General features: G+C 66.1%; 29 protein-coding genes and 7 pseudogenes. 19 read left to right on the top strand and 17 right to left on the bottom strand.

Features of this window, described 5'->3' with window-relative positions; all coding sequences use genetic code 11:
- Positions 1–147: 147 nt before the first annotated feature.
- From M8859_RS33290 to M8859_RS33280, 3 genes are all read left to right on the top strand, one after another.
- Positions 148–303: a hypothetical protein gene (locus M8859_RS33290; RefSeq protein WP_159930506.1), complete on the top strand. Its 156-nt coding sequence runs from the start codon at positions 148–150 to the stop codon at positions 301–303.
- A 317-nt stretch (positions 304–620) separates the two neighbouring features.
- Positions 621–2117, top strand: a complete 1497-nt coding sequence (locus tag M8859_RS33285) for an FAD-binding protein (protein ID WP_159930505.1) — start codon at positions 621–623, stop codon at positions 2115–2117.
- 55 nt (positions 2118–2172) lie between these two features.
- Positions 2173–3051 carry a class I SAM-dependent methyltransferase gene (locus tag M8859_RS33280; RefSeq protein ID WP_249645456.1) on the top strand — a complete coding sequence of 293 codons (879 nt, stop codon included), beginning with the start codon at positions 2173–2175 and terminating at the stop codon, positions 3049–3051.
- Positions 3052–3374: 323 nt separating this feature from the next.
- Here M8859_RS33280 and M8859_RS33275 read toward each other — a convergent pair.
- The 5 genes and pseudogenes from M8859_RS33275 to M8859_RS33255 form a co-directional block, all read right to left on the bottom strand.
- Positions 3375–3606, bottom strand: a pseudogene (locus M8859_RS33275) (YnfA family protein); the annotation flags it as partial.
- A 407-nt stretch (positions 3607–4013) separates the two neighbouring features.
- Positions 4014–6662 carry a helix-turn-helix transcriptional regulator gene (locus M8859_RS33270; protein WP_159930502.1) on the bottom strand — a complete coding sequence of 883 codons (2649 nt, stop codon included), beginning with the start codon at positions 6660–6662 and terminating at the stop codon, positions 4014–4016.
- Positions 6663–7065: 403 nt separating this feature from the next.
- Positions 7066–7353 carry a helix-turn-helix transcriptional regulator gene (locus M8859_RS33265; RefSeq protein ID WP_249645455.1) on the bottom strand — a complete coding sequence of 96 codons (288 nt, stop codon included), beginning with the start codon at positions 7351–7353 and terminating at the stop codon, positions 7066–7068.
- A complete protein-coding gene (locus tag M8859_RS33260) occupies positions 7343–7696 on the bottom strand; it encodes a sigma factor (RefSeq protein WP_195140915.1) in 354 nt (117 codons plus the stop codon). Before M8859_RS33260 ends, M8859_RS33265 begins: the two co-directional genes overlap by 11 nt.
- Before the next feature lie 915 nt (positions 7697–8611).
- Positions 8612–9265, bottom strand: a complete 654-nt coding sequence (locus M8859_RS33255) for a TetR/AcrR family transcriptional regulator (protein WP_159930501.1) — start codon at positions 9263–9265, stop codon at positions 8612–8614.
- Between the two features lie 228 nt (positions 9266–9493).
- On the opposite strand from M8859_RS33255, the gene M8859_RS33250 reads away from it, so the two are divergent.
- The 3 genes from M8859_RS33250 (at position 9494) to M8859_RS33240 (ending at position 13258) form a co-directional block, all read left to right on the top strand.
- Entirely contained in the window at positions 9494–10621 is a 1128-nt protein-coding gene (locus M8859_RS33250) for a DUF5938 domain-containing protein (RefSeq protein ID WP_195072283.1), read from the top strand.
- An 8-nt stretch (positions 10622–10629) separates the two neighbouring features.
- Complete coding sequence (locus M8859_RS33245) at positions 10630–12183, top strand: acyl-CoA synthetase (RefSeq protein WP_195072295.1); 1554 nt, start codon at positions 10630–10632, stop codon at positions 12181–12183.
- Between the two features lie 319 nt (positions 12184–12502).
- Positions 12503–13258, top strand: coding sequence for an SDR family NAD(P)-dependent oxidoreductase (locus tag M8859_RS33240; protein WP_159930509.1), 756 nt, complete (start codon positions 12503–12505; stop codon positions 13256–13258).
- 786 nt (positions 13259–14044) lie between these two features.
- Here M8859_RS33240 and M8859_RS33235 read toward each other — a convergent pair.
- Entirely contained in the window at positions 14045–14284 is a 240-nt protein-coding gene (locus M8859_RS33235; protein ID WP_249645461.1) for a hypothetical protein, read from the bottom strand.
- On the opposite strand from M8859_RS33235, the pseudogene M8859_RS33230 reads away from it, so the two are divergent.
- Positions 14228–14802: pseudogene (locus M8859_RS33230) on the top strand (transposase); the annotation flags it as partial. The gene M8859_RS33235 and the pseudogene M8859_RS33230 sit on opposite strands and share 57 nt — an antisense overlap.
- A 57-nt stretch (positions 14803–14859) precedes the next feature.
- Here M8859_RS33230 and M8859_RS33225 read toward each other — a convergent pair.
- The 7 genes and pseudogenes from M8859_RS33225 to M8859_RS33195 form a co-directional block, all read right to left on the bottom strand.
- Positions 14860–15012, bottom strand: a pseudogene (locus M8859_RS33225) (hypothetical protein); the annotation flags it as partial.
- Positions 15013–15015: 3 nt separating this feature from the next.
- On the bottom strand, positions 15016–16092 hold the full coding sequence (locus M8859_RS33220; RefSeq protein WP_249645454.1) for a glycosyltransferase family 9 protein: 1077 nt from the start codon (positions 16090–16092) through the stop codon (positions 15016–15018).
- A 76-nt stretch (positions 16093–16168) separates the two neighbouring features.
- Positions 16169–16441: a hypothetical protein gene (locus tag M8859_RS33215; RefSeq protein WP_249645453.1), complete on the bottom strand. Its 273-nt coding sequence runs from the start codon at positions 16439–16441 to the stop codon at positions 16169–16171.
- A gap of 114 nt (positions 16442–16555) precedes the next feature.
- Positions 16556–17443 carry a PLP-dependent aminotransferase family protein gene (locus M8859_RS33210; RefSeq protein ID WP_195072285.1) on the bottom strand — a complete coding sequence of 296 codons (888 nt, stop codon included), beginning with the start codon at positions 17441–17443 and terminating at the stop codon, positions 16556–16558.
- Complete coding sequence (locus M8859_RS33205; protein ID WP_249645452.1) at positions 17440–18291, bottom strand: cytochrome P450; 852 nt, start codon at positions 18289–18291, stop codon at positions 17440–17442. The genes M8859_RS33210 and M8859_RS33205 overlap by 4 nt, the downstream gene beginning before the upstream one ends.
- 14 nt (positions 18292–18305) lie before the next feature.
- On the bottom strand, positions 18306–19286 hold the full coding sequence (locus tag M8859_RS33200) for an NAD-dependent epimerase/dehydratase family protein (RefSeq protein ID WP_249645451.1): 981 nt from the start codon (positions 19284–19286) through the stop codon (positions 18306–18308).
- Positions 19283–20572, bottom strand: a complete 1290-nt coding sequence (locus M8859_RS33195; RefSeq protein WP_249645450.1) for a PfkB family carbohydrate kinase — start codon at positions 20570–20572, stop codon at positions 19283–19285. The genes M8859_RS33200 and M8859_RS33195 overlap by 4 nt, the downstream gene beginning before the upstream one ends.
- A gap of 320 nt (positions 20573–20892) precedes the next feature.
- Here M8859_RS33195 and M8859_RS33190 point away from each other — a divergent pair, with 320 nt between their 5' ends.
- From M8859_RS33190 to M8859_RS33165, 6 genes are all read left to right on the top strand, one after another.
- Positions 20893–26094, top strand: coding sequence for a non-ribosomal peptide synthetase (locus M8859_RS33190; protein WP_249645449.1), 5202 nt, complete (start codon positions 20893–20895; stop codon positions 26092–26094).
- Positions 26091–30620, top strand: a complete 4530-nt coding sequence (locus M8859_RS33185; RefSeq protein WP_249645448.1) for a type I polyketide synthase — start codon at positions 26091–26093, stop codon at positions 30618–30620. Before M8859_RS33190 ends, M8859_RS33185 begins: the two co-directional genes overlap by 4 nt.
- A 2-nt stretch (positions 30621–30622) precedes the next feature.
- Positions 30623–31888 carry a cytochrome P450 gene (locus M8859_RS33180; protein WP_249645447.1) on the top strand — a complete coding sequence of 422 codons (1266 nt, stop codon included), beginning with the start codon at positions 30623–30625 and terminating at the stop codon, positions 31886–31888.
- 121 nt (positions 31889–32009) lie between these two features.
- Positions 32010–33113, top strand: coding sequence for a MupA/Atu3671 family FMN-dependent luciferase-like monooxygenase (locus tag M8859_RS33175; protein ID WP_195072291.1), 1104 nt, complete (start codon positions 32010–32012; stop codon positions 33111–33113).
- Positions 33110–43408: a non-ribosomal peptide synthetase gene (locus M8859_RS33170; protein WP_249645446.1), complete on the top strand. Its 10299-nt coding sequence runs from the start codon at positions 33110–33112 to the stop codon at positions 43406–43408. The genes M8859_RS33175 and M8859_RS33170 overlap by 4 nt, the downstream gene beginning before the upstream one ends.
- Positions 43409–43437: 29 nt before the next feature.
- A complete protein-coding gene (locus tag M8859_RS33165; RefSeq protein ID WP_249645445.1) occupies positions 43438–45738 on the top strand; it encodes a penicillin acylase family protein in 2301 nt (766 codons plus the stop codon).
- 66 nt (positions 45739–45804) lie between these two features.
- Here the strand turns inward: M8859_RS33165 and M8859_RS33160 are convergent, their stop codons facing one another.
- Positions 45805–46038 (bottom strand): integrase core domain-containing protein, encoded by a 234-nt coding sequence (locus M8859_RS33160; protein WP_159930551.1) that lies wholly within the window; start codon positions 46036–46038, stop codon positions 45805–45807.
- Here M8859_RS33160 and M8859_RS33155 point away from each other — a divergent pair.
- Positions 46037–46709: pseudogene (locus M8859_RS33155) on the top strand (transposase); the annotation flags it as partial. The gene M8859_RS33160 and the pseudogene M8859_RS33155 sit on opposite strands and share 2 nt — an antisense overlap.
- A gap of 389 nt (positions 46710–47098) precedes the next feature.
- On the opposite strand, the gene M8859_RS33150 reads toward M8859_RS33155, so the two are convergent.
- Complete coding sequence (locus M8859_RS33150) at positions 47099–47893, bottom strand: hypothetical protein (protein WP_195072429.1); 795 nt, start codon at positions 47891–47893, stop codon at positions 47099–47101.
- 475 nt (positions 47894–48368) lie between these two features.
- On the opposite strand from M8859_RS33150, the pseudogene M8859_RS33140 reads away from it, so the two are divergent.
- Positions 48369–48488 (top strand): annotated as a pseudogene (locus M8859_RS33140) (LLM class F420-dependent oxidoreductase); the annotation flags it as partial.
- Between the two features lie 34 nt (positions 48489–48522).
- On the opposite strand, the gene M8859_RS33135 reads toward M8859_RS33140, so the two are convergent.
- Complete coding sequence (locus tag M8859_RS33135; protein ID WP_308221250.1) at positions 48523–49293, bottom strand: Tn3 family transposase; 771 nt, start codon at positions 49291–49293, stop codon at positions 48523–48525.
- Here M8859_RS33135 and M8859_RS37400 point away from each other — a divergent pair.
- The 3 genes and pseudogenes from M8859_RS37400 to M8859_RS33105 all read left to right on the top strand — a co-directional run bounded on the left by M8859_RS37400 (position 49210) and on the right by M8859_RS33105 (position 56241).
- Positions 49210–52006 (top strand): annotated as a pseudogene (locus M8859_RS37400) (Tn3 family transposase). The gene M8859_RS33135 and the pseudogene M8859_RS37400 overlap by 84 nt on opposite strands.
- Before the next feature lie 600 nt (positions 52007–52606).
- Positions 52607–54919, top strand: coding sequence for a hypothetical protein (locus M8859_RS33110; protein ID WP_504928425.1), 2313 nt, complete (start codon positions 52607–52609; stop codon positions 54917–54919).
- A 365-nt stretch (positions 54920–55284) separates the two neighbouring features.
- Positions 55285–56241, top strand: a complete 957-nt coding sequence (locus M8859_RS33105) for an alpha/beta fold hydrolase (protein WP_159930556.1) — start codon at positions 55285–55287, stop codon at positions 56239–56241.
- Between the two features lie 19 nt (positions 56242–56260).
- Here the strand turns inward: M8859_RS33105 and M8859_RS37820 are convergent, their stop codons facing one another.
- Positions 56261–57220: a hypothetical protein gene (locus M8859_RS37820; protein WP_372492967.1), complete on the bottom strand. Its 960-nt coding sequence runs from the start codon at positions 57218–57220 to the stop codon at positions 56261–56263.
- A 14-nt stretch (positions 57221–57234) separates the two neighbouring features.
- On the opposite strand from M8859_RS37820, the pseudogene M8859_RS33095 reads away from it, so the two are divergent.
- A pseudogene (locus tag M8859_RS33095) lies at positions 57235–57502 on the top strand (AAA family ATPase); the annotation flags it as partial.
- Between the last annotated feature and the right edge of the window lie 169 nt (positions 57503–57671).

Here is a 57671-nt window from a genome sequence, read left to right as displayed (position 1 = left end):
CGTATTCGCGGTCGGTGAAACGGCGAGCAGGCGCCGCGGCGAACCCGCTTCTACCGAGGTCAGGATCGACCTCGAAGGAATCGATCGCGCGGGTGCACCGCTCAGCACGAGCCGCGCTGCCTCATCCACCCGGCGGGGCGGCGTCCCTTGACCGCACTCGGCGTCGCACTCGGGGTCGAACGACTGCTCAGCCTGCGCGGCGAGGTCGTGGCGCCGGGTATTCACACTCCCGAGGGCTTGCTCGACCCCGCCTACGCGATCGAGCGGATAGTCGAGATCGGCGCCAGCTTCCAATCGGTTTGAGCTACGGCAAATCGCCTCACTCCGCGGTGCATCGGGAGTCAGGGTTGTCAACAGGTGAGCGACATACGGCCATGCGTCGAGTCAGATGAGGGTGCCGCTGACGCCATCGGAGGCCTGTGCTGATACGTGTCTACTGATGTGCGCAGAATACCTACGCGCCGAGAATCGGGACGTGGTGATCGGCTACGGACGAGTCACCAGCGAAATGTACAGCGTCATGGGGCATAACAGCTGACCGCGACCTGCTACGCGCTGGTACGCGGCAGCGGGCGGTCCCGCTGATGATCCAGCGTCAGCCGCATGACAGGAGCGTCAAGATGTCCACTGAGTACGATCGGCGACGTTTCCTGTTGCGTGCGGGTGTCGGAGTGGCCGCCGCGGCCGCGGTGGTGGGATTCGATCCGGTCGGTCGGCGGTGGATCGGTACCGCGAGCGCCGAGGAAGCGATGTTCGCCGATGTTCCCGCGCTGGACGGGATGTTGGTCTTCGACGACGCCACTCGTACATCGGACTCGCTCGACCAAGGCAACATAGTCAGCCGCCGCCCGACCGCGGTGTTGCGCCCGGGATCCGTCCGTGACATCGCCACCATGATCCGGTACTGCGGGCAGTACGGCATCGAGGTCGCGGCACGGGGAGCGGCGCACACGGTGTTCGGCCAAGGTTTGGTGGCCGGGCTGCTCATCGAGATGCGAAGTCTGCGGCGCATCCACTCCATCGACGCAGACACCGCTGATGTGGACGCCGGTGTGCTGTGGCGCGAACTCACGGTCGCCGCCTTCGAGCAGGCTCGGCTGACACCGCCGGTGTTGACCGGATCGGTGGACCTCACCGTCGGCGGCACCTTGTCGGTGGGCGGGGTGGACGGCAATACGGGACATTTTCAGCGCGGCTTGCAGATCGACAACGTCCGCGAACTCGAGGTGGTGACCGGCTGCGGCGATATCGAGCGTTGCTCGACGGAGCGCAATCGCGACCTGTTCGAGGCCATGCTCGGCGGGCTCGGCCAATGCGGCGTCATCACCCGCGCCACGGTGGATCTGGTGCCCGTTCAGCCCATGGTCCGGGTCTACCGCATCCACTACACCGACAGCGGACGATTCTTCGCCGACCTGCGCACACTGCTGCACCGCGGCGAGCTCGACGGAATGTACAACCTGTGGATGCCCCCCGGCACCTCGGTGCTGTACGAACTCAACGCATTCGCCCACTTCGACCCGTCGCAGCCACCCGACGACCGGTACCTGCTGCGTGGTCTGGGTGTCGAGGCAGCGACACCGCTGACCCTCGATCTTCCGTACGTGGCGGCGATACAGTTCGTCGACGATGTCCTCATCGCGCCGCTGAAGGCGACACTGAACTGGGACCGGCTCGTCAAGCCCTGGTTCGATGTCTGGCTGCCCGATGAGACGGTCGAACAGTTCGTCACCGATGTCGTACCGACATTGGGTCTCGACGATATCGGTGTCGGCGGGTTCTTCCTGCTCATCCCGCAGCGGCGATCGGCAATGACCAGACCCTTCTACCGCGTCCCGAACCAGAGTTCCAGTGACTGGATCTACCTGTTCGACTTGCTGTCGGCGTCCATGACCCCGGGGCCGGATCCCGCATTCGCAACCGCCAAGCTCGCCCGCAACAGACGCCTCTACGACAAGGCCGTTGCAGCCGGTGGCACACGATATCCGATCAGCGCCATCGAATTCACCATCGACGACTGGAAGAATCATTACGGTGACACCTGGCCCCGTTTTGTGTCACTAAAACACCGATACGACCCACACAATATCCTCGCACCGGGTGTCGGGATCTTCTGAGCTGCGCAGCAGTCGCGGCACATCACGGACCGACCGGGCAGATACACACAACTGGATGAAAGTCAGGGAGCGCCACCGACTTATGGACAACTCTGCGGTTCCGAGCCGCACAGCACTCATGGCCGCCGCCGCCCGCGCGGCTCATCTCCTTGTCGACAAAGAGCCGTTCATATTTCGTGATACGTTCGCCTACACATTGCTGGGATCGCAGGCCGAAGAATTGATCGGCGTTCACCGAGCGATCGACAGTCCCATTCTGGCGACGGCACGGACGATCGCGGCGACCCGCAGTCGTTATACCGAGGATGCGCTGGCACGTTCCGAGCTCCGGCAATACGTCGTCCTGGGGGCGGGGTTGGACTCCTATGCCGTCCGGTGTGGTGAATCGGATCTGCGCATTTATGAAGTCGATCATTCGGCGACCCAGTCATGGAAGCGAAAGACTCTGGAGGCGGCCGGTATTCCGCTTCCCGAAGGACTGACGTTCATCTCCGCCGATCTGGCGTCGGGATCCCTGCTGGACCGGTTGGGTGCGGCCGGTCTCGATTCGTCGTGTCCGGCGTTCGTCAGCTGGCTCGGCGTGACCGTGTACCTACCGTACGCCGCGATCGTAGACACCGTGGCTGCGATCGGGCAGTTCGCTGCCGGGAGTGAGGTAGTTGTCGAGCACATGCTCCCCGCCGACATGTGCGATACCCCGGGCCGTGAATTCGCGGAGGTAGGTGCCGCGGTGGCATCGGCAAATCTCGAATCATGGCAGACCTTCCTCAGCGCGACTGAGATGGCCACGCTATTGCAGGAGTATGGCTTCGACATCGTTCGACAGTCATATCAACGGGAGATGATCGAGCCTGGCTTGTGGATCCGTTCCGATTCATTGCGCCCGGTCAGGTCGACCGCGATCAGTCATGCCCGGTTGCCTGTCCACCCATAGGCAGGACTATTTGCCCCTGCACCTTCCAGCTGTCGGTTCATCCGTCGGCCAAGCGGCGGGGAGGCGTCGCGAACGGCGCGGCTGCGAACGGATGCCCCAGGGGGCTGCCACGACACTCGCCGAATCGTTGCGTGCGACAGCCGTTGGTCACTTCGGCTGGTGCGCTGCGAAAACAAGGTCATCGCAGTGGCGAAATCCGGCGCCTCGCGTGCCGTATGTCATGCAGTCCGCTGCGCGGACCGGTATCACGACCCTGACACCGCCCAGGTTATCGACGCCGGGGGCAGAACAGGGCTGGTCGGCTCGATGCCGTACGGCCATGCCCCAGCCCAGCGAGCCCGCGACGAACACGCCACCGTAGGCGGCGAGGATGCGGCCGAAGTGGGCGGCGGGTTGCACTGTGGCGACGAATCCGTAGAGCCCGAGGGCAACGACACCGGCGCCGATCCAGGCCCAGCCGCGATGTTCGCGAACACCGTGCCACACCAGCCGAGCGCCGCCGCTCTCCGCGGCGGCGGCCAGGGCGAACAACAGGATCGAACGCAGCACGGTCATGTCCACCGAGCCTACGAACCCGGGCTCAGGGTGCGGCGGCGCAGCCGCTAGGTTCACCCCAGTTCTCGCCGGTATCCGGATGCCACGGCCGGGTCCGGGTCGGCCATGGACGAGGCCGCGGCGGGTGCTGGCCGACAAGGGCTGTTCGACTCACGCGATCCGCGAGCACCGTCGAGGCGCGGTATCACCGCCCGATCCCCGAACGCAGCGATCAGCAGGCCCACCGTCGTCGCCGGGCAGTGCTGGTGGTCGCCCACCGACGTTCGATCCGACCGCATTCCGGCGCCGCAACGTGGTCGAACGCTGCTTCAACCGGCTCGAGCAGTATCGGGCCATCGCGATCCGATACGACAAGACCGCGATCGCCTACCGAGGCATGCTCGACCTGGTGGCTTTGAGGACGAGCCCTAGCCGCGTCTGGGGCGAGCCGTGGTCGGCTCGGTGCCGGTCGGGACCTGTTGTCGGCGGGGTTGTCGGGGTGATGGTTTCTGCTCGGTCTGGCGTGTTCGTCGGGTGGTTTCGACTCGGACCTGGTCGATGACATCGCGGGGGACGTGTTCGATGATGTCCTCGCGTGAGGTGATGGCCAGCTTGTGGAGGATCGATGCGATCTGGGCGTCGATGGTCCTCAAGGACTTACCGCGGCGGGCGGCGATGGCGGCGTTGGTCCACCCGGCCGCGGCCAGGATGGCGACCTGTTGTTCGGCGGGGGTCAGCTCGGGCCAGAGCGAACTGATGGTCTTCCCTGGTGGCGTGGTGATGGTCAGGGTGCCCATGGCGAGTCGTTGCACCTCGTTGTGTTCGGGCCGCAGACGGCTGCCGCGGGTCTCGGCTGCAGTAAAAGCCTCGGTGCCGAGCACCTGACGGGAGACGGCAATGGCCTTGGCGGACTTCTCGGCAAAAGGCTGGAGCTGGTTGATATCCAGGCGGAGTTTGGCTTCTAGGGTTGTGGCTCCGCCCACCAAATGGGCGATTTCGGTGGCCAGGGCGACCAGGGTGTCATGATGGGTGTTTTCGACAGTGCTCGAGTCGGTGATGATGCGCGCCAACGACCAGGTTCGAACCTGCACCAGCAGCCATCCGCCCCACTGATCACCGGCAGTGAGTTGATATGCCAGCGAGGCCTGTTCCAGGTCTAGCGCTTCGACAGGGTCGCCATGTCGGGTCGAGGTGATCGCCCGGACGAGTTCGGCCCACGACTTTTCCCACAACGATCCCGACACACTCGCGTAGTCACAGTAGCGTTGGGTGATCTCCAGGGCCTGCTGCGCTGTCCCCAACAGACCCGCGGCCATCGCGGCGAACAGTTCGCTCAGCGACGCGGTGCCGCGGTCGCCGAGAGTATGGAACTTGTCCCGGGCTCGGGTGAAGACGGTGATGGCGCGGGCGTCGCCGCGGGCGAGCATTAGCTCCATCCCCCACGCGAACTCAACGGGAGCAAGCAGCCCGATATCGGTCTCGGCGGTCTGCCGCCAATTCGCTCTGGTGTTCGGGTCGGGGACGCAGGCGGCGACACAGTCCTCGAGAACCCGCTCGGCATCCTCATGGTTGCCTTGAACGACGGCGAGCCATACGAGAGCGGTCATGGCCCCGATCTGGAGACCAACTGGCTGCGGGGTCGACGCCCGGGTGGCGTCGAGACAGCGTTGAGTCCAGCGGCGCACTTCCCCCACCGAGCCGCTGATGAACGGCACACGTAAGGAGATCAGGCCGAGGCAAATCTCCAACCCGGTACCGGCCTGACCGGGGGTGGTGAGGCTGGTTTCGATCGCGGTCACAGTATTGGCCCAGGTCGTGCGCGCCCAATCCAATAGTTCCTGCCCCTCGGGGTCGGACCAGTTGGCTGCGGCGTAGGCGATTTTGTCGTGGTAGTAGCGCAGGTGCCGCTCGGCCAACCGGACGGGTTCGTCCACCCCGGCGCTGCTGCGGTGTCGCAGCCGCTGCTGCGCGAACACCCGCAGGCTCTCTACCAGGGAATACCGCGCCGTAGTGGCTGTTGTGTGCATCGACACCAGCGACTGGTCGACCAGTCGTTCGAGCAGGCCCTCGATCTCTTGCCCGACCAGACTTACCGCGGTGTTGCTGTTCTCGTCGTCGCAGCAGATGCTTTCGATGGCCTCCAGATCTGCACCCACATCCAGAGCGGTGCCGGTGGTGTCTTCGGGGTTGGTGTCATAGCCGGCGGCGAAGACCGACATGCGGTCGAACAGCAGCTGTTCGGTGTCGCTGCATAACCCATAGGACCAGGCAATGACGTCGACGACCCCACGATGCCTGAGGTCGACCCCGACCCGGAAACCGTGCGACCAGCGCAGGCGGGTGTCGTCGGCTCGACCGGTGAGCCCGTGCAGGATCATGGCCAGGGGCTGATGGCGCAATCGTGCGGCCGCCAACTGGATGTAGAGGGGGTAGTTGTGGATATGGCGGCAGATCTCAGCGGCGACGGCGATCTGGTCATTATCTGTGATCGGGCGCTCGACCAATTCGGAGCGCTGCCGGAACAGGGCCACGGCCTGTCGGTGAGTCAGCGGCGGCACCTGTATCAGGTATTCGTCGATCCAGCCGATCGGTTCGCGACTGGTCGCCACCACGGTCAACTCCGGTACGGTGTCGAGCAGGTCGGCGATTAGGGACGCGACGCCGGTGTGCACGTGTTCGCAGTTGTCGAGCACCAGCACGGTGGGTGCAGTGTGACCGGTGGTGTCGGTGCGGGTGAGAGTGTCGACCAGGGCCTCCCATGCCGATCGCCCGGAGAAATCGGCCTCGATCACCGCGTGGGCGACCTCTTCTACGATCGCGGTGGTGTCGGAACCCTTGGCCAGCCGTGCCAACCGCACCCAAAACATCCGGGTTTTCCTGGCGGCGGCTTTACCGTAGCGGTGAACGGCTTCGGCGGCCAGACGGGTTTTCCCGATACCGCCCCCGCCGGTAAGGGTGATCAACCGGGCAGGCCCCCGCAGCAGGGTGCTGATTTTTTCCAGCTCATGGTCTCGGCCGACAAAACCGGGGCCGGGCGCGGCCAAGTTACCTGCGCCGTCCCGACGCCTGGTCTGCATACCGTAGAATCATATTGCTCACGCGGATGCTGTGTCCTGCGGAGCGGATCCCGGCCAACCCACAACGCAGCTACCCTCATGTACCTCTACGGCTGGTACAACAACCGGCGCATCCAGAAGAAGCTGGGTTGGCGATCACGGGACGAGTTCGAGGCCAGCTACCATCAACGGCTTCCAGCCGGAACCAGATAATTCGCTCTCCGGCGAGGCGGGTGCCTCTTTGCCAAGTCGAGGACAGGGCCGATGCCGTCGGTGCGCGGGTGGAACGAACTCGGTGAACGCTTCGACGAGTCGGGTTCGTCCGGTGGCTCGAGGATGCAATTCGTTGTGCGCGTTGCGCTTCCGCTCGGCTGGTTCGGCAGTGAACGCGTCACTGCCGAACTCGGTGCCGATCGTGCCCGGCTTATTCGGCTGAGCCGACGTCACCGCTGCTCATCGAGCGGCCGTGCCGCCACCGCCCGACAGGCTGCTGATCGCGCAGACCAGCGCCACTGCTCGCGCAGGCCTTGATCTTCCTGCGTGCTGAACATCTGAGGGTCTTCACCGTTTTCGCGGTGGTGGCCAACTCTTCGGCGATCTCGGCGTCGGTCTTGCCCATCACCCAGCCCATGAACGCCACACGCCATTCCCCGTCGGTCAACCTTTTGGCGGCCTCGTCGAAGATCTGCTCGATCACCTTGCTATCGAGCACACGCTCGAACTGATCGGCTGCCGCGCTCGTGCGCCCGTCGACGGGGACATCGGTCTCGACGTAGGACTCCCAGAACACCAATCGGCTGTCCTTGCGCCACAGGTCTATCAAGCAGTTCTTCCGTGGTCATCAGCAGCGCCCGCGCCTGGTCTTCCTCCAGCTGACCGGCCTTCGGTCCATAGGCGCGCCACACGCGCAGGAACGCCTCGTGGGTGAGGTCCTCAGCGCGCTGAGTGTCCGCGCGGGTGGCAGTCATCATGTAGCGGTAGACGCGGTCGTGGTGCTGGCGGTAAAGCGCTTCGAACGGTGCCCGTCCGGTCGGCTTGGCGCGGCGAAACCTCATATCACCCGCATCTGTGTGGCCGGCGGCAATACCCCCGCACCCGTGCACGGGCGCCGACCGGCGGAAACCTCGATGATGCAGGCCGACACCGACATCCCGCTGCGAGCCAGGTACACGACACGGCTGCCGTCTGCGGCTTCCCGCAGAATCATCCGTGTCTCCACGAGGCGTTGATAGCGGCGCACACAGCCGACGATGCTCAGCCAGACCCCGCAAAGCACCACACACAGCGCACCCCATAGCGGGCCGGCGGTCCACAGCACGTGGACCCAGGAAAGCGTCATACAAAGCAAACGGGCCACCACCGGAAAGGTAAATATCCCCAGCTCAGGGTGTATCGCAGGCTCGCCGCCGCCATATGTCCCCGACCATCGACATACTAGAATCCATCCCCCACGGCATGCCTGCAACCGTCACCATTCGTATCTGTCGCGTGTCGGTCATGACCGGCGGGGGAGGACCCCGCCGGGCGGGGCCGAGATCGGGCAGATCCGTATCGACGGAGACACCCCGAAGCCTCACCGGCTCGAGAGTGACACCGCGCAGCCCCTGGGGCGGCCCACCATCCAATATGCGTCGTCACCGGCCTGGAGCGGACCCGTGACGGTAAGAATCGTAGAGTCCCGCCGGTCCAGTACGGGTGACACCGCCGTGCATGCGCGTCGGAAAGTGGCGCGACAGCGTGTTCCTCGAACGCCGCAGCCCAGTGTGCTGACGGGTCGATCGTCCGCGGCTGCAGGGGGATACGGACTGTCTGAGGCCGTAGTCGTCGGCCAGTGGCGGATGGGTGTGTCGCACCACCCGGTCCGCGTCCGCGGCGTGATGATCATGCGGCACCGGCCTGCCTCGGACGAACTGCGTGATCTTTGTGTTCGCCGCGTGATCGGTCGGCGCCGAGATGTGCGCGCCAGCTGACTACCGTGCCGGTCGTGGCTGCGCGGGCGTGGCGTCGAGCATGGTGAATATCGCTTCCAGCTGGGTGCGGGCGGCGTCGATTCCGGCGGAGTCTCCCGCGAAGTGGTGCAGCAGCGCACGGTGGAAGACCCCGTCGAGCAGCACGTACGCGGCGGCTCGATCGAAACTGGGAGAGGTTCCGCGTAGCTGGCAGTAACGCGTGACCACCCGCCAGATCATCTCTTCCCGCCGCACCTCGATGTCGAGGACATCGCTGCGAAACGACTCATCGAACAGAACCTGGTTGCGCAGGTCGTACCAGAGCCGGTGAATCTGCGCGTCGGCCACCAGCGTGCCGAAATAGGTGGCGGCGAAAGCGTTGCGCAGCTCATCGGCGTCCATCGACGCCTCGACGACCTCGTCGTAGCGGGTCACACACACGGCTTCGAACAGCCGGACAGCGTGGGTGATCAGATCGAGCTTGCCGGAGAAGTAGTAGTGCAGGACGCCGTGTGAGTACTCGGAATTCTGCGCGATCTCCCGCAGGCTGGTACGCGCGTATCCCAGTTCGGCCAGCGTGTGCAAGGTGGCCTGCGCGAGCTCGGTGCGCTTGGTCTGGAACTTGTCCCGGGCGCGTTCTTCCACACGTGCACGGGCGTCAACGACTTGTGTCACGTGTCGAGTTCCTCTCCGGTGCATCCTGCGGTTCTTTCCGAGTGTAGACGGCCATCACGACCCAACTTTTGGACGACTGTCAAAAGAATTCTTGACAGTCGTCAAGACGCGACTCTAGTGTGGCGTGCAGCACATCGCGACGCGGCTGTGAGTCGCATCTCGGCGGTGCTTGTTCCAGCTGATCCGCTGCCGGGCGTGGCGGGCAGTCCCCACGAAAGGAATCTCTGCATGGCAACCGACAAGCGCGTCGTCGTCTACGGCGCTTCGGGCTATACCGGTCGACTGATCTGCGAATATCTGCGCGAGTACAACATTCCGTTCGTGGCCGCCGGGCGTGACTACCGTCGGCTGAAGAGCGTGGTCGATGCGGTTCCGGGCATCGATACTGTCGAGCACGACATCGTTGAGGTCGAGCACTCCGAATCCGCGCTTGCGGAAGCGTTCAAGGGTGCGGCCGTGGTGCTGAACACGGTCGGTCCGTTCGCGCGCTGGGGCCATCCGGTGGTTGAGGCGTGTCTGGCCATCGGCGCTCACTACATCGACACCAACGGCGAGCAGAACTGGATGATCGATGCCGAGCAACGCTATGGGGCCGACTTCGCGGCACAGGGCCTGGTCCTGACCCCGGGGTTGGCGCAGATGTACAGCATCGGTGAGATCGCAGCGAACATCTGCCTGGAGACACCGGGCCTGGACACGCTGGATATCCAGGTGTTCTGGAAGGGCCACCCGACGGTCGCCTCGACCAACACGATCTTGACCAATGCCGCGTTCGCCAAGTCGTACTACCTGGAACAGAACGAGTACGTGGAGTGGCCAGCAGACGAGGGCCTGTACCAGGTCGTGGTGCCCGGTCAGCATGAGCTGGGGCTGGCGTTGCCGTGGGGCGGCACCTCACATCCGGTGTGGTTCAAGAACGACCCGCGGGTGGCGAACGCGCGAGCGTTGGGTGGTGTGATCAACCGCCCGTTGATGCTGGGCGTGCCGCAGTTGGTGGCGGCGGCGCTGGAACAGATGGAGGGCAAGCCGGAGGCGGAGAAGTATCAGATCATCGACACGATCTCCGCGTCGATCCGTAGCGAGACCCCGCCGCGGGAAAATCCCCGGATCAACACCTCCCTGGATTCGGTTTACGCCTCGGGTCCGCTGGGGCGGGTCCACTGCGTGATCCACGGCAACTGCAACTACAAGCAGACCGCGCTGCTCAACGCCTACGGTGCGGCCCACTTGCTGAAGGCGCCGCCGCGGGCGGTCGGGTTCGCCTCGAGCTGCCAGGCCTTCGGGCATCGAGAGCTGCTGGGCGTGCTACGTGCCTTCGGTCTCGTGCTCGACCCGATCGTCACCGCTCATAGCTGAGGCCGATGATGCGACTTTCGGACTATCTGGACAAAGGGGTCTCACTCGGGCGCGATGCGCCCTGCCTGACGGCCGGCGGCGTTACCCGCACCTACGGCGAGGTTGTCGACCAAACTGTCGCGATCGCCAGCGCTCTGCAGCACACCGGAATCGAGGCAGGCGACCGGGTCGCGGTCCTCTCGGCTAACGACCCGATAGCCTTGAACTGCGTGTTCGGCATCTCCCGGGCCGGAGCGGTGTGGTGCCCGGTCAATCCTCGCAACGAGGCCGAGGAGAACCGTCAGCTGTTCGAACTTTTCGGCTGCCGTTTCTTGTTCTTCCAGTACGCGTTCGCCGACCTGGTTATCCGAATCCGCGACCAACTGCCGCGGCTGCAGTGGCTGGTATGCCTCGACGGCGAGGTCGAGGGCGCGGTGAGCTTGCAGGACTGGCTGTCGGACCATCGCGGCGATCTCGTTCCCGACCGCCGACCTGCCGATAGGCTGTGCATGCTCGCAGGCACCGGCGGGACCACGGGTCGCCCCAAGGGTGTGCGGTTGACCGAGGACAACATGATGACCTCGACCGCTCTGGCCTTGATGAGTTATCCCTTCGGTCACCGACCGCGCTATCTGGCATTGGCTCCGCTGACGCATTCGGCAGGGGTTCTGACCTTCCCGATCCTCAGTCTGGGCGGGGAGATCGTCATCATGCCTGCCCCCGACATCGGACAGTTCCTCCGCCTGATCGAGCGCCACCGCATCACGCACGCGTTCTTGCCGCCCACCGTGATCTATGGGGTGCTCGACCACCCGGACCTCGACACCACCGATCTGTCGTCCTTGCGTTGCCTGTGGTACGGGGCCGCGCCGATGTCACCGACCCGGCTCCATGAAGCGTTGACGCGGATCGGGCCGGTTCTCGGGCAGTTGTTCGGTCAGACCGAGGCGCCGAACATGATCGCCACACTGGCTCCGGCCGATCACTTCCGTCCCGACGGGTCGATCGCGACAGAGCGCCTCACGTCGGCCGGCCGCCCGACACCGTTGACGACGGTAGCGATCATGGACGGCAACGGAACCCTGCTCGAGCCGGGGGAACGCGGCGAAATCGTGGTTCGCGGACCGCTGGTGATGGACGGTTACCATGACAACCCCGATGCCTCCGCCGAGGTGAGCGCCCACGGCTGGCACCACACAGGCGACATCGGATACCTCGACGAGGACAATTACCTCTACATCGTCGATCGCGCCAAGGATTTGATCATCACCGGTGGATTCAACGTGTACTCCGCCGAGGTCGAACAAGCGCTACTGGCTCATCCCGCGGTCAAGGAAAGCGCCGTCATCGGCCTCCCCGATGCGAAGTGGGGCGAGCGTGTCACCGCCGTGGTCCAATTGCGGCAGGGCCGAACGGTTTCCACCGAAGAGTTGATCTCGTTCGTCAAGGCCAGGATCGGCAGCGTGAAAGCTCCCAAGCAAGTCGAAATCTGGGACGATCTTCCCCGATCCAAGGTGGGCAAGATCTTGAAGAGTGAGGTGCGTAGCGCCATGCGCACAGAAGTACTGAGCGCGACAGACTGACACCATCGCCTCTCACCCGAACGGCTTCGCACGCCGACGGCGTTGCCGCATCGGGAATAGACCACGGCGTAGGCGTATTCCGGTCTCGCAATGGGCCGTACGAACCGGCCACCACGACCTCTACGCCGATCGATGAGAATGCGAGACGGTCGGGATCATTCCCGGTAAGCCGCCACCACCGCGGCGATGGTTCATGAATCGCGCGGTGCATACGGGCCCGCGTCGGCGGACGATCGCCGTAACCACCGTGTGCGCGCCGGGATCGCAGAGATACCGGATCTGTCGGCAACAACATACCAACGGAAAGGAACGAAAGAAAATGGCTGAGTTGAAAGACAAGCGAGTGTTCGTCACCGGATCCGGTGCCGGAATCGGCAAAGCGATCGCCGCTCTGTTCGCCGAGCGCGGCGCTCGTGTGGTGATCAGTGACATCGACGAAGGGTCCGCGGCCCAGGCCGCCGCACAGATCGGGGCCGCCGGGATCGCCAACTGCGACGTCACCGTCGAGAGCCAGGTGCAGACCGCGATCGCTCGGACTGTCGAGATCCTCGGAGGTCTTGATGTCTTGATAAATAACGCCGGAATCGAAATCTCCTCGCCACTGCTGCAACAGTCGACCGACAGCTTCGATCGCATCTTCGCCGTCAACGTTCGCGGCCCCTTCCTAGTGATGAAAGCCGCTATCGCGCCGCTCATCGCGTCGAAAGGTAATATCGTCAACATCTCTTCCATCGCCGGCATCGGCGGCAGTCCCCTGCTCGGCTCTTACTGCGCTACCAAGGCCGCGCTCATCCAGCTCACCCGCGTCGCGGCGGTGGAAATGCGGTCATCCGGCGTACGCGTCAACGCCGTCTGCCCAGGCTTCGCCGACACTGAAATGGTCGACCGGCTGATCCCGGATTTCGAAGCCGCGACCCACATGCCCTTCAGCGATCTCGTCGCTGCCAAACAAGGCCGACTCGGCACGCCCGAGGACATCGCCGAACTCACTGCCTTCCTGGCTTCCGACCGAGCATCCTGGATCACCGGCTCCCACTACGTGCTCGACGGAGGCCTCACAGCGTCGTTGGTCTGAGCGTACTCACGCGGGCTGACTGGTGCCGAGCGGGAGGCAGAACTGCAGCGAGAGTTGCGGCCGGTGTAGTCGCAACTCACGGTCAGCACGACGAATCTTCACTGTCATCGGACCGGCGTCGTCCCACATGCATTGCGCGCCGCGTTTCGTCGGATGCATCTTCACCCGAATGGCGTCGAGTTCGACTGCATGCTGATCGCCGAACCGACAACGATCAAGTCATCGAATTACGCGCCGAGACGCTGAAGCCCGCAGCGCCGCCGAGCCGACATGCTGTCCGGCGTGTGGTGCGCGGCTCTCTCGTGGCGTGCTCGGTGATGTCGGTGACCCACAATTGGTTCGGCCGTGATCGGGTGAACGCCCGGTTGACCAGGTCACCGGCGGTCGGAGTCTGATGCGTGGACGGGCCCGCTGGTTCTCCTGCCGCAGGGTCAGCGAATCGTGGACGGCCGCATCGCACATCGACATACTGCCGGGAACGGCTCGCTCACGGAGCTCGAGTTCGCAGCTCTCCAGAATGGATAGTGCGAGCAGATCCGCCATGACACCAGCGGCGGCGTGCTCACATCTTCATTGCAGCACGGCACGCTGGGTTTTTCGGATAGCTACTCTGCTCATGACACGCCGTCACCGACAGGCCAGCCCTCGGCTGCGCTGCGGCCCGGGTTTGTGTACCTCGCTGGTGTCGCATACATTCGTCTTGTTAGTAGCCGAGCGAACGCTCAGGTAGGATACCCCTGATCACGGCCCCTAGACCGGTTTGTCTGGTTCAGGGGCCGTGATTGGTTATCGCCGCCAATAGTTGATCATCGGTATAGGCGTGGTCGCCGACGAGGGAACCAAGTCGATCTGGGCCATCAACGGTTGTTCCGCGACGATCTCGGCGTTCATGGGCTGCTGCTTGCGTGCGGCATTGGTCTCACGGAGGTGGCCGTGCACGTGAATGCTTATGCCCGGCGGTTCGCTGGCCTGGGCGGCGCCGACTACGTCGATCTGTGGTGCGACGGGATCCACCTGAAAGTGCATCTCGAGCAGGAGAACTGTGCCTGCTGGTGATGATCGGCGTTCGTGCCGACGGCCGCGAAGACCTGGTCGCGCTCACCGACGGTTTCCGTGAATCGCGCGAGTCATGCGCGGATTTGCTGTGCGACTGCCGTCATCGTGGCATGCGGGCACCGGTGCTCGCCGTCGGCGACGGGGCGCTCGGGTTCTGGAAAGCGGTCCGGGAGGTCTTGCCCGACACTCGCGCGCAGTGCTGCTGGTTCCACAAGCAGACCGATGTCCTTGCCGCGACGTGGAAGTCAGCGCATCCGGGTGCGACCGCGGCGATGGAGGAGATCTGCAACGCCGAGGAAATCGACCATGCGCAAGCCGCGATCAAGGCGTTCGGCATCGACTACGGCAAGAATTATCCGAAAGCTGTCGCGAAGATCGTCGATGACACCGATGTGTTGCTCGCCGCCGGGCCGGCGATGGCCTACAAGCTGATCGAGGCCGCTCGAACCCGCTGGCGAGCGGTCGATGCACCGTACCTGGTTGCCCTCGGCCACGGCGACTTCGTCGATGTCGCCCCACCGGAGCCCGGCCTGCTGAAGGCACCACGCGGCCGCGGATGCGGCGCTGCGGGAATCGCGGTGATGTTTGATCCGGGAGAATCGCTCCTCTTCGGCGAACGCGACGGGTTGCCCGTCGGCGACGAGGCAGGCGGAAGCGTCGTGGTGATAGGGACCGCCCAGCCCGAGCACGTACCCCATTGCTCAGCCCTCCGCGCCTGTGTTGGCGGGCACCGCGGTGAGCGAGTCGCGGACCGCGGCGTGCACGGCGGCGACGGGGATGGTGTCCATGCAGCCACCGACCCCGCCGCAGGCGACCTGATGCGCGCATGGTGAACACGGCAGGCTCGCCCGCAGCGCGGTGACGGTGTCGGCGTGCTTGGGGATGACCTCCGCGCCGTTGCTCGGGCCCAGCAACACCACCACCGGCAGGTCGTAGGCGAGGGCGAGATGGAAGCCGAGAGAATCGCCGGTGACCATCGCGTCGCAGAAGTCCGGGACCGCGGCGAACTCTTTCAGCGGCATCGCGTCGTGGCGCACCCGGCCCTCACCGGTGTCCAACTGGCGCAGCAGTTTGTGGCAGACGTGCGCGTCGTCGGGTCCGCCGGTGATGATCAGGCGGTTGCCGTCGTCGAGCAGCCGTTGCCCGAGTTCGCTCCAATACCGAGCCGGCCACAGCTTCGTGGTCTTGGAGCCGCCGAGGTTCAAGCACACCCAACCGCCGCCTGTGCCCAGCCGCGCCGCGAGGCGGGCCCGCGCATCCTCCGGGATCACCAACTGGTACGGCTCGCCCGCGTACTGGTATCCAGCGACCTCGAAATACAGCTCGGTCCAGGTCTTTTCGTTGCCGCGGGTGCGGAAGTTGTTCCAGGTGTTCATGGCGAAGAAGTGGCGCGCCGCCTGCCCGATCGGGTAGAGGCAGTTGTGGTCGCCGCCGTAGGCCAGGCCGGCGCGGTGCTCAGCGCTGATACGGGGGATGAGCCCGGCGGCGGCGGGATTGCGTTCGAAGCAGTAGACCGCGTCGTAGTGTTCGGCGAGCAGCGTGCAGGCGCCGTCGGCGTCCCAGATCAGGACGCGGTCGACGTGCGGGATCATCGTCACGATCGGCGCGGACTCGGCGCCGACGAGCCAGGTGATATGCGCGCCGGGATGCTCGGCTTTGATCCGCGCTGGGAGCGGTGAGGCGAGGAGCATGTCGCCCATGCGTTTGAGCATCACGATCAGGATCCGGTGGGTGACCGGATCGTAGAGCAGCCGGGGCAGGGCCGCCAGTGGCGGCACGGCAGCCCACCGACGAAATGGCGGCAGTCCGGCTTCCAGTCGAATCCGTCGATCTCCAGTGTGATGTCGGCGGTGGTCATGAGGTCCTCGCTTCCGGCTGCCGAACATTTGGCATCAGATGCGCGAGTTCCTCGGCTGCGTGTTGGTCTTCGTTGGTGAGGTAGCGGGCGCGCAAGGCTGCGACCGCGTGGGCGACCGATTCGGGTGGGTCACGATGGATGACTGCGCAGGCCATGAGCACGGCGAGTTCGTCGGCGCCCGCACTGTCGAGACCGGCGAACGTCAGCTCTTGCACCCCCAGCCGCAATCCCGGCGCGCTCAGGTAGGGAATGCTGATGGCGTTGACCACGATCCCGGCCTCATACAGCAGCCGGGAGGCGGTTTCGGCACGACAGATTCGGTCGATGTCGACCCATACCTGATGCGATTGGGTGTAGCCGCGTTCGGCCGCGCAGATGGTGAATCATTGCTCGGTCAGGGCGGTGGCGAGGCGGCGTGCGTTGGCGACGACCGCGGCGGCGTAGTCGCGGGCATGGTCGGTCATCCATGCCACCGAGAACGCCAGCGCCGCGGGGTCGGCCAGGTGGCTGTGTGATATCCACCCGGCGGCATGATCGTCGATCCGGTCCGCCACCCCCGCATCGTTGGTCGCCACGATCCCTTTGCCGGTCGGGCCGGGCCAGGTTTTGTGGACGCTGCCGCCGACGCTGTCGGCTCCCTCGGTGAGAGGGTCTTGGAACACCCCACCGGCGATCAGCCCCAGAGTGTGGGAGCCGTCGTAGTGGATCTTCACCGGATCCCCGACCGCGTCACGGATTCCCTTGATGTCGTGAGGGAACAGTGTCATGAACGAATCCAGGTAGATCAGAACCGGTCCGGTGATGCAGCGCGCCTGCCGCGCCAGCGCGGCCACGTCGACACACCAGCTGGTCGGGTCGAACGGCAGAGGTTGCCAATGCAGGCCGAACCGGCGTGCGACGAATGCGGTGGAACCGTGCCCGCCGTCGGATTCGGCCAAGCTGAACACCGTGCCCGTTGATTCGGCCAGCGCGGAGATCGCGACGGTCATCGCCGACAGCCCGGAGATCGGCTTCACGTTGACATATCGCGCGCCGAGCAACGCACCTATACCGCGTGCGGCCGCTGATTCGAGTTCGGCGAGGTCGCCGCGACCTGGCCAACCCCAGTTCTCCTCGCCAGCACCACCGAAGCAGTATCGGATGCCGGCTTCGGTCAGGTAGGGCGCCCACGCGGGTTCGGGCATCTGATCTTCGCTGGCGATCAGGTGCAGTCGTTGTGAGCTTGCGGCCTGAAACCTGAGCAGACGCATAGCCATTTCTTCGACGTTCACCGGCGCACCGCCTCGATGCGGGCCTGCACCGAGCCCGCCGGGGCGCGCACCGGCTGAAACCGCGCGATCTGCGGTCGCTGACCCGCAACCAGGTCGATCCGGTGCCCGGCCAGCACTACCGCGGCCAAGAGCAAAGTCACCGCTTCGGCCAGCCCGCGGCCGGCACACGCATGCGCTCCCCGCCCGAAGGCCAGCAGGCCCGCGGCGCTGCGCGCCCCCTCGGGCCCACAGAACCGCTGCGGGCGAAACGCCTCGAACGCCGTGCCGGTGATGCGGGTGTTGACCAGGGTTTCGCGTACCAGCCGGTCCGCCGACTGCAACCTGATGCCGACCTCCAGCTGAACGTCGCCGAGTGCGTCGAGGAAAGGCAGGAGCGTTTCCGCGGTCACGAACTGCGGCAGGCTCTCCACGACCAGGCGGCGCACACCGGTCGCAGCGACTTCTCCGGCAATGTCGAGCTGCACATCCAATGGCACTTCACGGCGGGCGAAAAACGAGCCGTCGTTGTAGAGGGCGAGCATGTCGTATTCCGGCTCGTCGCTGGTGCGCGCCAGCAGCGAAGCCACCTGCTCACGCAAACCATCGGCGTTGCCGCCGCGGCCGAAGTTGTTGAAATTGGTGAACGGGCACATGGTGCAGGTCGGCACCGAACATCCGCCCGACATGAGGATCGCCTTCTTGCGGCTGTGGGTGGCGCCGTCGGCGTCGCGGACGGTGTCGTAGCCGACAAATCGCGGCGACGGTGCGTGTTCGACCGGTGCGACTTGCCGAAGCGACTGCGACAACCTCGTGATCTGATGCCGTAGCGCGGACTCACCGTCGAGAACGCCGATTGCGTTGATAGACATAGCATTTTCCCCGATCACAGAAAGTTCACGAGCTCGCCCTGCGCCGTCGCTTGGGCGCGGGCGCGGTCGAACAGAGCGCGGGCATAGGCGCGGATCGTCGCCGTGTTCGCCGACGGCAGGCCGGGTAGCGCCGCACGCAGCCGGCCCATGTCCGCACAGGTCCAGTACTGGTAGCGGTCACGAACCGGGTTGGGCACCGGAATCATCGGAATCGGCGCCCCGGCCCATGCGGTGCACCAGCCCAATAGCGTCTGGAAGCGGACCGGAACTGCGGAGCCGAGGTTGTAGATTCCCGATACTCCCGGGTTGTCCAGCAAACGCACCAGCGCCGCCACCAGCAGCTGCACCGGGAGGTAGTCCCGCGCGGCGGTCAACGTGTCGTCGAACAACGCCACCGGTCGTCCCGAGGCCGCGGTGGTGACGATCTGCCACAGGATCGACGCCATCGGCCCTATCGGGCCTTCCCCTGGGCCGAACACGTTCGTGTAACGCAGCCCGACGAAGTCCAATCCGGTCGTTTCCGCGCGCCGCCGCATCGCCTGATCCATCGCCAGCTTCGAGCGGGCGTATGCGTTCAACGGGCCCGAGCAGCGCATCCGATCTTCGGCATCGGATTCCATCGAGGCAGTCCCCGGCCCTACAACGCCGTACACGGCACCGGACGAGGCATACACCAGCCGCGTCCCAGACCTCGCGCACGCACTCGCGATCCGCTGCGGCACGGTCACATTCGCCCATTCCAGCCGCTCGTCCGCCGGGGTGAGGGTGTCGGTGATCGCCGCCTGGTGAACGACCACGTCGAACTCGCCTGCAGCGACCCTCGCCAGCACGGCCGGGTCGGCGGCATCCGTGGTGATCGACTCCCACCGGTTCGTCTCGCCGACCGGAGGCCGAATATCGACACCGGTCACCGACCACCCCGAGGCATGCAAGCCGGCCGCGGTGTGGCTACCGATGAACCCGGTCGTACCGGTGACCAGCACCGTGCGCGTCATGACCGCACCGCCCCCGCCGCCGCGGCGCGCGCAATCAACTCGCTCGTGGACACCCCATCCAGGTACGGGCCGAGAACGACCTGGCCGCCGTGGCGTTCGATGACCGCGGTCTCGGGAAGCTCGGTGTGGCCATAGTCGCCGCCCTTGACCCACAGATGCGGCCGCACCCGCTCCAGCAGCTCGGCGGGGGTGTCCTCATCGAACACCACGACCGCGTCCACGCAGGCGAACGCCGACAACATCGCCGCCCGTTGGGCCTGCGGCACCAATGGCCTGGCCACGCCCTTGAGCCGAGCCACCGAGTCGTCACTGTTGAGCAACACCACCAGGCAGTCACCCATCGCGCGCGCGGCCTGCAACAGATGGCGGCGTCCGTCGTGGAGCACGTCGAAGCAGCCACCCGTCGCCACCACCGTGCCCCCGGCCGCGCGCACCCGCTGCGCCATCGCGACGCCATCCACGCCGCGATCGACTTCCGGGCGCGGGTGTGGGCCCGGCATCCGGGATCCGGCGACGTAGTCGGTGGCCACACAGACCGCCTGCTGCACGGCCGTCGAGGCGATCCGGGCGCGGATCAGCTGCTCGAGCAGCGTGACCGCGAACCTGTCGCCCGCACCGCACGCATCGCCCTGCTCGCGCCGGGGTGCCGGGAACACCTGCGCAGGCTCCGTATCCCCGCCGACCAGGACAGCGCCGTCAGCTCCCAGGGTGACGACGGCATGATCGCAGCGCCACCGCGCCCGCAGATTCCGAGCACGGCGAACATCGGCGTCCAAATCGCTTCCCACGATGTCGTCGTCGGCGAGGCAGGTGGCTTCGTCCTGATTCGGCACGACGACGCTCACACGTGGGATCGGTGCCGGTCCATGCCGGTGCGGATCCCACACCACCGGCACCCGGCCGGAAACGGCTGTCAGCAGCGCGCGCAGCTGCGGTTGCGCGGCGACCCCGCGCCCGTAGTCGGCGACCAGGACGCCGTCAGCCGCGGTGAGCACTCGTGCGACGTCTGTCGGTGGATCACCTACCGCGGACACCGGCGCGCAGTCATCGACCATCAGCAGGGTTTGGCCTCGCGCCCGCATCCGCAGTTTCACCGGCGTCGGTCCTTGGCTGGGAAGTTCGATCACCGACACTCCCGCCGCGGCGAGATCCGTCCTGATCCGCTGTCCTGGTTCGTCGTCGCCGAAGGCCGCCACCACAGTCACCGACCAGCCGTCGGTGGCGGCGAGCATCGCGGCCAGCCCCGCACCGCCGGGGCGCCACTGTCTCGCCGGCCTGCTCAACACCGGCACGCCTTCGGCGCTTGCGTTCGCTGCGGTCGGCTTGATCTGACGGACTGGAGCGACGGTGTCCGGGTGCCGCGACCTGTATCGAAACGGGCGGGTTGAGAGTCTAGCTATGTCCCTGCCGACTTCGCCGCGGTTACACCGCAGACTCTCACCGTCGGTTCCTGGGAGCGACATCAACCGGCGGAAAAGTTCCCAACGCCGAGGAGTCTCATTTGGCCGTAATAGAATTCGGCCCCACCTGGCGCCGTCCCGGGCTCGACTGAGCGGCCTGGCGATGCGGGCCAACTTGACGCTAGGTAGCTAGGCGGCTGAGACACTTGGTATCTCAAAGGATCAGCAAGGTCGACCACGAGTTCGCGGATTCGGGTGCGCGCACGTTTCCTGATCTTCTCGACGCCCGCGTCGGCACCGACGGTGATCGGATTGCGGTCAGTTTCGTTCCAGACGATGGTCCCGACCTGCACCTGACCTACCGCGAGCTCATCGACCGGGCCACGGCGATCTCGGGTGCGCTGCTTCGGACCGCTGTTCCGGGTGACCGCGCCGTGCTGTTGTTTCCCCCGGGTGTGGAATTCGTCTCCTGTCTACTCGGCTGCATGTACGCGGGTGTAGTCGCAGTTCCGGCGTACCCACCGCGCGGCGCCCACGCAATACCGAGGTTGACTGCCATCGTTGGCAATTCGGGTGCGTCCATCGCGTTGACGACCACCGATCTACTGCCCTGGATCGAGAAGCTGCTCTCCAGCACGCCGGGTGGTCCACGGTGCGTCGCAATCGATTCCATAGTGTCGGTGTCGGACGGTGGTGGCCCGCAAGCGGTTCCGGGCCCCGAATCGTTGGCTCTGTTGCAGTACACATCGGGATCGACCGGCGCGCCGAAGGGCGTCATGGTGACCCATGCGAACCTGCTCCACAACTCCGCGAGCATCCATCACACGTTCGGCTGCACCCGGGACAGCGTCGCGGTGATCTGGCTGCCTCCCTATCACGACATGGGTCTTATCGGTGGCATTCTGCAGCCGCTGTTCGGAGGGTTTCGTACGGTGCTGCTGTCTCCCCTGGAGGTTTTGCAGAGGCCGCGACTCTGGCTGGAGACGATATCTCGGTATCGCGGAACCATCAGTGGGGGACCGAATTTCGCGTACGAACTGTGTTCGGACAAGGTTGGGCCCGACGATCGCCAGAATCTCGATCTGACGAGTTGGACCGTCGCATTCAATGGCGCCGAGCCGGTGCGGGCGAGCACTTTGACGAGATTCGCAGACGCATTCGCCGCGTCCGGGTTTCGGTTGTCGGCCTTCTATCCCTGCTACGGCCTGGCCGAGGCGACGTTGTTGGCGGCCGGTGGGGACAAGGCCGCGGAGCCGAAGGTCATCACAGTGCCCGATTCGACTCCGCTGGTGGCATGCGGCTCGGCGCCACCGTCGCATGAGGTGGTCGTCGTCGATCCGCACAGCGGCAGGCCGAGGCCGCCTTCCATGGTCGGCGAGATCTGGGTACGGGGACCGAGTGTCGCCCAGGGCTATTGGCGTGCGCCGGAGGAGACGGAGCGCATCTTCGGCGCACGGCTGGCGAATGATGATGAGGGCAGCCCGTTTCTGCGTACCGGAGACCTGGGCATGATGGTGGACGGGCAGCTCGTCGTCACCGGCCGCCGCAAGGAACTCATCGTTGTCAGGGGGCGAAATCTCTACCCACACGACGTCGAGTCGGCATTGGATCGCAGTCATCCCGCGATCCGGCGTGGCTGCGGCGTGGCGTTCGCCGTTGTGGACAACGAGCTGGAACAGCTGGTCGTCGTTCAGGAGGTCCGCGCGGAGCCGGGTCGCACAGAGCAGGAACTCGCGGACATCGTCACCGCCATTCGCGGCAGGGTCACCGCGGAAACGGAGATACAGCCGCAGCGGATAGTTCTGGTCCCGCCGAGAAGCATCCCCAAGACCTCCAGTGGCAAGCTGCGGAGGCTGGAGACCCGGCGTATGCTGCTCGACGGAAGTCTGGATGTACTGGCGGATAGTGGCGTCACCGGAGGCACGGCCGAGTTGGTATCCCGCGATCGCGGGAGTCTTCCGGCCCAGTCGGAACAGTTGCCGCTGCTGCTGGCCGAAGCCGTGCGCCGTGCGACCGGCGTTTCGATCTCACCTGCAGACTGGCACCGGCCGTTGATCCGGCTGGGCATCGATTCGCTCGCGGCACTGCGGATCCGGCACGAGTGCGAGGTTGCGTTCGGAGTTTCGCCGGACATCGCGAGCCTGCTCCGCGGCGATGTCATCACTGTGGCCGAGGAGTTGCGGACCCGCACGCGGTCTTCGAAGAGCTCCAGCGGGACCGCGCTGCCGGACGGTGCACTGTCGGCGGCCGAGACCGCGCTGTGGTTACTCGATCGGATGGGGACGGCCGGTACGGCATATCACCTGGCCCGAGCCTTTCATGTGCGCGGAGCAGTCGACCTGTCCACTATCCGCGCCGCGTTCGACGGGGTCGTGAGTGCTTGTCCGGCACTGCGGTCCCGGTTCGTCGAGCTGGACGGTGTGCCCGTCCGCATGGTGGACGACCATCCGGGGGAGTGGCTGTCCGTGGTCGACGCGTCCAGCTGGGACGAGGACCAGGTGCGCGCGGCCTGCCAGACGGAGGCTGATCGCGCGTTCGATCTGACGACCGGACCGGTCTTCCGGGTGCGGCTGTTCGATCGTGGTGCAGCCGCCCCGGTCGTCGTCGTCACGGCGCATCACCTGGCACTGGACTACTGGTCGTTCCTGCTGGTCATCGACCGTCTCCGAATCGGGTTCGCGGGTGGTGCCGCACCCCCCGAGCGGGCGGACGTGACACAGTACGCGCGCCGGGAAGCCGAGTTGCTGAACGGGCCGGAAGGTCGACGGTTGGCGCAGTTCTGGCAGACACGGCTCGACGGTGCCCCGGTCGCGATGCGGCTGCCCGCCGACCGCCCCGATCCCGGCGCCCGGGACGTGCGAACCGGCGGCAGGGTGATCCGTGAGCTGGACCCTGCGCTGTTCGATGTGATCACCGCTGTCGCGGACGTCACCTGCGCCACACCGTATTCCGTGCTCGCCGCGGCGTGGGCGGTGGTTCTCGGCGCATGGACCGGCAGTGACGAGCTGGTCGTCGGGTGCCCCACGTCCGGCCGGACCTCGGCCGAATACGCGAACGTGGTCGGCTATTTCGTCAATCCCGTCGCACTGCGGTTGCCGGTGTCCGGCAATCCGGTCTTCGCGGATTTCGTTCGCCACGTCCACGGTGTGGTCATCGAGGCGCTCGCACATCAGGATTATCCGTTCGCGGAACTCGTCGCGCGGTCGAGCGGTCCGGCGGACCGCGGCCGCGACACATTGTTCCGAACCATGTGCCTGCTGTACCGCGATCTGCCGAACCGGCCAGAGGGGGCGGCGCTCTTCGCCCTCGGCGCGCCGGGGGCCCGGATCGCCTGCCACGACGTCATCTTGGAGAGCATTGCGCTGACCCGCGGCGCGGCTCAGGTCGATCTGACGTTGGTCATGGCGGGGGACAACGGACGCGCCGCCGTGCTGGTGGAGTATGCCGATATCTTCGAGCCGGGCACAGTCGCCGCCCTGTGCGATCGACTGGTCGCAGTCCTCGAGAGATTGCCCGGCGGCGCCGATCGCCGCGTCGCATGGTTGGCGGCTGCGACCGGCGCGGAACGTGCTCGCGTGCTTGCGGCCGCGACGACGGAGGCGGTTCCGTCCGCGGCGGAGTGCGTGCAAGACTGTTTCGAGGCGGCGGTGATGCGCGCACCACAAGCGATCGCGGTGGATCACCTCGGCGTACAAACGTCCTACAGCGAGCTCAACCGGCTCGCCAATCGGGTCGCTCATCGACTGCGAGCACGTGGTACAGCCCCGGAACAGCGGATCGGCATCCGGGCGGACCGCTCGGTCTGGACGATCGTGGCCATGCTCGGCGTGCTGAAAGCTGGCGCGGTGTACGTGCCGCTCGATCCCGCATATCCCGAGGACCGGCGGGCAGCGATGGCTACCGCGGCCGGAATAGCAGTCGAACTCGGAGCAGGCGCCGTCCACGTCGAATCGCTCTGTGCGGCAGGGCCTGCGGGGCTGGACGAGAATCCTGATCGTTGGACGACGCGATCCTCGGCCGCGTATCTGCTCTTCACGTCCGGCTCCACCGGTCGCCCGAAAGGTGTGTTGATCGAACACCGCAGCGTGGTCAACATGATCAGCGGGCAGGCAGCCGTACTCGGTCTGACTTCGAGTAGCTCCGTGCTGCAATATGCCTCGCCCAGCTTCGACGGCTCCGTATGGGAGATTTTTCCGGTCCTCGCGGTTGGCGGCACGCTGCGCTTAGCGGATCCTCGCTTATTGGTGCCTGGGCCCGACCTGATGCGATTGCTTGCCGACGGTGTGGACACCGTGGCCCTTCCGCCCTCGGTGCTGGCGTTGCACTCCGGCGCCGAGCTCCGGAACCTACGCGCAGTCGTCTCAGCAGGCGAGCAGTGCACTGCGGATGTCGTCGAACGCTGGGCAGGCGGTCGCAGGTTCCTGAACTCGTATGGCCCAACCGAAACAACCGTGTGCGCGACGACCCGGGAAACTGTCGATGGCCGGGATGCGGCACGGATCGGCCGAGCCGTGCCGGGGGCGTCGGTGTACGTGCTCGGTCCTGGGCTCGAGGTGGTGCGCCCAGGAAACATCGGCGAGATCTATGTCGGTGGTTCCGGCGTGGCCCGCGGATACTTCGACATGCCGGGACTCACGGCCCAGCGGTTCGTGCCGGATCCGTTTATCACGTCGGTGGGCGGGCGAATGTATCGAACCGGCGATCTGGCGCGGTTGGATTCCGACGGCGGTCTGGAGTTTCTCGGCCGGATCGATAACCAGATCACACTCCGCGGTCATCGCATCGAGCCGGGGGAGATCGAGGTGGTGCTCCTGGAACATCCAGCGGTCCGGGAGGCGGTCGTCGTGGCACGGGAATTCGCGCGGGACATCGCGTTGGTGGCCTACCTTGCGGTCGAGCCGACAGCTCCCGCCGCCGCGGAGTTCCGCGATCTGGCGCGGGCGCAGCTGCCGCGCCATTTGGTTCCCGCGACGTTCATGCTGATGCCTGCGCTGCCGCGCGGCGCGACAGGCAAGATCGACCGTGCCGCGCTGCCGCCGCCGGTGCCGGTGTTCGAGACCTCTTCGTACAGGCCGCCGCGCGAGGAGCACCAGCTGTTGGTGGCCAGGGTGTGGCAGGAGATTCTCGGCGTCGAGCCGATCGGACTCGATGACAACTTCTTCGATATCGGTGGGCATTCACTCAATGCCTCGCGCGTGCACGCACTTCTGCAGGAACGGTTGGGTTGGCAGTTCGGGCTGATCGAGCTGTTCGAATTCACCACCGTGCGCACGCTCGCGGCCCGACTCGCCGGGATGTCACCTGGCATTGAACCCGATAGTGCGAGCATCGCCCAGGTACAGGGCCGTGCGCGGCAACGTGCCCACGCGCTCGCGCGCCGCCGCGCCGCCCACAGGAGTGAGCAATGAGTGAATTCGATATCGCGATCATCGGAACGGCGGGACGGTTTCCCGGCGCCCCGGACATCGACGCGTTCTGGCGGGCACTGCGCGCGGGACGCGAGCTGATCACCCATTTCGAACGCGAGGACCTCATCCAGGCGGGTGTGCGCGCCGAAGATCTCGATCGTCCGGGCTATGTCGGCGCGCGCGGAGTGCTCGACGACGCGGACCTGTTCGATGCTGGTTTCTTCGGGTTCAGCCCACGCGAAGCCGAAGTGCTCGATCCGCAGCACAGGTTGTTCCTGGAGTGCGCGTGGGAGTCCCTGGAGGACGCCGGCCACGACCCGGCCCGGCACGACGGCCCCATCGGCGTCTTCGCAGGCGTGGGCATGAACACCTACCTGCTGAAGAACATCCTGCCCGACGGCGAACTGATGGCCGCGATGGGCGACTTCCAGATCATGACCCTCAACGACAAGGACACCCTCCCGACGCGGGTGTCCTACAAACTCGGCCTGCGTGGTCCCAGCGTGGCGGTGCAGACGAGCTGTTCCTCGGGTCTGGTCGCTGTTCAGTTCGCCTGCGACAGCCTGAACAACTTCGGCTGTGATATGGCGCTGGCCGGAGCGGTCGCGGTCAAATTCCCGCAACGGGTGGGCTACCGGCATCTCAAGGGTGGCATCGTCTCGTCGGACGGGCACTGCCGCGCTTTCGATGCGGAGGCGCAAGGAACGGTCAGCGGCGGCGGTCTCGGCATCGTCGTGCTGAAGCGGCTGGCCGATGCGCTGGCCGACGGCGACCACATTCACGCCGTCATCCGGGGCGGAGCGGTCAACAACGACGGCAACCGGAAAGTCGGCTACGCGGCGCCGAGCATCGTCGGCCAAGCCGACGCCGTCGCCGCGGCCATGGCCCACGCCGGGGTCGAGCCGGAAACGATCGACTACGTCGAAACACACGGCACCGCAACGCCGATCGGTGACCCCATCGAGATCGCGGCGCTCACCCGAGCTTTTCGCATGGGTACCGACGCCACCGGGTATTGCGCGCTCGGCTCGGTGAAGACCAACATCGGCCATCTCGATGCGGCAGCGGGGATGGCCGGCCTCATCAAGGTGGTGCGGGCACTACAAGCCGGGGAGATCCCGCCGAGCCTCCATTACGTGCGCCCCAACCCGGAGATCGATTTCGACTCCTCTCCGTTCTTCGTCAACACCCGGCTGCGTCCTTGGCCGGTGGCCGCGCACCCGCGCCGCGCCGGTGTCAGCTCGTTCGGGGTCGGTGGCACGAACGCCCATCTCGTACTGGAAGAAGCGCCCCGCTCAGATCGGATGACGACGTCCTCCACCGCATCGCCCGAGTTGCTGGTGTGGTCGGCTCGCGAGCCGGAGCGGCTGGACACGGCGCTCGACCGGTTCCGTGACTGGTTGCCGAGTGCTCCGGACGATGTCGGGCTCGGCGATATCGCGTTCACGCTGCATCGGGGACGAAGAGCCTTCGATCACCGGGCCGCTGCCGTCGTCGTTGACCAGGACGATGCGCTACAACTGCTCGACGAGCCGCTCCGGCCCGCGGTGCTCCGAGGTCAACGGCCGACCGCCGGCTCGCCGGATCTGGTGTGGATGTTTCCCGGCCAAGGTACGCAACGCGTTGCCCTGGCACCGGAGTTGTACCGTCGCGTCCGGCCGTTCCGCGAGACGATCGACCGATGCTGTGAAATCTTGCGCAGCACAGCCCAGCTGGATTTGGGCGCGGTCCTGTATCCCGTGGCGGACCCCGACGCGGCACGGGCGGAGTTACGCCGCACGCGCACCGCGCAGGCGGCCGTATTCGTCCTCGATTACGCGCTCGCGGCGACTTGGCAGTCGTGGGGCGCCCAGCCGGTGGCCATGATCGGCCACAGCCTCGGCGAGTATGTGGCCGCGTGTCTTGCGGGTGTGTTCTCCCTGGAGGATGCCTTGCGAGTGGTGGCGGCACGCGGCCGCCTCATCGACGGTCTCGCCCCTGGGGTCATGCTGTCGGTGTGTATTCCCGAGTCGGCGCTGACCGAACTGGTCCGCGACGCCATCGCAGTCGCCGCGGTCAACGGGCCCGAAAACACTGTGCTTTCCGGGCCGCCCGCCGACATTCTCACGCTGGAGCAGCAGCTCGCGGCGCGACAGGTGCCCTGCGCACGGTTGGAGACCTCGCACGCGTTTCATTCCCCCGCGCTGCGACCCGCCGCTGCGGAATTCGAACGTCTACTGCAGGGCACTCCGCTGCAAACACCACGGATACCGATCGTCTCCACCGTCACCGGCGAACTGTTGCGCCCCGAGGACGCCCGCGACCCGGCCTACTGGGCCCGGCAGATGGTGTCGACGGTGCGGTTCGGCGCGGCCGTCACGACGATGCGAGACGCCCATCCGCACGCCTCGTGGCTGGAAGTCGGTCCTGGGCAGTCGTTGTCGGGCCTGGTGCGACCAGTTCTCGCCGACCAAGAACACGCCGCGGTCGTGAGTTCGCTGCCCACCCCCGAACACGGATCGGACCTGCCGGCGCTGCTGGCCGCGGCAGGCAAGCTGTGGGTGCGCGGACACGAGGTGGATCTCGCGTCACCATATGGGGAGCGGCGCAGGCGGATGCGGCTTCCCACCTATCCGTTCGCACGGACAAGGTATTGGGTCGATCCGCCGGAGACACGCCCCGTGTCGAACGGCAGACAGCTGGCGCGCAGGCCCGATGTGGCCGATTGGTTCGCGGTGCCCGGGTGGGCACAGCGTCCGCTCGTGCCGCGAACTCGTCCCGGTCGGCAGTGGCTGATCTTCGATGACGGCGGCGCTGTCGGTGCGCGTCTGGCGGCGGAATCGACCGCCGCGGTGCGCGTGTCCACCGGCGGCGGGTTCGAGCGTAGAGGAACCCGGCATTATCTCGTCGAGCCATCCACCGCCGACGACTACCGGGCGTTGCTGCGCGCCCTGCGCGCCGACGGCATCGAGCCGACGGGCATTGTGCACGCCTTCGGGCTCGGTTCCAGCGCGGATTTTGCCTCCGCGCAACAATCCGGCCTGCACAGTCTGATCGCCTTGGCGCAGGCGATGAGCCTGCCCGGCGCGGGTGACCCGGTGCCGATCTGGGTCCTGACGCGTGGCTTGTTCGATGTCCTCCCCGACGACATGGTGACTCCCGAGCGGGCCACCATACTTGGTGCGGTCACGACATTCGCCCAGGAACGACCTTGGGTCCGGTGCGGCGTGGTCGACGTCGGCACCGCCGACGCCGCCGGGGTGTCGGAACTGATGGCCGCGGAAGCTACCCGGGGCAGTCCCGAACCGGCCGTCGCCTGGCGTTCCGGCCGCCGATGGGTGCGCACTGTCGAGCCGTTGCCGCTGGCCGAGTCCGACGGCGCGAGGATCGAACCAGGTAGCGCGAGCGCGGTCTTCGGCGGGCTGGGCAGTTTCGGTTTGCTCGCGGCTCGCCTGCTGGCCCGGCTGGGCTGTTCGCGTATCGCGCTGATCGACACCGCCGCGCCGACCGACAACACCCACCGTGCGCTCGAGCAACTGCGGGCCGACGGCGTCGAAGTGCTGGTCCTGGCCGCGGATATCGCCGACGAGCGACAGACACGAGAGGCGGTGCGCCACATCATTGCTCGCTTCGCTCGCCTCGACGGCGTGCTCCACGCGGCGGGCCCGCCGCCGCTGTTGGCGACGATCGAAGAGATGGACGTCGCCGAATGCGAGCGGCAGTTCGCTACCAAGGTGCACGGGCTGGTGAACCTCGACCGAGTGCTCACGGAATCGGCTCCCGGGCTCGACTTCGCGGTAATAGCCTCGTCGCTGGCATCATTCCTCGGCGGATCGGGACACACAGCCTACGCCGCAGCCGCGGCTTTCGCGGACGCATTCGCTCGAACTCGCAGAAAATTGCCTTGGCAGAGTGTCAATTTCGAAACATGGAACCTGAATGTCGAACAGGTCGATCCGGCGTCCGCTGGAGCGAGCCGTCTGGAACTGGCGATGACGCCGCAGGAAACCGCGGCTGTGCTGGCGAGAGTGCTGTCCACACCGGCTGGCGCGTTTCGCGAACTGATCGTCTCGACGGCCGACCCGGTCGAGCGGATACGTCGGTGGCTGGAACCCACCGACGAAGGCGCGACGTCCCAGCAAGTGCGGGCGACTCATCGCCGCCCGCACTTGGCCACGCCGTACGTGGCGCCGCGCACCGAGCTCGAATCCGCCGTCACCGTGCTGTGGGAGCACCTGCTCGGCATCGCCCAGATCGGTGTATTCGACAACTTCTTCGAATTGGGCGGCGATTCGCTGCTCATAACCCGTCTGGCCGCGCGGATCCGCGCGGATTTCCAGGTCGAATTGTCCTTGCGGCAGCTTTTCGAATCGCCTGTTCCCGCCGAGGTGGCGACGCTGATCGCAGAATCGCAAGCGGATCCGGACGACTTGGCCGTGGTCCAGCAGATGCTGGCCGAACTCGACGACCTGCCTGACGGGCAGGCGCTCGAGGTGCTCCGCAACGTGGGAATCACGCTGTCCGACGTCGGAGAACTGGAGCAGTGACGATGTCCGAACACCGTCTCGACGAGGTCGGAGCATTCGACCGACCGGAGATCGTCGCCGATCCCTACGACTTCTATCGTGCCCTGCGCGAGACGCCTTCGCCGACCTACGACCCGGTGCTGGACGCCTGGCTGGTGGCCAAACATGCCGATGTCGTAGCGGTGCTGCGTGACCCGGCGTTCTCGGTGCGACGCAACGCTCGATTCCTCGAGGTGCTGCCCACTGCGACGGGTGAATTCGATTCGCTGCGCGGGTTCTTCGGTACCTGGCTCGGTTTCTCGGATCAGCCCGAACACACGCGCCGTCGAACAGCGTTCAGCAGGAAGCTGACATCGCGCACCGCGATGGGGCTCAGGGAGGTGATCCAGGACGCCGCGGACCATCTGGTCGCCAAGGCCGCCCAGCTCGGAGGCTGCGATGTGGTCACCGATTTCGCGCCGCTCCCGGCGGTCGTGATGTCCCGACTACTGGGTGTCGATTATGAACGGCTGAGGTCGTTTCGGCCGTGGATCATGGACGTGGCTACGTTCATGCGAACACCGACACGCGACACCGCACGTCGAGCACAGCACGCCATCGAACAGTGGCGCCGCTGGTTGGACGATCATCTGGCGTGCTCCGGCGGTCAGGGCATGATCGCGTCGCTGGCCGCGGACGCAGGCCTGACTCGCGACGAGGTCTTCGCTCTTGTTGCCGCTGTGGTGACCGGCCCACCATTCCGCAGGTACGGCGAGAACGAGCCGACCGCACAGTTTCTCGCCAAAGCGATGTACCTGCTGTTGGAGCACCCGGATCTGCTTGCCCGCTTGCGCGCCGACCCCAGCCTGATCCCTGCCGCCGTCGACGAACTGCTGCGGTACGAGCCGCCGTTCCACTTCATCACACGCCAGGTCGAATCCCCGGTGCGGTTCCGCGGCGTGCGGATCGAACCGGGGCAACCGGTGCTGGTGCTGCTGGCGTCGGCGAATAGAGATTCGGCCGAGTTCACCTCCCCGGACGATATCCTGCTCGATCGACCAGGCGGCAGGCATGTGAGTTTCGGCTTCGGCGCGCACTTCTGTCTCGGCGCACCTCTCGCTCGCGCCGAGCTCGAAGTGACCTTGGCAACGATGCTGCGCAGCTGGCCGAGTATCCGGCGGAGCGGGGACGTGTGCTGGCGAATGGAGTCGGGCGTACGTGCACTGGACGGCCTTTCGCTGGATCTCGACGGCGAGCCGGACACACTGCGTCTGCTGCTCGATCGACTGGAAGGAGACGGCGATCACTGATCTGACCGGACGGCTGGCCGGACTATCGCCGCGGCAACGTGCGTTGCTGGCGGCCGGGCTGGCGCGTAAACGCTCAGAAGACTCGCCCGCCCCATCGTTCGCGGTGCCTTCGCTGCCACCCGTGTCGACGAACCGGCCCCTGTCGTTCAGCCTGTTCTTCTTCTCCGACAATGCCGCGCACCGTCAGCAGCATCCGTACCGACTGGTGCTGGCTGCGGCAAAGTTCGCCGACGACAACGCTTTCGAGGCCATCTGGCTTCCCGAGCGCCATTTTCACGAGTTCGGCGGGCTGTATCCGAACCCCTCGGTCCTCGCGGCGGCCATCGCCGCGACGACGCGACGGGTACGGATCCGGGCGGGCAGCGTCGTTGTGCCGCTGCATCATCCGGCCCGCGTCGCCGAGGAGTGGGCGATGGTGGACAACCTATCGGGCGGACGGGTCGATATCGCCGCCGCTTCCGGCTGGGCGCCTGACGATTTCGTGCTCTCGACCGTGGATTTCGAGCGGCGCCGCGACGAGACCTTCACCAGGCTGGACGCGATTCGCGCGTTGTGGCGCGGCGATCGGATCGACATGCGGCTCGGCGCACGAGCGAAGCCGTTGCCGATGGCCACGTTCCCCCGGCCGATTCAGCCCGAGCTCTCCGTGTGGATCACCACCGCCGGTACGCCCGAGACCTGGACGCTCGCAGGCGCGAAGGGCTACCACGTGCTGTCCGGCCTGCTGCAGGGAGATCTGGACCGGGCCGCCGCGAACATCGCCGCATATCGCAAGGCCAGATCGGACGCCGGACACGATCCGGCGACCGGCCGGGTGAGCATGATGATGCATACCTTCGTCGGGTCGTCGATCGACGAGGTGCGCCGGACGGTACGCGCTCCACTGCTGGACTATCTCGAAACCCATTTGAACCTCTACGAGACGATGCCGGGCATCCAGGCGCGACTCGACATCAACGCGGCCGATTTCTCGGCCGACGACAAAGCGGCGGTCGCGGAATTCGCCTTCGAGCGGTACTTCGTCGGCAACGGCATGTTCGGAACGCCCGAGACCTGCCTGGCGATGACCTCGCGCCTGCAACAGGCCGGGGTCGACGAGGTGGCGTGTCTGGTCGACTTCGGTGTCGACGACGACACCGTGCTGGCGGGTTTGGCCGGTATCAACACCCTTCGCCGGACGGTTCAGCGTGCGGCGTCGCACCCGGATGTGGAGGGCAGCTCGTGACGGACCTGTCGGAGAGAATCGCCGCACTCACGCCGGAGAAACGTGCACTGCTGGAAAGACTGGTGCGCGAGCGAAACTCGGTTTCGCGGCCGGAGACGCCGGCTTCGCTCGGGCAGGAACGGCTCTGGTTGCTCAGTCGCCTCGCACCTGGCAGCGCGGCCTACAACGAGTCCGTTCGCTACCTGCTGCGCGGGCCGCTCGAGGTCGCCGCCTTGGCGGCCGCGCTGCGTCTGGTTGTCCAACGGCACGAGGTCTTGCGCTCGGGTCTCGTGCTGCGAGACGACGGACTTCGCATGGTGCCGTCGCAGGATCTGCCGGTCCTGTCAGTGATCGAGACTACGCCGGCCGAAGTGGCCGGGCTGGCTCTGGCGGACGCGGGCACACCGTTCGATCTGGCACACCCGCCGTTGGTACGCGCCACGTTGTTCCACACGGCAGCTGAGCAATTTACGCTGTGCGTGACTGCTCATCACGCGGTCTGCGACGGATGGTCGCTCGGTCTCTTCATCGGGGAAGTGGTCGAGTTCTATCACGCCTACCACCGGGGTGAGTCGCCAGAGCCGGCGCCGCTCTCGACGAGCTATGCCGACCATGCGCGCACGGAACGCCGGCTGGCCGGCGCGGGTGCGTTCGACAGGCACATCGAGTATTTCGCGCGACAACTCCATGGCGCGCCGCCGTTGCTCGACCTTCCCACCGACCACCCCCGGCGGACGGCACACAGGGGCTTCGGAGCCCGGACACCCATCTCGGTGCCCGTGGACGCAACCGGTCCGCTGAGCGCGCTCGCGGGCCGGGAGAACGCAACCCTGTTCATGGCGAGCCTTACCGTCTTCGCCACCGTGCTCAGGCGCTATACCGGTGTCGAGGACATCGTGGTCGCCACGATGGCCGCCAACCGCCCGGCCGGCACGGAACGGCTCATCGGGTTCTTCGTCAACGCCTTGGCGCTGCGGATCGACCTGTCGGGGAATCCCACATTCGTCGAAGCGCTTCGGCGCGTGCGGGAAACCTGCCTGTCGGCATATGACCATCAGAACGCGCCGTTCGAGCGCGTCGTCGCGCGACTCGGTGTCGGACAGCAAGTGAGGCACGCCGCGCTGACTCAGGTCACCTTCAACTTCGAGAACGCTCCGGTGTCGCCGTTCCAGCTGGCGGGACTGACCATCGTGCCGCAGGACAATTCTCCGGGAACGTCGAAATCCGATCTGGCAGTGTCGCTTCGCATCGTCGACGGCGCTGTAATCGGGCACCTGGAGTACGACACCGACCTGTTCGACACGGACCGCATGGAGCGGATGGCACAGCACTTCCGCACTGCTTTCGCCGCGTTCGCGCACGCACCCACCGCGCGGCTCGCGGACGTGAATATCCGCTCCGCCGCGGAAATGCACCGGATCGCCGAGGTGAGCCAGGCGCCGGCGCTGCCTGCTGCGGTAGAGCCGTTCCTGACCCGTTTCGAACGCATGGCGGCCACGCAGCCGGACGCGCTCGCCGTGGTGTCCTCGGCCGAGTCGCTGACGTACGGTCAGCTCGCCGCGCGCGTCGCTGCTGTGGCGGATCGGTTGCGCGCTATGGGGGTCGAGCGGGATGCGCGGGTGCTGGTGGCGCTTCCGCGCTCACCCGCTCTTGTGGTGGCGATGCTGGCGGTGCTCCAGGCGGGAGGTGCATTCGTCCCGGTCGATCTCGCGTATCCGCTGGACCGGATCCGCCGGGTCGCCGAGTCCGCGCGCCCGGTGCTGGCGTTGGTCGACCGCGCCGACCGCCTCGCCGACATCCTGCCCGCCGTAGTCATACTCGAGACCGGCGAACACGAGTCGACGGCTCCCGGGAAGCTGCAGGCGCGCACCCGAGGCGCGGACGATCTGTGTTACGTCATCTACACTTCGGGGACGACCGGGCGTCCCAAGGGCGTCATGGTGACCGAGCGCGGCTTTGCGAACTACCTCGCGTGGGCAGCCGACCACTTCGGCAGCGCAGCGAGCGGCGAGACGCCGGTGCACACGTCGGCGGCGTTCGACCTCGCCCTGATCAGCGTGTTCGTTCCGCTGGCGGTCGGCGGCCGAATCCGGGTCTACACCGAGGCGCAAGACATTACACACGTCGCCGCACGGCTGGCGTTGGTGCGGGATATCGGTGTGCTGGCGACGACACCAATCCATGCCGGACTGCTCCGCGAACTGCTGAGTCCGGCCGCTCTCGCGAACGCACGCGGCACCCTTGCTGTCGGTAGTGAAGCGGTGCACAGCGAACAGCTGGCCGTGTTCCGCGCCTACGCGCCAGACCTGCGGATCATCAACCAGTACGGTCCGACGGAGACCGTCGTCGCCTGTGTTGTACACGAGATCGCGGCTGCCGACTCCTGGACCGGACCGGTTCCGATCGGGCGACCGATCTCCGGCGTTCGGGTGCGTGTGCTGGACCGATGGTTGCGGCCGGTGCCGATCGGTGTGCCCGGCGAACTCTATATCGAAGGTCCCGGCGTGGCACGCGGCTATATCGACGAGGCCGCCCGTACGGCAAGCAGATTCGTTGCCACCGAATCCGGCGGCCGGATGTACCGTACCGGCGACCTGGTCTGCTTCCGCTCCGACGGCGTCCTGCAGTATCTCGGTCGCTCCGACACACAGGTCAAGCTGCACGGCTACCGCATCGAGCTGGACGAAATCGACTCGGTCCTGCTCGGCTGTCCCGGTGTCCGGGCCGCGTCGTCAGCGCTGCGGCGCAACCGTTCCGGCTCGCCCTATCTGGTCGGCTATGTCGTCAGCGACGGCGGCGTGTTGACGGACGAGGATGTACGCCGACACCTTCGACTCCGGTTACCCGCGTACATGGTGCCGTCGACGATCGTCGCCCTCGGGGCACTGCCGCTGACCGTGGCGGGAAAAGTGGATCGCGCCGCCCTGCCGGAACCGGGGGAACGGCCGCGTGCGCCGTTCGCCGACCCGCGCGGTGAGACCGAAGCGGCCTTGGCGCAGGTGTGGAGCGCGCTGCTCGGTGTGGACAGGGTCGGCCGCGACGATGACTTCTTCGAGCTCGGCGGGCAATCCGTCATCGCCGTGCAGCTGATCGCGCGGGTCGGTGCGGTATTCGACGTCGCCCTGCCGGTGCCTGCGGTGTTCGAGGCCACGACGCTGCGTGCGCTGGCGGATCGGATCGACGGCCTGCCACGCAGGTCGTCGGCCGACCGATTCCCGCTCGTGCCGGTGGCCCGCAACGGTTATCTGCCGCTCTCCTTCGCTCAGGAACGGTTCTGGTTCCTGGAACAGCTCAACCCGGGATCGCCCGCCTACCACGTTGCGGCCGTGCTCGAAGTTCGTGGACCGCTGAGCGTGGCGGCGCTTCGGTCGGCCGTGAATGCGGTTGTCGCACGGCACGAGTCGCTGCGGGCGACCTTCCGGCAGGCCATCGACGGAGAACCGGTGCAGGTTATCGCGCCCGTGCTGCAGATCGACCTACCGGTCGTCGACGTCGGGTCGCACCCGGACCGCCGCGCGGCCGAGATCGACCGGCTCGCCGCGGCAGAGGTCCGGCGGCCCTTCGATCTCGCATGCGGCCCGTTGCTCCGTCTGACGGTGTTGCGGGTGTCGGATGTCGAGCACGTGCTGCTCTGCACTCTGCACCACAGTGTGTCCGACGGATGGTCGGTGGCCGTGCTGACTGCGGAGATCGGCGCGGCGTACACCGCGAGCGTGACCAACCAGCCGTACCATCCGGCGCCACTACCGGTGCAGTTCCCGGACGTGGCTGTGCACCAACGTCGGCGACAGCGGGCGGGCGATTTCGACGACGACCTGGCCTATTGGCGCGACCGTCTGGCAGGTGCGCCCGCGGAGCTGGCGGCACTGGATGACAACACCGAGGAGGTCGGCGGTGCGTGGGTGGGATTCGAGTGTCCCGGCCCTGTGTGGCAGGCGGCGCTCGCGGTCGGTGCCGACGTCGGAGCCACCCCGTTCACGGTGCTGCTCGCCGCGTGGCAAGCAGTGCTGGCATACGGGAACGGCCAGGACGATGTCGTGGTCGGGGTGCCGATGTCCGGCCGCGACCGGCCAGAGTTGGAAGGCCTGATCGGACCGCTGCTCAACACGCTGCCGATGCGCGCCGACCTGTCCGGACAACCGAGCTTCCGCACTTTGCTGGAGCGGACGCGCGGCAGCGTCGTCGACGCGCTCGCTCACGGCGAGATTCCGTTCGAGCAGCTCGTCGAGACACTCGCTCCGGAGCGAAACCCGCGGAGCACACCGATATTTCAGGTGATGCTCGTGCTCCAGAACACGCCCCAGGCGACCTTCGAGCTGCACGGCCTTGCGGTCGAGTCGCGGCCGATGCAGACCGGGGCCGCGAAATTCGCCCTGACATTGACGGCCGAGGAGAGCGCCGGCAGACTGCGCGGGACCCTCGAATACGAGCGTGCCCGCCTCCGCCCAGAGACCGCGCAACGCCTCCTCGGCTACCTCGAGCGGATGCTGTGGCACGCGGGGCAGCAGCCCGACGTCCCGATCGCGGACCTCGATCTGCTCTCCGCGTCCGAGCGAACCGCGCTGCTGGTGGACCGGAACAACACCACAGTACCGATTCCGGAGGAGACACTCGCGAGTCTGTTTCAGCGGCAGGCTCGGCGCTCGCCGTCGGCGGTGGCGGTGGTGGACGCCACGACCGAGTTGAGTTACGCCGAGTTCTCCGGCCGGGTGAACCGGTTGGCCCGCTGGTTGATCGGGCACGGGGTCGGTCCGGAGTCGCTGGTCGCCATCGTGCTGCCGCGCAGCGTGCGATTCGTGGAGTGCGCCTACGCGACGGTGCTGGCAGGCGGCGGGTATGTGCCGATCGATCCGAACGCCCCTGCGCAACGCAGGGCGCTGCTGCTCGAACAAGTGTCCCCGGTCATCGTCCTCGATACGGAGGCGCTGGCGGGCATCGACCTGACCGGCTTGTCCACGGAACCGATCACCGACCATGACCGCCGGGCCCAGCTCCGGCCCGCGAACACCGCCTACGTGCTGTTCACCTCCGGTTCCACCGGTAGCCCGAAACCTGTAGCCGTGACACACGGCGCTATCGTCAATCAGCTGCTGTGGATGCAGTCGCGCTACGGGCTGACCGCGGATGATGTGGTGCTGCACAAGACTCCGCTCACGTTCGACGTCTCGGTATTGGAGTTGTTCGGGCCGTTGCAGGTCGGAGCACGGATCGTGGTGGCGGCACAAGACGGTCACCGCGATACCGGCTACCTCGTCGACACGATCATCCGGCACGGGATCACCGTCGCGCATCTCGTGCCGTCATTGCTCGAGGTGTTCCTCGACGAACCTGGTCTGCGCGAGTGCCGATCCCTGGCGACGGTGTTCTCCGGTGGGGAAGCGCTCTCGGCCGCGACCGCGCGGCGGTCGCTGGAGAGGCTCGGCGTCCGGCCACGCAATCTGTACGGTCTTACCGAGACCGCCGTGAACGCAATGTCCTACGAGATCACTGGTCACGAGTCGGACAGCGTTCCGATCGGCGTGCCGGTATGGAATACCACGGTCGTCGTGCTCGACCCCTGGCTGCGGCTGGTGCCGACCGGTGTGGCGGGCGAGTTGTACATCGGCGGTGCGCAGTTGGCGCGCGGGTACGCGGGTCGTCCGGGCCTGACCGGCGCCACGTTCGTGGCCGATCCGTTCGGGTCGGGGGATCGGCTGTATCGCACCGGCGATATCGGCCGATGGAACCACGCCGGGCAGTTGGAGTTCCTCGGCCGGGCAGACCATCAGGTCAAACTCCGCGGCTACCGCATCGAGCCCGCCGAGGTCGAGCACGCGTTGCGCGGCGTGCCCGGCATCCGCGCAGTTGCGGTCCACGTGCGAGACGAAGGAGCCGGACCAGCGCTGGCCGCGTTCATCACGGCCGCACCCGGCGTGACAAAGGATAAGGTCAGGAATGCGCTGGGCACTGTACTGCCCGAGCACATGGTGCCGACGCTCTTCGCCTTCGTCGATGATCTGCCGCTGACACCCAGCGGCAAACTCGATCGAGTCGCTCTGCGCGCCATAGCGATCGGATCGGCCGCTGAGCGCGTTCCGCTGGTCGCGCCACGCACGCCGGCCGAGCGGACGGTGCACGCGATCTGGGCGGAGCTGCTCAGAGACGAGAACTTCGGTGTCGCCGACAACTTCTTCCACCTGGGTGGCCACTCGCTGCTGGCCACTCAGATGCTGGCGCGGCTACGCCGTTCCACGGGCGTTGCGCTGTCTGTTCGGGAGTTGTTCGAGGCGCCGACGCTCGCGGAGTTCGCCGCGCTGGTGGATCGGGCGGGTGCGGACGCGCCGAGGAGTATCCCGGTACCCGCGCTCGCCGCTGCCGTGCGGCCGGAGCGGATTCCGTTGTCGTTCGCGCAGCAACGGATGTGGTTCCTCAACCAGTTCGACCCCGCGTCGTGCGCCTACCACATCGTGCACGCGTTCCGGCTGTCCGGAGACCTCGATATCGATGTGCTGCGGGCGGCCGTGCGTGATCTCGTCGGCAGACATGAAGCGCTGCGCACGGTGTTTCCGGTAGTGGACGGTGAACCGCTGCAGTCGATAGTGCCGATCCGTGATATTGCCGATGTGGTGACCGGGCCGGTCGCCGTCGACGGCACTGCTGGACTCTGGGATGCGGTACGCGAGTTCGCCGCCCGCGGTTTCGATGTGACGACCGATGTGCCGATCCGGGTGCTGGTGTGCGCGGTGACGGAAACAGTTCACGTGCTGGTGCTGGTGGTGCACCATATCGCGAGTGACGGGTTGTCCAAAATGCCATTGGCACGCGACATGGTCATCGCGTACACGGCGCGGTCGAGCGGAGCGGAACCGGTCTGGGAACCGCTGGCCGTGCAATACGCGGACTACACCCTATGGCAACGAAAGACTCTGGGAGACAGTGCCGATCCGTCGTCACCAGCGGCCGGAGACGAAGCGTTTTGGCTGCGTGAGCTGGCGGGCGTACCGCACGTCATCGAATTGCCGAGCGACCGTCGACGCCCTGAGAACCCGTCATATGCCGGCGGAGTCGTCGAATTCGCGGTGGCTGCTGAACTGACGAGCGCCATCTATATGCAAGCGCGGCAGCACGGAGTCACTGTCTTCATGGTCCTGCACGCCGCACTCGCGGTGCTGCTGACCAAGCTGGCGCGCACCGACGATGTGGTGATCGGGACACCCGTCGCCGGCCGCGCGGAGGGCGCACTCGACGATGTTGTGGGCATGTTCGTCAACACGATCCCGCTACGCACCTCGGTGCACCCGCAACAGTCGTTCACCGATCTGCTCGAGGCGGTGCGAGAAACGGACCTGGCGGCGTTCACCCACGCCGAGCTTCCCTTCGAACGAATTGTGGATGTTGTCCAACCCCAGCGCTCGACCGCACACAACCCGCTGTTCCAAATCATGCTGGCATTCCACAACCTTCCCGAAACAGTCTTCGAGCTGCCGGGACTCCGGATCGAAGACATCAATATTCCAGACGTGACGTCGAAGTTCGATCTCGAATGGATCTTCACCGAAATATCCCAGGGCCGGGGCCGGGTGACCCAGCTCAATGGCAAACTGGTGTTCCCGACAGACCTGTTCGACACCACAACGGTGGTGGCGTTCCGGGACAGATTCCTGCGCGTACTCACCGCCGCAGTGACCCGTACCCGAGTACGAATCGGCGAAATCGACCTGCTCTCCGCGGAAGAACGAACCGCGGTACTGATCGACCGGAACACCACTACGGTTTCGGTACCCAGGGATTCCGGCACGACCCTCTGCTCCCCGTTCCAGGCGCAGGTGGCGCGGACCCCCGATCGCGTCGCAGTGACCTTCGGGGACACGTCGGTGACGTACGCGGAGTTCTCTGGGCGGGTGAACCGGTTGGCCCGCTGGTTGATCGGGCACGGGGTCGGTCCGGAGTCGCTGGTCGCCATCGTGCTGCCGCGCAGCGTGCGATTCGTGGAGTGCGCCTACGCGACGGTGCTGGCAGGCGGCGGGTATGTGCCGATCGATCCGAACGCCCCTGCGCAACGCAGGGCGCTGCTGCTCGAACAAGTGTCCCCGGTCATCGTCCTCGATACGGAGGCGCTGGCGGGCATCGACCTGACCGGCCTGAGCGCCGCGCCGATCACCGATCGCGATCGACGGGCGGAGCTACGGCAGGCGAATCCCGTCTACGTCATCTTCACCTCCGGTTCCACCGGGAGCCCCAAACCCGTCGTCGTAACCCACGGCGCGATCGTCAACGAGCTGCTGTGGATGCAGTCGCACTACGCGCTGACCTCCGACGACGTGGTGCTGCACAAGACTCCGCCCACCTTCGACGTCTCGGTACTGGAGTTGTTCTGGCCGTTGCAGATCGGAGCACGGATCGTGGTGGCGGCCCCAGATGGCCACCACGATCCCGGCTACCTCATCGACACGATCACCCGGTACGAAGTGACCGTTGCGCATTTCGTGCCATCGATACTCGAGGTTTTCCTCGCCGAGCCCGAGGTCCGGAAATGCTCAACCTTGGCGACGGTGTTCTCGTCGGGAGAAGCACTGCCGGTGGCGACCGCGCGACGGTCGCGGGAGCGGCTCGGCGCCCGGCTGCACAACCTGTATGGCCCCACCGAAACCACAGTGGAAGTAACCTCTTTCGAGGTCACCGGCAACGAGTCCGACACTGTCCCGATCGGTGTCCCGATATGGAACACGACGACCTTCGTACTCGACGCCGCGCTGCAGCCGGTGCCCGTCGGCGTGGCAGGCGAGTTGTACATCGGCGGTGCGCAGTTGGCGCGCGGATACGCCGGCCGCCCTGGCCTGACCAGCGTCGCATTCGTCGCGAACCCGTTCGGAACAGGTGAGCGACTGTATCGCACCGGAGACCTCGTCCGGTGGACACGAATGGGCTTGGAATTCTTAGGGCGCAGCGATTTTCAAGTCAAACTACGCGGACAGCGGGTCGAGCTCGGCGAGATCGAGTCGGCCCTGACTCGATATCCAGGGGTGTGCCGGGCCGCCGTGACGATGAGCAACGATCCGCGCCTGGGTGATCAGCTGGTGGGTTATGTGACCGGAGTGGGCCTCGACGCGACCGCCCTGATCGAGTCGGTGCGTGACGTGTTGCCTGGCTACCTGGTACCCGCGGCAGTGCTGGTGCTCGATGAGCTCCCCATCAATGCCTCGGGAAAGATCGACCGTACCGCACTGCCCGCCCCGGTGTTCCAGCCACGGCGGTATCGCGCGCCGGGAACGCCGACCGAGGTCGTGATTGCCACGGTGTTCGCGGAAGTGCTCGGCGTGCCGGCTGTCGGCTCGGACGACGAGTTCTTCGCGCTGGGCGGCAACTCGCTCGGTGCCACCCAGCTCGTGCGGCGGCTGGCGGACGAGCTCGCGATTCGGTTGCCCGTGCAGGACGTGTTCACGCATTCCTCGGTGTCGGCCCTGGCTGCACGAATCGACCTGCGGCGCACAATGAACCAGCAGTCGGCCGAACAGGCGAGTTCGTCCGGCGTGGTTCGGCTACACCGTGCGGGTGGCGAGCGGCCACCGCTGTACTGCGTGCACGGAATACTCGGCGGAGTTTCCGAGTACACCGCGCTCGCCCTACGGCTGTCGGATACGGAGGCCGTGTACGGGCTCACGGCCGCGCCGACCGTGGAGTCCCCCTCGATCGCACAGATAGCCGCCGAGCTGGTCGCCCGGCTCCGACGCGACCGGCCACGTGGTCCCTACCGGTTGCTCGGTTGGTCGTTCGCGGGCACGGTGGCATACGAGATGGCCGTGCAGCTCGGCGAATCCGGGGCTGAGGTGGACCAGGTCGTATTGGTCGACGCGTGGGCGCCGCAGCGGATGCTCGCGGGTGTTCCCGTCGACAAGTCAGGCCGGTTCGGGATATTTGTCCACACACTGCTGCCCGAAGCCAAGGATCGCGTCACATTGGGCGATGACTTCTGGGCGAGCGAGATCACTGACCAACTCGAACTGCTGACCGACCACGCAAGGCGGGTTGCGGCTGTTCCGCCGCACACCACCGTCGCGGAAATCCGACGTCGCCATGATCTGTTCGAGCGGCACACGAGCGCGCTGCGCGGCTACCAGCCGCAGCCGTGGGCCGGTGTTGTCACCGTCGTTCGCGCTGGGAAAACCATTGCGGACGTCGGTGATCCGACCCTCGGGTGGGCATCCGTCGGGAACCCCGATAGTCTCGTCCTCGTCGATGTACCGGGCAGCCACCACACCGTCCTGCTGCCGCCGGACGTGGATCGGCTGGCGGCCGCGCTCCGCGCCGGAGAACCGGAAGCGGGAAAGATTCCATGACCTCGTTGCGGTATTTTTCGGTTCTCGTCATGGTGCTCACTCTCCTGTCCGGGGTCACCCACGGGGTCGGCGGCGCGGACCGTGGCGGGGGTTCGGTGGTCATCCGGCGCACCGCGTACGGCATCCCGCATGTCCTCGCCGACGACTTTCCCGGCCTCGGATTCGGCCTCGGCTACGCACTCGCGGAGGACAGCATGTGCTCGCTCGCGGATATCGTGCTGACGGTCGGCGGCGAGCGCTCGCGGTATTTCGGTGCCGATGCCAATGCCGGGGATCCGATCGACCGGCAGCTCACCAACATCGACAGCGATGTCTTCCACCGCTTCCTCGATGAGAACGGCAACGTGGAGCGAGCCTTCGACCAACCGCCACCACTCGGACCCACCGCCGAAATCGATGACCTCATCGCCGGCTACGTGGCCGGGGTGAACCGGTATCTCGCCGACGTGGGCGTGGACGGACTACCGGACCCGGATTGCCGTGGCAAACCGTGGGTGCGTCCGATCACTCGGCTCGATGTTCAGCGGATGATCTACGCCATCACCGTGTTCAGCGGGATCGGCCGGGTCAAGTCACGGGTCGCGGCGGCGACGCCCGCACCGCCTCGAGCCACCGCAATCGATGCGATATTCGCCGAGATGGCGGGCGGCGACACCGTGCGTCTGGGCAGCAACGGGATCGCCGTCGGACGGGACGGTACGCCGCAGCGCGGCGGCTTCCTGCTGGCCAACCCACATTTCCCCTGGCGGGGGTCACTGCGCTTCTATCAGGCCCAGTTGACCATTCCCGGTGTCCTCAACGTGTCCGGCGCGACGTTGCCCGGCGTGCCGCTGGTCATAATCGGGCACACGGCACACCTGGCCTGGACCCACACGGTGTCGACCGCCCGGCGATACAGCATGTACGTATTGCGACTGGTCCCCGGCGATCCGATGAGCTATCTCGTGGACGGCAGACCAGAGCGAATGACCGAGCGCAGCATTGCCGTGCCGGTGCTCGGCGGCGGCACAGCGAACCGGACCGTCTACAACTCCCGCTATGGGCCGGTGCTTGCGGGCGCATGGACCGAGTCGACCGCACTGTCGCTGCGCGACGTCAACGTCGACAACGGGAGGTCCGCCAATGTGTGGCTGGCGATGAATCAGGCCGACAGCGTCGCCGAGCTGCGCCAGGCGCAAAACCGTTACCAAGGCGTAGCTTTCGCCAACACGCTCGCTGTCGACGACACCGGTGCCGCCTATTACGCCGACGCCTCGGTTGTTCCGCACGTCACCGACGCACAGGCATTGCTGTGCGGCCGGGGTCCGGGGCTTCCCCCGAGCGCGGCGCTGCTCGACGGCTCACTGTCGTTGTGCGCCTGGGGCAGCGACCCCGACGCCGTAACGCCCGGAATCTTCGGTCCGCACGCGTACCCGTCCCTCACACGCTCCGATTTCGTAACCAACAGTAACGACTCCGCCTGGCTCACCAACCCCGCCGCGCCGATCATGGGCACGCCACAGATCTTCGGACCAGTCGCGACACCACGGAGCCTGCGCACCCGCGTCGGCCTGGACATCATCGATCGACGCCTACGCGGCGTAGACGGACTCGGGCCAGCGGGGTTCACCATATCGACTGCACTCGAGGCGTTTTCGGCCGACCGGAACCACAGCGCTGAATTGGCGAGGGACAAAGTCGTTTCGATGTGCCGCGAGCAGACGACCATCCAGGCGACCGATGGACGATACGTCGACGTTACCGAGGCGTGTGAGGCTTTGGCACAGTGGGATTCGCGAGCCGAGCCGCACAGTGCGGGAGCCGTACTGTGGCGTGAGCTCTGGCTCGCCGCAGAGCGCGTCCCCAACGTGTGGGCGGTACCGTTCGATCCGACCCACCCACTGACCACTCCCAACACCGTGAACACCGCGGTTCCCGAAGTCCGCCGCGCCCTGGCGGACGCCGTGGCCCGCTTGGCCGACGCCGGCATACCGCCGAACGCCTCCCTCTCCTCCTTCCAGCGCTCGATCGGCACCGACGTGGCGGTGCCCGGCTGTACCCACCAGGAAGGCTGCTACCACGTGATCGGCGGGGGACCACCGGGACTCCGCGACGACGGAACCTTCGCTCCCGTGGACTTCGGTTCGAGCTTCATCATGGCAGTCGAACTGTCCCCTACAAGAACCTCGGCACGCACCTTGCTCACGTACTCCCAATCACCGGATGCAAACTCCCCGCACAGCAGCGACCAGACAAAACTGTTCGCAACCAATGACTGGGTCGTCGAACGCTTTACCGAATCCGAGATCCACTCCGACCCTGCCCTGCGAACTCGCGCACTGCATGGCTGAGTGGAACGCGGTCTTCGGGAGCGGTGATCGTCCGGCTGAGGTTCACCCCGAATGGTGGACAGGGTTTCAAGCAGCCTTGGCTGCGTCTGTCAGGGATTGCTCGTAGCATATGGGGCCGAGCATCCCGAGGGCGGAGTGCCGCCGATCATGGTTGTATCTGTCGATCCAATTGTCAACCGAGGCAACGAGTTCCACTTTGGTGGCGTAGACATGATGACGTGACCCCTCTGGTTCGGTCCGTAGTAGTTTGTGAGAGTCTGAGTGCCCAGGATTTGGGTGGGAAGGCTCGACGACGATCATGGCGACGCGTAAACGACATACCCCTGAGCAGGTGGTTCGGAAGCTGACCGAGGCCGATCGACTGTTGGCCGAGGGCAAGGACGTGGCCGAGGTGTGCCGGGTCCTGCAGTCACCGAGGCCACCTATTACCGGTGGCGTAATCAGTTCGGCGGGTTGAAGGCCGATGACGTGAAGAAACTCAAAGAGCTCGAACGCGAGAACACCGTGCTCAAACGGCTGCTGGCCGAGGCCGAGCTGGAGAAAGCGGCGTTGAAGGAGATCGCGAAGGGAAACTTCTAGACCCGGAACGCCGGCGCGCGGCGGTCGCTCACCTGCAACGATTGTTCGGAATGAGCGAACGCTTCGCGTGCCGGGTGACCGGGCAGCACCGAAGCACTCAACGCCGTCCACCGGCCGATCAGACCGCAGGTGATCCGGATTCCGGGTTGCGGGAATGGTTACGCGAGTGGGCGAAAACCCATCCACGGCAGGGATTCCGCCGCGCCTACCATGACGCCCGCGCCGAGGGCTGGCAAGTCAACCACAAGAAGATCCAGCGTCTGTGGCGAGCCGAAGGGTTGCGGGTGCCACTGCGGCGGCGCCGCAAACGCACCGGTGCCTCCACCATCACGTCGGTGACGGCGGAGGCACCGAACCGAGTGTGGGCGCTGGATTTCCAGTTCGCAGCCGAGCACACACCTGCCGGCGCATGGACAGCGGAAAGGATTTCGGCATCGTGACCTCCTACGGGTCAGTCTGCCTCAACTCTCGAAACCGCGGCCTCCTGAGCGGGGGCCAGATCAAGTGGACCGATCACCGGGGTCCCGTCAGGTGGACCTGCAATCGGGGCCCAGTCACAGGTAACGTTCGACGTCGAGTGCCCAATCGAGATTGCCGCGGGACCACATGTCGCAGGCCCGGGAGATAGCGGCGGGTGTCGGTGCTCACACCACAGAGGTTCCGGCGGGCAGGTCGTAGCCGCCCAGTCGAGTATCGGTGGTGACTGTTCTGGTGAACAGCCAGCCGGGTGCATAGAGCCGCAGTGCTTCGCCGGCAGAACCTGTGCTGCCTGAGATGCCGATCAGGAGTCGGAGGGGATGGCGGCGAGGAGGGTGCCGCCGGCGAAGCGGCGGTAGCGGGCCGTGCCGCCGCGGAACTCGTTGAACGAGATGAAGGTGGGGTAGTGCGCGGTGCGAAGGTCGGCGAGGACGGCACCATCTGGGAGAGCGGCTGCGGCGGTCGCCAGTACCGTGTCGGGGGAATGGCGGGCCGTCGGTGCTGGCATGGCGGCCGCTATCGGTGAGTCGCGGGGCGCGAGGATTTCGCCCTGGCCGGACCACCAGTCCTGGAACACCGATTCGAAGTCGAGGTCGTCCAGTTCGTCGTCGTCCAGACCCGGATCCATACCCTCGACCCGCTCGCCGGCGGCAACCCGCAAGGCCAGGTCGAGCCCGTCGGCGACGGAGGTGAACCAGTCGGCGACCGACGGCGCGACCAGGGTGGTGGAGTTGTCCTCCCAGTGGTAGAAGACCCGACCCCAGACGCCGGTCTCGGGATCGATGTCGGCGTAGTAATTCTCCGCGGCGGCGTTGCGGTGCAGCGCCCACCAGGTCCCTGGTGCGCCGGCGCGGCAGAACCTGGGCTCGAAGTTCTCCGGATGTCCGAAGGTGATCGGATCGTAGTCGTCGAACCAGATTTCGCCGATCTCGCGTGCCAGGAGCCGGATGTCGGCGGGCACCGGCACCGCCCAGGTGTCGATGACGTCGTCCGGGATGCCAGGGCCCAGTCGGACCTCGCCTTCCGAGGCCGCCGCCGCGGCTCGCAGCCGGGCGATCGCGTCCTCGGCCCGCGCGAATGCCGCTGTCGGTTCGTTCATGAGTCGGTACCTCCTGGGAAAGCTGTGTGGCAACTCTAATGCTGATATTTGCCACGGCGGCCGGATAGCTTCCCACTAATAACTGATGGCTGTCGAGCAGGTGAGCTTCATCGATGGCCACTATGGGCAGCCTGCCCCGCTCCGCCGCTTCAGCGGCCAGCGTCTCGGCGGTCTCGGGTGCCGGGACCGCGGTGTGATAGGCGGGCCGGTGCCCGAGAGAGGCGACGATGCGGTGGAGCATGCCGCGGACCCCGATCGAGGGATTCGGCAGATAGATCACGATCGGGATGGCGGCCGGCCCGGTCCTGCGACAACTCGCTCTGGGAGGCTTGGGAATCCGGATTGCCACAGTGATTCATGCCTGGCGAACCAGCCTTGTCCAGTTTCAGCGGCACTCGTCCGGGACAATGGATTGTTGCTATCAAGTAGGTACTGCGTCACACCGGGGCCAAATCAAGTTGACATAGCCAGCCCTGCCGGGCTGGCAGCGCACCTCGACGCCGGCGCCGACCATGTGCCTGTGCAAGTGCTCACCGAACCTGGAAACCTCGTCGCGGCCCTCGCCGAATTGGCCGGACCGCTCGGCCTGAGGTAGGTGAACGCTAGAAACAGCAATGTCCGACCCTTGGTCAAGGCGGTCCAGTGGCGAACAGTGCGCGCGGTTCGAGGTCCAGGCGGGTCACCGGCACCGCTTCGGGCGGGGTGAGGTTGAGGACCCAATCGCCGAACCGGCGGATCGTGCGGGTGATGTAGGGCGTGATGGTGGCCAGATCATCCGGGTCGACCGGGTGCCCCTCGGCGGCCAGGGCGTTCGCGGCGTCGGTGATGTCCAGGGCGGTGGAGTAGATGGCGCAGTTGGCGACCAGTTCGTTGAACTTCACCACCCGTTCCTGGTGGTCCGGATCGTTGTGGCCGATCAGGCGGCCACCGAACATCAGCCACTCGGCGAACCCGTGGAACGACTCGGCCCGGTTCGTGATCGCCGTGATCTGCTCGCGCAGCTCGGGTTCGGACAGAAACCGCAGCAGCGTGATGGTCCTGACCACCCGGCCGAGTTCCCGGAACGCTTTGTACAAGCGGTTTTTCCGCGAATGATTACCGAGGCGTCGTAGCAGCGTCACCGACGACAGCCGTCCTTCCCGGATGGAGATGCCGGTGCGCAGCAAGTCGGGGTTCCGGTAGTAATCGGACGAAAAACAACGACAATGGCTTGACCAGCAGAGATAGCGCGCTCCTTGTTTGTCCTGCGGGGCGTCGTGATTGGTGCTTGGCTTGGCTGCCGATGAGGTTGGTCGGCGTGCTGGAGGCTGGGTTTCGTGGCGATGCAGGTGTTCGCGGTCGAGGAGTTGGCGCGGCTGCGGGAGTTCCCGGATATCAGCCGCGAGGAGTTGTTCCGGCACTTCACGCTCACCCCGGCTGACATCGCCTTTCTGACGCCGGGTCGCGGGCGTGGCCCCGCGGAGCGGCTGGGTTTGTCGGTGGCGTTGTGTGCGCTGCCGTGGTTGGGGTTCGTGCCGGACAAGGTGGCTGCCGCGCCTGCAGTGGCGGTGGCGCGGTTGGCGGATCAGCTGGATGTCGATGTGTCGCTGATCCGTTCGTATGGCAAGCGGGCGCAGACGCGCACCGAGCATCTGCGAGTGGTGGCCCAGTATCTGGGCTGGCGGTCGGCCGGTGCGCTGGAGTTCAAGGAGTTGGACGAGTTCTTGTTGGCGCGGGCGATGGAGCATGATTCGCCGACGCTGTTGTTCCGGTTGGGGTGTGAGTATCTGCTCTCGGCGCGGGTGATCCGCCCCAGCCCCGACACCGTTGTGCGCCGCGTTGTGCACGCGCGTGAGCAGGCGCAGCGGGAGACCTACGATCGGCTCGCGCATGAGCTGACTCCGCAGCGGTGCGCTGAGTTGGACGGCTTGCTGGTCACCGATGCCTCGATCCGGATGTCACGGTTGCGGTGGCTGTCCACCGGGCCGGTGGACGTCGGCGGCTGCGGTGCTGTTCGATCAGGCACTGTCGGGGAAGTTCAGTGCCGCGGAGAACCGGATGCGCGAGGAGCTGGCCGAGCGCGGCAAGAGCGGGGAGGACCGGCAGGCGCTACTGGATGACCTCCTATCCATCCTCATCGACCCGCACATCCCCGACGAGGATGTCGGCGGGTTGATCCGAGGTGAGGGCATCGGGTTGGAGCGGCTGCGGGCCGCGAAAGCGCAGACCAAGCCGCGGCTACCGCGTGATCACGGGCATCTGGTGGCTCTCGATTCGTCGTATTCGTATCTGCGGAAGTTCACTCCGGCGGTGTTGTCGGCGGTCCGGTCCGCCGGCGGCACGGCGGCGACGGAGTTGCTGATCGCGGTGGACTTGCTGCGCGAGCTGAATGCAACCGGTCGTCGCAAGGTGTTCGACGATGCACCCACGGGGTTCGTGCCGGCCAAGTGGCGCGGCTATCTCGACGAAGCCCGCAAGACCGGCAATACCGTCGCCTACCGGCACTATTGGGAACTGTGCGTGCTGCTCGGGTTGCGGGACGGGCTGCGCAGCGGGGATGTGTTCGTGCCGGGGTCGCGCCGCTACGCCGATCCTGCCGCCTACCTGCTCACGTCCGAGCAGTGGGAGCCGCAGCGCGGCGAATTCTGCCGCCTGGTCGACAAGCGAGCCGACCCGGTTGCCGCGTTGGTCGCGTTGACCGACGAGTGGGGTGCGGCGGTCGCCGAGCTGGAGCAGATGCTCGCGTCCGGTGACGGGCCGGTGCGGCTGGACGAGGTCGGTGATCTGGTGATCTCACCTTTGACCGCCGAGGACATCCCGACCGAGGCCATCGAGTTGAAGGCCGAGCTCACGGAAATGCTGCCGTTCGCGCCGATCGTGTCGCTGCTGATCGAGCTGGACAAACGCACCGGCTACTTGGATTGCTTCACTCATGCGGGCGGTAAGCAGGCCCGCAGCCCGGAGTTGAAGCGCAATCTGATCGCGGTGCTGCTGGCGTATTCCACGAACCTCGGTCTGACCAATATGGCTGCGGCGTCGGGGATCTCCTACGACATCCTGGCGTGGACCGCGGAGTGGTATGTGCAGGAGGAGACGCTGCGTGCGGCGAATCTGGCGATCATCGGCTACCACCAGAGACTTCCGCTGACCACGGTGTTCGGGACCGGCACCCTGTCGTCCTCGGACGGGCAGCGGTTCCCCACGCGCGGCAAGTCCACCACCGCCCGCGCGGTGAATCACTTCTTCGCCGAGGAGGGCCTGTCGACCTACACTCACGTGACCGACCAGCACACCACTTACGGCACCAAGGTGATCGTCACCACCCGCCGCGAAGCCCATTACGTGCTGGACGAAATCCTCTGCAATGCAACGGATCTGCCGATCACCGAGCACGCGACCGATACCCACGGGGTCACCCTGGTCAACTTCGCGCTGTTCGATCTGCTCGGGATGCAGCTGTCCCCGCGCATCCGGGACCTGGGCAAGATCACCCTGTACCGGCCGGTGCCGCGCGCCGATGCCGACGCGCGGGTTCCCGCACGTCGGACCGCTGTTGACCCGCAAGCTAAATCTGGACCTGATCGCCGAACACTACGACGACCTACCCCGGCTGGCCGGATCACTGAAGTTCGGGCACGCCACCGCGTCACTACTGGTCGGCAAGCTGTCCGCATCCGGGCGGCAGAACGCCCTGGCGGCGGCGCTCAAGGAATATGGTGCCATGCGGCGCACCATCTACGCCTGCCGATATCTGACCGGACCCGACTACCGGCGCAAGATCTCGCGCCAGCTCAACAAGGGCGAATCCATCCACGCCCTCAAACGCGGCCTCATCCACGCCCACGAAGGAGCTTTCCGCGCCCGCCACCTGGAAGCCCAGACGGAGCAGGCCTGGTACCTGACCCTGGCCACCAACGCGGTTATCGCCTGGACCACGGAATATAACGGGCTCGCGGTCGAGCAGATGCGCCGCCAGGGGCGTCGTATAGACACAGATGTGCTGGCCCATATCTCCCCGGCCCACTCGGAGAACATCCACTTCTTCGGCGCGATCGAGGTCGATGTCGATGCAGAACTTGCCCAGCTCGGTCCCACCGGGTATGGCCGCTACGGGTCCGCGACACCCTCTTCTGACCGGGGCGTCGGGGCGCGCTCCTTCGATGACGGACCAGCCTTCGATGACGTGATCGGTCCGCGCGAACGGGTCCGGCCAGTGGCAGGTTCGCCGTGATACCCAGCACGAATGACAAGACCGTCGGTCTGCTCTGGCGAGTTACCAGAGCCCCGAGGATCTGCCGGACTCTTGAACACGCGCGTACTTCGACTGCCCGGAACCCCCTTCGCGTTGAATATCGGGCACGTCCGGCCCATAGCCACGGTGGGCGTTGCAGAGAACTCGCAAGACCCCTATCGGTTCCCATTGCTGGGAGGTCGTGAATTTGGCCATGCCTTTTAGGCTGCGGCGAAGGCATGCGATGTGCGACGTACACGATTCAGCGAGCGGCGTCTCTCATTGCCCGTGACCGCGTGTCCGAGCCAATTATGGTCGTGTCCGGTAGGCGAAATCGGAGGGTGTGTGGCCGAACCTCATGACCGGCTGGATAGGACTCGTGGGCGGTTCCGGCGAAATGGTGGCCCAGGGCAGCGCCTTTTCGGGGGCTGGGCCCGGCACGACAGTTGACGTTTCGGCCGCGAACGCCTGTTACGCCCACCGAGCTCGCCCCGTATCGCCAGGTGATCGAGGGTGCTCTGGCGTTCCCGCCCCGCGGTGGTGTGTATTGGCTTTCCGAGGCAGGGGCCGGGTTTCTCGATTCACGCGTATCCGCGAAAGGCGCAGCAGTTGTATGCGCTCTCGTGCACTCGGAGCCGCGCAGTCTAGCTGACACGTGGGTGGCTGAGTACGGGCTCGAATTCGCGGCGGAAGCAGCTGTGTGGATGTCCGGGGTGGGAATGTCGAGTTCGGTCGTATCGGGATCCCGGGGCGGTACGTGGAATCCTATCCATCTGACCGCGCCCGAGCCGAACGAACCAGGACCATTGCGTGCCTACAACGTGCTGCGGCGGGTCCGGGCGCACCTGGCGACTGCATCCGAAGAGCGTTACCGGACCACCGTCCAACGCCTCGGTACGCTGCGCGGCGTTGCCGGCGGTCGAGGGGCTTCCGGTCATATCGGTGACCTGTGGGTCCGGGTCGCCACGTCGTACCTGCTTCCGACCGAACAGGGTTGGATCGATGCAGATCTCGAGGCGATGCCGATCGACAAGTCGCGCAGCGCACCGCCCGAGCGGCACCTGCGCTGGTACAGCAACGATTTCGGGGCTTGGTCGGTTCCGTCTGATTCCTCGGATTCGCTTGCCCTTCTAGCCGCTTGCGCCACCACCTCTGAGCAACTCACTCGCATCACCGAAGTGGTCGAGCCAGCACGCCTTTTTCGTCATGTGTACAACATCGCGACCCAGGTAGGTCCCGCCGCCGCCGACGTCATCGCGGCGATGCTGGATGCCAGGCTTCATGCAACCTACGGTTGGGGTGCTGACCGAGACTCCACGGGCGAGCTCGCCGACATGCTGTCCCGGTTTCCGACCGATGTCGCGATGGGGCTGCTCCAGGCTCGCGCCGACAACGGGTTGGTGTTCGGTGCGCTGTCCCGATCCGCGGTCCGGTTCCCGCGCCGTGCGAGGAGGCTGTTGTCAGCCGATCCCACCCGGAGGGCGTCGGCCCATATTGTTCGGGCGCTCAAACGTCGAGAACAGCAGTTCATCAGCGATGCGTCGGCTCACCAGTGTGGTCAATCCGTACATCTACGCAACGCCGAACCGCACGAACTGCCGGATGTCTTGGCGTCGCCGCCTTGGCGTCGCGCACCTTCGCGGGCACAGCACCTTTCCCTCGAAAAACGCCCCGACCGCCCGCTGCGGCTCGACTGGCGGCCAGGTGAACGGGAGCGGTGGGCTGCGAGGCCAGTAACACGGGGGTGGTGGTATGAACACGACATGCTCGAGGTGGTCAGCAGGGCCCGGAGCATCGAGGATTACCGTCGCTCAGTGCAGGACGTCGACCAGGAGCCCTTCGTCCTCGCACTGATATCCGACGACATCGCGCATCCGATCCTGCGAGAGTTCAAAGTCCCGCGGGCAGTCCACTCGCAGGCGATTTTCCAACGCATTCTGGGAAGGTTCGGTGCCGATGCCCTTGATGCGGTCGTTGCGACGATGGCGCAACATCCGTTGCGGATGGCTCAGGTCATGGAGCCAGTCGACGGCAGTCGTGTCGCCGTGCTGATGATGCGCTGCCTCGGGTTCCGCCGGACCAATCGTACCGCGGTCGCTTGGTGGCAGCGGCATGCCGACACGGCCGTCGAAGACCTGATTCCGATTGCGCTGAGTCGGTACGGCAGCGATCGCATGCTTGCCCAGCACGCGCTACACACTATTGCCCAAATGGGTCACCGCAGCGCAATCGACAGCGCCGCAGCATATTACGGCGAGCAGAGCCGCACAGCCATCTCCGCGAGGGTGGGCGACGATGCGATACAGTCTGCGCTACCGCATCGGATTCCTCGACTGCCGACGTGGCTCGTCCCTGCCCTGCTTCCTGCCATCTTGCTACCAAACGGCAGCGCAGCGCTGCCGGAATCCGCAGTGGAAGACTTCTGCACGATGCTGGCGATGTGCCGCCCCGAATGGCAATACGCCGGAGTTCGGGTTGTCGCGGAAACGGTGGATCCGACGGCGCTTGCGGAGTTCGCATGGGGCCTATACGAGGCTTGGATGTTGGCCGGTTGCCCCCACCGCGACAACTGGGTGTTGCATGCGCAAGGCCTTGTCGGGAATGCAGACACGGCGCGGCGACTATGTCAGCAGATCCTCGAGGGCGGGTGGCGGATCGGAGAGTCTTCCCGCGCTGCACTCGACGCGATCACAGCTATCGGTGGTGATGAGGCGGTCACCTGTCTGCGTGCCATCGCCTCGAGCTCATCCAGTGGTTTGGCTCGCAAGGCAGGACACCGGATCCGTGAGCTGACGGAACCAGACAGCGTGCGTTGAAAAGCAGCGCGCATCGACGATGCAGGTAAGAATCGTGTCATCTGGTACATGAAGCGTCGCTGTCCGCTTGATCCCACGTTTTGGAGTGCCGGACGCGAGCCTGCCAGTCGGCGCCATCGAAACCGCCTGGTCAGGCGCGAATTTTTTCCGGCCAACGCCGGATTCCGGCCGGTTGGACCCCACATGCCGGCTCTACCCCAGATGCACACGAGTGCGAGACATCTGAACGCCCATCGGTAACCGTGCCTAGGTGATCGCATGACCGTAGATAGGTATATGCCCGATGTCGGCCCGGTACCGATTCGATGAGGATGGTTGTCGCGCAGCGAGCAGAACACCTCCCCGCCAACGCACCGGAGCCGCTCATGTCCATCCGCACCACCATCCCCACCGTGGCCCAACGGCGTGTCACGGTCTCGACCCGAGACGGCGTCGCTCTCGCGGTTCGGGAGTACGGTCCGCGCGATGCCGACCTCACCGTCGTCCTCCTGCACGGCCATTGCCTGCGCAGTGAGTCCTGGACCTACGTCCGCGACGCGCTGCTGCGCCGATACCCCGACGCCCGGGTGGTCTGCTATGACCATCGCGGACACGGCGACTCCGCCGCAGCGTCCCGCAAGACCTACAACCTCGCCCAGCTCGGCCGCGACCTGCAGGACGTTCTCGACGCGGTCGCCCCCACCGGACCGGTCGTCCTCGTCGGCCACTCGATGGGCGGCATGACCGTGCTGACCTACGCCGCACGGTACCCGCACGAGATCGGCACTCGTATCGTGGGCGTCGCGCTCCTGGCGACCGCCGCGAGCGGGCTCGCCGACGCGGGCCTCGGCCGGCTCCTGCGTAACCCGGTCGTCTCCGCGTTCCAGGCGGCCGTCCGCCGCGCCCCGGGCCTGATGCACCACGCGAAACCTGTAGCCTGCACACTCTTCGCCCCCGTCATCCGTGCCGCCGAGTTCGGCGATCGCAAGGTCAGCCCGCGGGTGCTGGCGCTGGCCCACGCGATGCGCAACGAGACGCCGATCGTCACGATGGCGAGTTTCCTGAGCGAATTCACGGTCTACGACCGGACCGACGCGCTCGCGGTCCTCTCGCGGATCCCCACGCTGGTGCTGTGCGGCTGCAGCGACCTGATGACGCCGCCGTCGCACTCGGTCGCGATGGCCGCGGCCGTCGAGTACGCCGACCTCGTGATGGTCGAGGGCGCCGGGCACTCGGTGATTCTCGAGCAGCCCGACCAGGTCGCCGACGCCATCAACCGCCTCATGACCCGAACAGGCGATCCCGACCAGGCCGCGGCCGCTCACCTCACCCTCGTCGCCTAATGGGAATTGATCGGCGAGCCTACGACTGGGGCGGGACTGGTAAGGACCCGTACTGGCGACTCCTGAAATTATCTGCGGTAGCGCTCGCGGTGCCGCTCGGATTGATAGCCAAACCGCTTAGCGCCACTTTTCGCGAATCTGGTCCCCGCACCCCGGATAGTGCGCGTTCGAACAGCAGTTCCTCCTTGTGCCGGATCGCCGGGCTCCGCAGCGGGGCGGTGTCGATCGGTCCGCGGCGGCCGCGTACCAGCATGCTGGGCCGGGTGGGGTGTGTATGCACGACCCAGAGTCCGGCGAGGTCGAACTCGGCGAGGGTCAGAGTCCTCGGCCGGCGGGCGCCGGTAGCGATCCAGAGACCGGCACCGTAACCGGCCAGGGCGTCGAGAGGGCGACGAGGTTGGTCGGTCCGGTGGTGGCGGCGGCGAAGGCGACTTCGGGGTGGGTGGCGAGGGTGGCTCCGAGGTCGGCGAGTTTGGCGGGGTGGGACGGGTAACCACAGCATGGCTTCGCAGGTGAAGCCGAGTAGGCGGGGGTCGATGTCGACGTCGAAGAAGAGCGTGCCGGTGTGTCGGAGGTGTTCGAGGCGTCGATGGATGGTGGATTCGGATCTGCCGTTCCAGCCGGTCGCGCCGCCGAAGAACATGCGGAGGAGGCAGTGCGCGGTGACGGCGACCACTCGTGGTGTGCGGGGCAGTTTGCCCCCACAGCCAGCTGTCGCGGGGCTGGTGGCCGCGGGTTCGTGTAAAGCAGACGATCTCGGTGCCGCCCGAGGTGAGGCTGACCGAGGAGGTGTCTGGGCGGCGAGTGCGGTGGCGATGGGTTCGGCCGCGCCGGGTACGCATCGCAGGCGGACGAGCCATTCGACGTGCCCGAGTCGGCGGGCGTCGGTGAGACCGAGTACGCGCAGCGCCCCGGTGGAGCGCAGTTTGCGGTAACGGCGGGCGACGGTTTGGTCGGACACGCCGAGCGCCGCGCCGATGATCGTGAACGGCGCGCGGCCGTCGAGTCGTGATCTATCTGCCGAATCCCTCGATCGGGGTCGCGGCATGCTCCACCGCATCGTCGCCTCTCTCGGGCACCAGCCCGCCTATCACACTGCGGTCCTGGTACCCCGGACCGCCGAGACGCTGGCCGCTGAAGCGGCGGAGCGGGGCAGGCTGCCCGTAGTGGCCATCGATGAAGCTCACCTTTCGACAGCCATCAGTTAGAGGCGATCCGCATGCTCACCAACCACGACCTGGACTCTGTTTCACCGATGAGTTTTCGGCGGACCGGGCGTCTACCCGGAGAAGGGGTATTGAGACCTAGGTGTACTGACCACGGACGTTGGTAGCGGCGTGTCGGGCTGACATGGCGAAGACCTCCGGGTGAAGTGCGAGCTGTCTAGGAACGCATTCACCTGCCGGAGGTCTTCGTGTCCCACCGTAATG

This window comes from Nocardia sputi, assembly GCF_023501985.1.
The sequence above is the reverse complement of the archived record's forward strand: the minus strand, read 5'-3'. Positions and strand labels throughout refer to the sequence as shown.

Bases quoted from the DNA above. Each gene is read 5' to 3' on its own strand.
- M8859_RS33105 (WP_159930556.1), top strand. From the start codon at position 55,285: ATGTCCATCCGCACCACCATCCCCACCGTGGCCCAACGGCGTGTCACG.
- M8859_RS33205 (WP_249645452.1), bottom strand. From the start codon at position 18,291: ATGTCTATCAACGCAATCGGCGTTCTCGACGGTGAGTCCGCGCTACGG.
- M8859_RS33270 (WP_159930502.1), bottom strand. From the start codon at position 6,662: ATGCAGACCAGGCGTCGGGACGGCGCAGGTAACTTGGCCGCGCCCGGC.
- M8859_RS33240 (WP_159930509.1), top strand. From the start codon at position 12,503: ATGGCTGAGTTGAAAGACAAGCGAGTGTTCGTCACCGGATCCGGTGCC.
- M8859_RS33260 (WP_195140915.1), bottom strand. From the start codon at position 7,696: ATGAGGTTTCGCCGCGCCAAGCCGACCGGACGGGCACCGTTCGAAGCG.
- M8859_RS33245 (WP_195072295.1), top strand. From the start codon at position 10,630: ATGCGACTTTCGGACTATCTGGACAAAGGGGTCTCACTCGGGCGCGAT.
- M8859_RS33285 (WP_159930505.1), top strand. From the start codon at position 621: ATGTCCACTGAGTACGATCGGCGACGTTTCCTGTTGCGTGCGGGTGTC.
- M8859_RS33235 (WP_249645461.1), bottom strand. From the start codon at position 14,284: ATGCACTTTCAGGTGGATCCCGTCGCACCACAGATCGACGTAGTCGGC.
- M8859_RS33250 (WP_195072283.1), top strand. From the start codon at position 9,494: ATGGCAACCGACAAGCGCGTCGTCGTCTACGGCGCTTCGGGCTATACC.
- M8859_RS33180 (WP_249645447.1), top strand. From the start codon at position 30,623: ATGTCCGAACACCGTCTCGACGAGGTCGGAGCATTCGACCGACCGGAG.
- M8859_RS33185 (WP_249645448.1), top strand. From the start codon at position 26,091: ATGAGTGAATTCGATATCGCGATCATCGGAACGGCGGGACGGTTTCCC.
- M8859_RS33160 (WP_159930551.1), bottom strand. From the start codon at position 46,038: ATGATCGTCGTCGAGCCTTCCCACCCAAATCCTGGGCACTCAGACTCT.
- M8859_RS33280 (WP_249645456.1), top strand. From the start codon at position 2,173: ATGAAAGTCAGGGAGCGCCACCGACTTATGGACAACTCTGCGGTTCCG.
- M8859_RS33200 (WP_249645451.1), bottom strand. From the start codon at position 19,286: ATGACGCGCACGGTGCTGGTCACCGGTACGACCGGGTTCATCGGTAGC.
- M8859_RS33150 (WP_195072429.1), bottom strand. From the start codon at position 47,893: ATGAACGAACCGACAGCGGCATTCGCGCGGGCCGAGGACGCGATCGCC.
- M8859_RS33165 (WP_249645445.1), top strand. From the start codon at position 43,438: ATGGTGCTCACTCTCCTGTCCGGGGTCACCCACGGGGTCGGCGGCGCG.